This window comes from Streptomyces sp. NPDC058620 (genome assembly GCF_042717135.1).
Taxonomy (GTDB): domain Bacteria; phylum Actinomycetota; class Actinomycetes; order Streptomycetales; family Streptomycetaceae; genus Streptomyces.
The window spans coordinates 1-56828 of the sequence record NZ_JBHXQO010000001.1 but is presented as its reverse complement, the minus strand read 5'-3'; the positions used below and the strand labels follow the sequence as shown (position 1 = coordinate 56828).

Sequence of the window (56828 nt, the reverse complement as noted above, 5' to 3'; positions counted from 1 at the left end):
TCCCGCACGGATCCGAGCGCGGACCGCAGCGCCGCGACGCACTCGGTCAGCGCCCGGCCGGCCACGAAGCCGATGCGGCCGCCGAGCAGTTCCTCGTACGAGCCGCTGTCGGTGTCCCATGTGATGCACAGGTGCAGGAGGCTGCCGCCGTCGGCGGCGGGCGTGACCGTCGCCTCGCGGCAGAGGGTGCGCCACAGCCAGCCTGCCTCTGCGCTCAGCCGGACACCCTGGGCGGTGGTCTCCGTACGGTCGGCCCAGACCACGGTGTCCGCCCCGAGCCGTCCGGCGAACTCCGCGTCGTACCCCTTCGGTCCGGTGTCGGCAGCGGCGAAGGGGTCCAGGATGCGGGGCCGGGCGTGCAGGAGTTCCAGCACCTCATGGGCCGGGTGCGGCAGTGACACGGTGCGGGTGAGCGGGGACAGTTCGCTGCCGGAGCCGTCGGCACGTCCCTCGCCGACAGCACGTAGATGCGCGTCGGCCTCCGCCAGGAGTGTGTCGAGGACCGACAGGCAGTGTTCGAGCTCGTCCATGGTGATGACCATGGGGGGTTGGACCCGCAGCACCCTCGGGTTGTACAGCGAGTACGTGGACGTGATCCCCTCTTCCAGCAGCCGCCCCAGGACGAGACCGGCCAGGGCCTGGTCGTGGAATTCCAGGCCGTGCATCATGCCCACACCACGGTGCGCGGCGACCACGCCGGGGTGCCGCTCCGCAGCCGCGGCCAGCCGCTGCCCGATGGTCCGCGCCCTTTCCCGCACTCCGTCGAGGAAAAGGGGGTCCGAGGCGATGGCGACACTCTCCAGACCCACCCGGCACGACAGCGGATTGCCGCCCAGACTCGACCCGAATGTCGAGGGCAGTTCCCGCAGCACTCCCCACACCTCCTCGGTGCCCAGCACCGCCGAGACGGGCAGCACACCGCCACCGAACGCCTTGCCCACGCACACCAGGTCGGGGACGATGCCGGACTGCTCGTAGGCGAAGAAGGTGCCGCACCGTCCGAAGGCCGTCTGCATCTCGTCGAGGATGAGGAGGGCCCCTGCCTCGGTGCACAGCCTGCGCACCTCCCGCAGGTAGTCGGGCGGCGGCACGATCACCCCGGCCTCCGCCTGTACGGGTTCCAGCAGAACCGCGCCGACCGAGTCGTCCAGCGCGGCGGCCAGCTCGGCCGTGTCACCGAAGGTCACCTGCCGGAAGTGCTCCATGAACGGGGCGAGATGCGCACGGTGTTCGGGACGGTTGGAGGCACTGAGGGTGGCGAAGGTCTTGCCGTGGAAGCAGCCGCGGGCGCTGATGACACCGGGGCGGCCCGTCGCGGCACGGGCCAGTTTCAGCGCGTTGTCGATCGTCTCCCCGCCGCCGTTGGCCAGGTACGAGTACGGCAGACGCTGCCCGGTGATCTGCGCGAGCCGCTCGGAGAGCCGTATCTGCACATCCTCGAACATGATCTTGGTGCTGTTGAGCACCCCGGTGTCGAGCTGTTCCCGTACGGCCGCGACGATCCGCGGATGGGAGTAGCCGAAGGACTGGTTGCCGTACTGGTCGAACATCGCGAGGAACGACCGTCCCTCGTCGTCGCTGACGCGGCTCCCCTCCCCCCTGTCCTGGACCTTGCAGCCCATGACGAACGCCATCTTGGCGTAGGTGGGGTGGTTGTGTGCCGCCTTCAGTTCAGCCAGCCGCTGGCGTCGAGTGCGCATATACGGCCTCCTCCGGATCGGCGGACGCGTAGGTGTCGTAGTCACCGAAGAAGTACTGCAGCAGCCGATTGCCGCGGTGTACGTCATCGCGCGCCGCCTGTGCGGCTACGGACACGTCCAGAGTCGCCACCAGGCTGAGGGGCGCGCCCTGGAAGCGTTCGTCCGCGTACTGCTCGCCGAGCGCCACGAAGCCGATGTCCTGGTAGAAGCTGCGCAGGCCGCCCGAGTCGTCGACGAAGAAGTCGCCGATGATGTGCGTCGCCCCGTGCGTACGGATGCTGTGGACCAGCGCCTGGCGCATGAGCGCCATGCCGATCTTCTGCTGGCGAAGCTTCGGCAGGGTCATCAAGTGGCCGAACTCCACCAGTCGGTTTCCCGGCCGCAGCAGGGAAAGGTCGACGGTGTCGTCGCAGGGCAGCCCCGACGGTGAGTCCGGAACGACCTTGACGGTGCCCACCGGCACGCCGTCGAGGTAACCGACGATGTATTCGGCCGTCCCGTCGAAGCGGTCGAAGGTGGCTGCCGTGTCGGCGGTGTCGGCGAGCCGGCCCTGGTCCTGCACGTAGACGGCGTCACGCAGCAGGATCACATCGGCTCGCTCGGCCTCTGTCCGGGCTATTCGATAGGTAACATCCACGACCTTCACCCCTTTTGGGATCACTTGCGGAGCAGCTTCACGAAAAAGTCGAGATATCCGCTGTGGAAATAACGGATCCGGTCTCGGACTTCGGTGTGGAGAGCGGGCAGTCGCTCGATCGGAAGATTCGGCATCAAGTGGTGCTCGACGTGGTAGTTGTTGCCGTTGGTGAACCACATGGCGATCCGGTTGGAACGTATCGTCCGTGTATTGGCGAACGGGTCCCGATCGAGGGTCTCGCACCGGTAGTGCTCGGGCAGTTCGATCACCGCGTGCACCGGAGCGGCGACGAGCAGAAGCGGCAGCAACCACACCCAGACGATGACGGCATATCCTGTCCACCAGGTCAGTGCGCCCAACCCGGCAATGACGACCGCCGCAAGAAAATGGTCCCGCCGGATCCTGCGGGATACCAGGCCGTTCTCATCGGGGAAATCCCGGCCCAGCAGCGAGCGGCCGAGATTCGCGACGAAGAACACGTAGTGGTGAGCCATGGAGAAACGAACGGCCCAGTCGAGACCGACACCCAGTCGCGACCGGTCCCCTTTCGCGCCGTACTGGTCGCCGTAGTCGAAGAACTCACGGTTCATCGGGGTTCCCAGATCGCGGTGGTGGCGCATGTGGGTGGCCCGGTAGGCGGCGAAGGAGATGAGCATCGGCAGCCCGAGGACGATGCCGGTGACGGTGTTCGCCCGGCGGCTGCGATAAGCCAGATTGTGCAGCGTCTCGTGCTGGAGCTCCGCGGCGTGCGCGAACATGGCGCCGGTCAGGACCACTCCGACGATCCGACACCAGAGCACGGGCTGCAGCGCCATCGCGACGCCCGCCCCGGTGAGCACGACGCACAGTGTCAGCTTGAGAGAGAACACCCAGCCCCGGGGCTCGGTGCGCAGGTGCTTCAGCGTTGCTCTGAGATCAGCGGCCTCCTGATGCCGGGATGAATGAGGGACTGCCGTCTCGCCTGGGGATGCGTCCATGCTCCTGCCTCCTTTCCGATCACGACGCCAGGTGCGCGGAGCTGCGGGCGTGTGCGGGCAGGGTGTTTTCGTGGCACACCGCCCTCGCCCTGGCCTGGTCCGGATCCGGCCAGGCAGGTTCGCCGTTCGGCTCTGCTCGGGGTCGGCGCGTGATCAGCCCGTCGACGCACGGGACCGCTCGGGCCCGGGGCACAGCGCGTGGAGCGGCGTGTGCGGACCGGCCTTCTCGATCGCGTCGAACATCGACAGCAGGCCCGCCAGATGCGCCTCGGTCTCCGGTGCGCTGTAGAGCTCGGGGTGGGTGTCGAGGATGAGTTCCATGGTCCCGTCGGACGCGATCTGGATCAGGTACACCGTCATGTCGACGGTGAGGGGGATCGAAACCGTGTGCTGGATCGCCGGGGCTCCCGCGAAGTCCAGCCGGTGGTCGAACAGCATGACGTTGACCATTGCGGCCCACAGCCGTCCGCTGCCGCCCCGTTCGGTGATCTCTCGCGACAACTCTGCTGTGGGATAGCGCGAGTGCAACAGAAGTTCACGCACTTCCCGCGAGATGCGTCGTGCGTGACCGACCAGGGACGATCCGTCGTCGAAGGGGACCCGCAGCGGCAGGATGTTCATCGCCATGCCGACGGCGTTGCGCACCTGCGGACTCAGCCGGCCGGCTGTCGGAAGTCCGAGGAGCACTTCGGGCTCCCGGACCGTGCTGCCCACGTACGCGGCCATCGCGCTGATGGCCAGATCGGACCAGGTCACGCCCAGGCCGTCCGCCACCTCCCCCAGGCGGGCGACGCGGTCGGGCGCCAGCTCGTGCCGGAGCCGCCGGCCTGCGGTGACCTGCGCCCGGCGACGGGATGGTCCGACGGGTTCCGGGCGGCCCGCCAGTTTGCTGTGCCAGTGTGCTTGATCTGCGAGGAAACGTTTCCCCTGCCGATACGCGGCCTCGTTCTCCCGCAACCGCTCGAAGGGCTGGAGCATCCCCTTCTCGTAACTCCGCCCCTCTGACAGGGCGCTGTAGACGGCTGCTACGCGGTTGAAGATCAGCGCGAGGCTCCAGCCGTCGACGACGGCGTGGTGGACCTTCCAGTACAGCAGGGAACAGTCGTCCGCCGTCTTGATGACGGCAGCACCGCACAGCCTCAGCGGATCCACCGGCCGGTGTACGTCCTCCGCCATCCACGCCGCAGCCGCCGCAGCCGGATCGCTCCGTGCACTCAGGTCGATCCATCGCAACGGAGTCGGGTCCGGGTGCACGAATTGCCGGTGCTCGCCTTCCACCGTGATGATCCCCAGGCGCAGCGCGTCGGCTTCGCGCTCGACCTGCAGATGTGCGGCACGCAGGAGATCGGGGTCCACTGGGCCGCGGATTTCCAAGTAGTCACAGATGGAGAAGACGGGATTGGTGAGGTCGCCGATCTGTGCATTCCAGGTTCTCAACTGTGCGGGGAGCAGCGGAAAGTGTTCCCCGTGAGGTGCGTGCACCGTGCGTCCCTTCTCCGATGTGGGACAAACCGAAATATTCAGAAGCGGACGAGGAGGAAATTGGCTGGTTGCACTCATTAATGGCCGCGCTCGGTAGTCGACCGGCGAGGAGAGCAGAGAGTACGCGCATGGAGTCATGCCGGCGGCCATGACTGATGGTCGGTGCCGGATAAACGCTGCGAACATTCCTGACGTCGACCATCTCGTGGCCCGAGAATGAATTTATCGGTCGACCGGGGAGACGCTACACATGCAACGAGATGGCCTCAAGGATCAATGTTTAGCCAGGGTTGTGATCAAGACAGGCTGCGATACGGCCCTATTTGCTCACTGCGCACCCGGGGGATGCGCGAGATCCGCTGGTCACGGGAACGCCGTTGCCAGATTGGCCAGAGTGAACAGTGTGGTCCAACCTGTCTCGTGTGACCGGTGGTCGGGACGCCTCGCCCACCCATGGACAGCTGCCGGCCGGGGTGAAACGTCTGGTGGGAGCGGTGGAAGCAGTGCCGGCGGCGTATACCGGGGGACATCGTCGCCGGCTCACCGGCCGGCGACGAGCTGACCAGTTCCGCCGGGGCCGTCTTGACAGTGGTTCCGGAGGTGCGGCGCGAGCGCGCGTGGGCCGCAGCCAAGGACGCCTTCTCAGGCATGACCGCGCTGGTCACAGCCACCTGTTCGAGGTTCCCCCGAGACGCGGAGGATGATGGGAGGGGGTCACGCCGCGTGGTGATCTCACTGCTGAGGAATGGGAGTTGTTCGAGCCACCCCCTGCCGCTGGGCGGGCGGGGAGCCGACCGCCCTGCCCAGCGAATCAAGAAGCCGGTGACCTTCGACCGCTTGGTCAGCACGAAATCAGCACGGAGGTCAGCCCCTGTACTCCATGGCCATGACCCCCCAGCTGAACCCGAGCGCACTCGTCGCGTGCAGGACCAGGTCGCCGGGCACGAGCTTCTGTGCGGCGATGAGTTCCTGCATCGCGATGAAGGTGTCCGCGGCACCCATGTGGCCGAGCCGGTGGTAGTTGAGGACGCTTCTGCTTTCCGGCAGGCCGAGGTCCGTCAGCAGCCGCTCGTGGATGGGCCTGCTGCCGTGGGTGACCAGCAGATAGGCAACGTCAGTGAGGTCTTTTCCGAGCGAGGTGAGGAGATCCGTGGTGAGGGTGGTGAAGTTCTCCGCGTAGGCCTCGGCCAGGCCGTCCCGGTCGCCGTTCCGCCGGATGATCATCCGGTCGCCGTCACGGACACCGGAGTAGTAGTCGCACCAGCTCGGATCGGTACGCAGGCGTGAGCCCAGGACCTCGGCCGTGGCGCCGGACGACGACAACAGGAAAGCGCCGCCCGCGTCCCCCTGGTTGAACATCTCCTTGGCGGTGGGATCGCCGTAGTCGAGCAGTGTGCTCACCCGGTCGCCGATCAGCACGAGCACCGACTCGCCCTCGCGCCCGGCCAGCGCGTCGCTGCCGATCTGGAGCGCGGCGGTCACGGCGTTGCAGTAGTTCGTCAGCTCGTAGCAGTACGCGCCGGTGATGCCCAGTTCCTGCGCCACCTTCGCCGCCGGCGACCACAAGGCTTTGTCCCACTCCCCCGTACCGGCGTAGATCACGGTCCGTACGGCCGAGGGCGGCACCTGGGTCCGCTTCATCACCTGCTGCGCGGCCCGCAGCGCGAGTTCCCACTCCGTCTCCCCCTCTCCGAGGACCGGGTAGCTGTCGCACGTCGTGATGACGCGTACGTCCTCCTCGGAGAGTCCCGACTCCGCCGCCATCTCGCGGACGCTTCTGCGCGCCGACGGGAAGGTGATCTCGAAGTCCGCTATTCCGGCCATGTTCTGCTCCGTCCGGTCGGTTGTGCCGATCTGTTGTCTACGAGAAGAAGAGGGGCTTGCCCGCGTAGTAGGCGTCGATGGCCTCGCTCATGCTGGACCGCGAGGGCGGATGGAAGACCAGTGCCTGGGCGGCGGACGCGAGATAGGCGATCTCCGGCGAGCGGATGTAGGCCATGCCGCCCAGCGTCTCGACCGCCATGCCGACGACCCTGGTGAGCAGGTCCTGCACGGAGTAGCGGGTGAACAGGGAGGCGGCGGCGCAGTCGTTGCCGAGGTCGCCGTCCATGATCCGGCGTGCGAGTCCCTCGACGAGCGAGGCTGCGGTCTCAACGAGGAGGCACAGCTGGGCGCGCTCGCCGGCCGTACCGCGCCGCTCCTCAAGGGCCCGGGCGACCAGGGAGCTGGCGACACCGGTGTAGGCGGCAGCGATGATCATCTGGAACCAGATGACGCCGGTCTCGTTGAGTTCGTCGAGCTTCTCGGCAGCGCTCGGGGGCGCCCGGAGCAGATCCTCGTCCGTGACGAACACATCCTCCAGGCGGACTTCGTGGCTTTCCGCCGCCACCAGCGGGAACGTCGACCAGAAGGGGTGGATGGAGATGCCCGGGGTGTCGGCGGGCAGCACCAGCAGCGCCATCTCGGGGCTGCCGTCCCGTCCGCTCACGCCCACGCTGGCGGTGAGCAGGTCCATGGAGCGCGACAGGCTGCACGGCTTCTTCGAACCGCTGACGAGGTAGCCGCCGGACGTCTCACGGGCCTGTACGGCGGGGCTCAGGATGCCGCGGCCCGACCGCCCCTCCGCGAAGCCGGAGGCCAGGAGCGACCGCTTCTCCGCCATGACGTCGAGGACGGTCTTGCGGAGCTTGGAGTCGTCGCCGTAGAGAGGCGAGAGGGAGTAGAGCATGCCGACCGAGAAGTGGTGCATCGCGGTCGCCACCGCGAGAGAGGGGGCGAGCGACCCGAGCGCTCGGACGACCCGGACCGCATCGAGGGCGGAGGCTCCGATGCCGTCGTACTCGCCCGGGATCAGGAGGTTGGGGCCGCCGTACTGTTTGAACAGGGCGAGTGCGGGGCTCTCCGCAGACTCCAGCTCGTCGAACGGTACGTCGCCCAGCCGGCCGGCGAGACCCGGTAAGAGCCTTTCGCATGCGGCGAGATCGTGGTGCAGGAATTTCACGCTTCCATACCTTTTCGTAGGGGACGTGTGGGGGGGTGCGGCGGACGGAGCACCGTGTACGGCGGTCAGTTGCCGACCAGCCCCATGAGGAACGGGGAGTAGCGGTCGCCGTCGACGGCGTTCGCCGGCACGGCCGCGGCCACCGCCGCGAGCTCGTCGGCGGAGAGCTCGACCGAGGCGGCGGCGAGGTTCTCCGCCAGGTGGTCCCGTCGTGCGGTGCCGGGGATGGGGACGACGTCGTCACCCTGCTGGTGGAGCCATGCCAGGGCGAGTTGGGCGACGGTGATCCCGCGCGCCGCGGCCAGGGGCCGGAGCGTGTCCAGCACCGCGACGTTGCGGCGCAGCCGTGGCGGGTCGAACCTGGGCAGAGTGCGCCGGAAGTCCGTCGCGGGGCCGAGATCCGCCTCCGAGCGGATGTGCCCGGTCAGGAAGCCCCGGCCCAGCGGACTGGACGCGATCAGGCCCACGCCGAGTTCCCGGCAGACCGGAAGGATCTCGTCCTCGACGCCCCGGCTCCAGAGCGACCACTCGCTCTGGACCGCGGTGACGGGGTGGACCGCGTGCGCACGGCGGAGGGTGGCGGCGGAGACCTCCGAAAGGCACACATGAAGCACCTTCCCCTCTGCGACGAGCTCCGCCATCGCGCCCATGGCCTGCTCGATGTCCTCGCCGGGGGCGGCCCAGTGCTTGACGTAGAGGTCGAGATGGTCCACTCCCAGGCGTCGCAGCGAGGCGTGACAGCGCTCCCGGATGTAGGCCCGGTCCCCGCGCACGCCCAGGAACCGCCCTTCCGCGTCGCGTTCGAGACCGACCTTCGTGGACAGGAGCACCCGGCCCCGCCGCCCCGCGACGGCCCGTCCGAGCAGCCGCTCCCCCTCGCCGAGTCCCTGGACGTCGGCGGTGTCCAGGAGCGCGACACCGCGGTCGATCGCCTCGTGCACCGTGGCGAGTGCCTCGGCGGGGTCGGCGATCCCGTAGAACGAGGTAGTGCTGAGGCAGCCCAGGCCCTGGGCCGGCAGCTTCAACGTGCCGAGGCGGCGGGTGGGGAGCGGTAGTGCGGTCGTCATCGGTGTCCTGTCCGTACGGGGAAGGGAGGGCCCATCGGACCCGGGCGGCCATCCTTCACCAGGTGTCCAGGTGCATCACAGAGGCCAGCGGCTGACGGGCGGCGGGCCGGAAGTCCGTGCCGATGGAGAACGCGGTCGGGATCAGAGCCGCCTGCACGATGCCGTCCGGCATGCCCAGCAGCTCGGCGATCTCCTTCTCGTACATCAGGTGAAGAGTGGTCCAAGCCGTGCCGAGGCGACGGGCGCGGGCGGCGAGCATGTAGCTCCACGCGGCCTGGATGACCGAGCCCCACATGCCGGCCTCGTTGTACTCCGGCGCCTCCTTGGCGTCCAGGCACGGGATGACGAGGACGGGGACCTCCGCCATGTGCTCGCCCAGGTAGGCGACGCTGTCACCGACGCGTTGCTGCTCCGGATGGCGGACCGGGTGGTCCGCGTAGAGCGAGGCGCACGAGCCCTCGGACGTCAGGTAGGACTGCACCGCCCGCCGGTAGTACTCGCCGATGGCTGCCCGCTGGTCCTTGTCGGTGACGACCATCCAGTGCCAGGTCTGCCGGTTGCTGCCCGACGGCGCCTGCAGCGCGATCTCCAGGCACTCCTTGACCAGGTCGAGCGGAACTGGGCGGGTCAGATCGAGCCGTTTGCGCACGGAGCGCGTAGTGGTCAGCAGTTCGTCAGGGGTGAGGTCCAAGAGGGACATGTGGGCCCTTTCCTCGATACGGGACACGGAGACGAGAGGTGGTGCCTGTGCGATCCGGGGGAGTTGCGGCCGTTCGGAGTCAGGCCGCCCGGACGCTGCCATCGGCGTTCACGCGCTGCAGCACCGCGTACAGTCCGTCGGCCAGCTCGTCGGCTTCGTCGCGGCTCAGCACCAGGGGCGGATTGATGAGCAGCGCACGGGGGTTGCCGCGCAGGATGATTCCCGCCTCCTCGCGCAGGGCCGTCGCGACGGGCGCAGTGCCGGTGGGGAGCGGGGCCCGCGTCTGCTTGTCCGCCACCAGCTCGATGCCGAGCATCAGGCCGAGCTGGCGGACTTCACCTACGACGGGCAGGTCCTGCAGACCCTCGAGCCGCTGTGCCAGGTACGCCCCGGTCTTGGTCGTGTTCTCCAGCATGTTCTCGTGGTCGATGAGATCGATGTTGGCCAGGGCGACCGCGCAGGCCGTGGGGTGCCCGGTGTAGGTGAACCCGATGGGGAAGCCGTTCGAGGTGATCATCTCGGTCACCTCGTCGCTGACCAGCACGGCGCCGTGCGGGACGTAACCCGAGGTCAGGCCCTTCGCGGTGACCATGAGGTCGGGGGTCACACCGAAGTGCTCCGCCGCGAACCAGTGTCCGGTGCGGCCGTATCCCGTCACCACCTCGTCGAAGATCAGCAGGATGCCGTGCTGCCGCAGCAGTTCCGCCACCCGCGGCCAGTAGTCCGCGGGGGGAATGACCGCGCCGCCGACGCTCATGACCGGTTCGCCGATCATCGCCGCGATCCGGTCCGGTCCGATCCGTTCGATCGTCTCGCGCAGCTCCCGCAGGCAGAAGTCCGTCACGCCTTCCTCCCCGTACTGCTGGAGCTGGTACGGGTCGGGCGCCGTGAGGTGGTGGACGTCGGGCATGGTCGGCCCGAATCCCTCGTGGTAGACGGGGAGTCCGGACACGCTTCCGCTGCCGTAGCCGATGCCGTGGTAGGCGGACTTGCGGGAGAGTACCCAGGTGCGCTCGGGCCGACCCGCGCGGTGGTGGAAGTAGCGCGCCATCCGTAGGGCGATCTCGTTGCCCTCGGCACCACCGCTGGTGAAGAAGACGCGTTCGAGGCCCGCGGGCGCCAACTCGGCGAGACGCACGGCCAGTTCGATCGCCTTGTCGTTACTCATGAGCTCCCAGGTGTGGAAGCACTCCAGCGCGTTCATCTGCGCGGCGGCGATCTCGGCCAGTTCGCTGCGCCCGTGTCCCACCTGCATCATGCCCAGCACCGCGGCCGCGTCGAGGTAGCTGCGTCCTGTGCTGTCGCGAACGCGGCAGCCGTTCCCCTCGACCATGACGATGCGGTCCCGCCTGCCGGCCGGCAGGTTCGGGTGGATCAGCCGGTCACGGTCGGCCTGAATCCAGTGGGCCGTCCTGGACGCGGTGGACGCGGTGACCGGCACGGTGGGGGACACGGACATGGGCGGGCTCCTTTGGACAGGCGGGCACGAGGTGCCGTGGACTCGGGAGGGGCGCGTGGACGGCGGGTGTGAACAGCCACCGACCGGACGGGAGTCTGTCAGCGGGCGTATGCGGTCGGCATGATCACGGCGCACGCCGTTCGTCCAGTGATCCACAAGCACGGGACAAGTCGGGGATGCCCGCGTCCGCTCGCAGGACCCGAATCCCCCCATTTCGCGGGAGTTTCCCGCGCAGCCCACTGATCATCCGCCTTCAGCCACCTTGAGCCCGGAAGCGATTGGCCGAACACACCCTGTGTTCGACGAGTCGCGGTTGGTACGTTATGACCGGTTCAGCGTCGGGGCGGAATCCGCACCGCAGTCGGCAGGCGCCTCCCGCCGACCGCAACCGCCGTCCCGCCCACGAGCCGTCCGCTTCGGGAAACACAGAGGCAAGGGGCTTATGACAGAGGGATTGGTCCAGAGCGTCGACGGGGCTCGCCGGTTCATCCACTCGCCGGAAAGCGCCGCCACCCCAGCCGTGATCTCCGCATTCGGCAGAATGACCGTACGCACGCCCGAGGGTCCGGTGGAGCTGGGACCGCCGCGCCGTCGCGCCGTACTGGCCCTGCTGCTGGTCAACGCGGGCCAGGTGGTGTCGCTCTCTTCCCTCGTCAACAACATCTGGGGAGCCAGACCTCCCGGTCAGGCGGTCACCACCCTCCAGTCGTACATCTCCCGGCTGCGCAAACTGGTGGCGGACCGGCCGCTGAGCGGCGGGGTGCAGCTCCAGCTCAGACACCGCTCCCCCGGTTACGTGCTGACCGTGCCGCCGGAACACGTGGACGTCCTGCGGTTCGAGCAGGCGGTACGCCGGGGCATGGCAGCCCGTCACCGGGGCGACGCGCTGCACGCCTACGATCTGCTGTCCGAGGCGCTGCGCGGCTGGGAAGCACCTCCCTTCGAGGACCTGACGGACTACGAGTTCGCGTCCCAGGAGGCGTCCCGTCTGGGCGACCTGCGGCTGACCGCCCTGGAGGAATGCGCCGAGTGCGCCTTCGCGCTGGACCGCAGCCGCGAACTGCTCCCCGTTCTGGAGCGGGAGGTCTACCTCCACCCGCTGCGCGAGCGCCTGGTGCACCAGCTGATGCGTGCCCAGTACCAGTGCGGCCGGCAGGCCGAGGCGCTGTTCACTTTCGAGCGCACCCGGCAGTTCCTCGCCAAGGAGCTCGGGGCCGATGTCATCCCCGAGTTACGTCAGGTTCACGAGAGCATCCTTCGGCACGATCCCGCGCTCCGGCGCACTCACCCCGTACCCCCAGCCCCGCCCCTCACCGCGCTGCACCAAGCGCCTCCTGCGCCCTGGCGTCACGCGCCCGGCTCCCCGCCGGCCGGCCGCGTCGTCGTCGAAGGCCCCGGCCGGGCGGCGGAGCCAGCCTCTGTGCCGGTGGCCCCGCCGACCGCCACGGCAGCAGCGGCTGCCGGCGAGCCGAGGACGCCGCCGGCGCGTCGGGGCGAGCTGGGAAGGCTGTCGGCCGCGCTGGACGCGGTCCACCGCGGCAGCGGACGCGGTGTCCTCGTGGTGGGAGAGGCGGGCGTGGGGAAGACATGGCTGCTCCAGCGGTTCGGGGAGCAATGCCGCGCGTCTGACATCGATGTCTTCACGGTCTACTGCCCTCCGGACGACGACATGCCGGCGTACTGGCCGTGGTTCCAGGTACTGCGCCAGGCGGCCGCCCGACGGCCCGAGGCGATCCAGGCGCTGCCGCCGGCCGTACGCAGGCACCTCGATCCCCTCCTTCCCGAGACGGACGGCGACCCGGCAGGGGAACCCTCGCCCCTCCCGCCCGCGGCAGGGACGTTCGCCTTCCAGGAAGCGGTGAGCCGGCTCCTGCTCGCTCTGGCCGACCGCCCGCTGGTCATCGTCCTCGAGAACTTCCAGCGGGCCGACTTCCCCTCGCTCGCGCTGACGCGCTTCCTCGTGGAGCAGACGGCCGAGTCCTCGCTGCTGCTCGTCGTCACCTCGCGTGCCTTCCGCATCTCCGACGATCCGGGCTGGCGGGCCACCCGGGCGCGCCTGCTTCAGATGCCGCACGCCGAGGAGATCCGGCTGGAAGGGCTGCCGCCGGAGGAGAGCCGCGGCATCATGGCCGCCACCCTCGGCGCTCGCGCCGACCCCGCCTTGTGCGCGGCGCTGCAGAAACGGTCCGGCGGCAACCCCTTCCTGTTGCTGGGTCTCCTCGACGCGGTGGGCGACGGCACGACGGCCCGTCAGGTCAACGAGCTGCTGCCGCCGAGACTGGCCGAAGTGATCACGGAGAGACTGTCCGGCATTCCGGCCGGCGTACTCACCGTCCTGAACGCCTGCGCCGTTCTCGGTCCGGAGAGCACCATGGACACCTTGCGGGAACTGGCCGTCGCGGCCGGGGCGTCCGCCCACGACGTGGGGAGGGCGCTGCGCGCCGGTCTGCTGCGTGCGAGCGCGGACGGTTCCTCGCACATCGACTTCCTGCAACCGCTGGTCCGCGACACCGTGCGCCAGAAGGTGTCCGGTAGAACCCGCCCGGAACCGGAACCGGAACCGCGCCGGCGCGCTACCGGCCCGTACCGGCTCCAGCCACGTGGCGGCCCGGCCTCGCGGAAGCCGCTCGACCGGATGTGCACCCTGCCCTCCGGCCGGTTGCAGCACGCCGCGGCCCGGGTGCTGCGGTGGTATCTGACAGCGCTGTTCGACAGAGCACCCCTGTCGACGACCGAGGTCGCCCAGGAGGCCGGCCTGCCGGCCGAGGCGATCACCCTGAGCCTGGACGGCGAACTGGTCGCCTCATGGCCGGCGACCCACCTGCTGGTCACCATCCTGGGCGGGGACCCCCAAGCCCTGCGCCCCGTCTGGGACGCGGCTTCCGGCGACGAACCCCCGGACGCCCGCTCCGAGCCGGACGCACGGCGCCGTCTGCGGGAAGTGCTGCACGTACTGCACCTGGCAGCGGGCGTGCCAGCCGAGGGAGAACTGGGCGCTGAGGCGCTCCTGACGTCCGGCGCCACCTCCGCCTCGGTGCCGGACTGGCGCACGACCAAGCGGATCACCATCCTGCTCGGCGCCGACCCGAGCGTGATCAGACCCTTCTGGGACGCATGGTCCCACGCCCGCCACGACGGCACCGGCCCCGCGGAGGGGGCGGCATGAGTGCGTAGGACCGTGTCCCATGCGGGGTGGGCTCGTCGCCGTCAGCCTCGACGGCACCACCATCGAGCAGCACCGAACCAGCAGGGGCAGTCCCTTCGGGTCGGTGAGTCCGACGGGTTCGGCGCGGAACGTGGCGGTCCAGGCCGTGGGGGCGCAGCCCCTGCCGTTGGGGTGCCGCTCCTTCAGGGTCGCCTCGGTCTCCTCGGTAACGATCTCCTTGCCGTCGACGGTGGACGTGACGGTGAGCCGGACCTGGACAGGGCCGGGGCCGTCGGCCTCGGGGAGTGGGATCGCCAGTACGTTCGCCGGTTCGTTCGGATCGCCGGACTTGCGTTCCTCGCATGCCTCGCCGGCGCAGAAGCGGAGGGTGGCCGCGTTCGCCGTACCGAAGTCCGAGGGTCGCCAGACGAGTGAGACTTCGGATTCCACCTCGACGAGGGTGCAGGGAGACCCCCGGTCTCCGAGCACGGTGCAGACCGGGCCGCCGGAGTCGCCCTTCGCCCGCCTCCGCACGGCGGAAGCCGCTCCGCAGCGCCTCCTCGTAGCGGCATCCCGCACACCGGCCACCAAAACTATGGTGTCCCGCCACATACGCCCCTGACCTGCCCCTTCCTACGGTATGGCGACACAGCAACGTCCCCGCCAACCGCCCGGAAGTGGTACCAATGGCCGCCCCAGCAACCGCTCCCCCGCCCCCCTCCAATCTCCGCCGGATCGTCGCCGCCAGCCTCGTCGGTACGACCATCGAGTGGTACGACTTCTTCTTGTACGGATCGGCCGCCGCACTGGTCTTCAACAAGTTGTTCTTCCCCGGGTCCGATCCGCTCGTCGGCACCCTGCTCTCGTTCCTCACGTACGCGGTCGGCTTCGCCGCCCGGCCTCTCGGTGCTCTGGTGTTCGGGCACTACGGGGACCGGCTCGGTCGCAAGAAGCTGCTGGTGCTGAGTCTGCTGCTGATGGGTGGCGCGACGTTCTGCATCGGGCTGCTGCCGACGCACGCCGCCATCGGGTCCGCCGCCCCGGTTCTGCTCACCGTCCTGCGCCTGGTGCAGGGATTCGCCCTCGGGGGCGAATGGGGTGGGGCCGTGCTGCTGGTGTCGGAGCACGGGGACGCCAAGCGGCGTGGTTTCTGGGCCTCGTGGCCGCAGACCGGGGCTCCGGCGGGGCAGTTGCTGGCGACCGGGGTGCTCTCCGCGCTGACGGCGCTGATGTCCGACTCGGCGTTCCTGGCGTGGGGTTGGCGCATCCCCTTCCTGCTCTCCGGCGTGCTCGTGATCCTCGGCTTGTGGATTCGTCTCTCTGTCGACGAATCACCTGTGTTCAAGGCCGCTCTGGCTCAGGCATCCGCGCGCAAGGCAACCAGCGCGAAGGCCGAGAAGATGCCCCTGATCGCCGTGTTCCGCCATCACTGGCGGGACGTTCTGATCGCCATGGGTGCGCGGATGGCGGAGAACATCAGCTACTACGTCATCACCGCGTTCATCCTGGTGTACGCGACCGTGGCGGCGGAACTGAGCAGGCAGACGGCGCTCAATGCCGTACTGATCGCCTCCGCCGTGCACTTCGTCGTGATCCCGCTGTGGGGCGCGCTGTCCGACCGGATCGGGCGCAGGCCGGTCTACCTCGTCGGTGCGGTCGGCGTGGGGTTGTGGATGTTCCCGTTCTTCGCGCTGATCGATACCCGTAGCTTCGGGAACCTGCTGCTCGCCATCACGGTGGGGCTCGTCTTCCACGGCGCGATGTACGCACCGCAGGCCGCCTTCTTCTCCGAGATGTTCGCGACGCGCATGCGCTACTCGGGGGCGTCCATCGGTGCGCAGTTCTCGTCGGTCGCGGCCGGTGCGCCGGCGCCGCTGATCGCCACAGCGCTGCTCGACCATTACGGCAACGCGACGCCCATCGCCCTGTACGTCATCGCGGCCGCGCTGCTCACGATGGTGGCGATCATGTGCGCGAAGGAGACCCGCAACCGGGATCTGTCGGACGTGGGGACGGAGCCCGAGGAGATACCCGGCGCGCAGGCCCCGGTGTCCGCCGACGCCCGCGGTGTCTGAGGGATCGCACCCGCACCGGCTCCACGCGGAGGGCCGCTCACCACCTCGACGGTGCTGGGCGGCCCTCCGCGTGGAGCCGGTGGTTCCTGCCTCAGGGCTGCTGGGGCCGGGGCCGGGGGGTGCGCTCGAACCAGGCCGGTCCGTCGGTGAGGGCCTGCTTGATCCGGAACATACTGAATTCGTTCAGCGGCGGCAGGCCGTCGACGGAGAACCAGCCCACCTCCAGCGACTCGTCGTCGTTCACCCGCGCCTCCCCACCGGTGGCCCGGCAGCGGAAGGTGATGTCGACGTACTGGCACCGGTCGCCGTTGGCGTACTGCACGGGCTTCAGTGCCTGGGTCAGCACCACCCGCTCGGCCACGCAGTGCACGGCGGTCTCCTCGTACACCTCGCGTTCGGCCGTCGCCGCGGGCTCCTCCCCCGGCTCGCTGATGCCGCCGACGACGGACCACTTGCCGGTGTCGGAGCGCCGCCCGAGCAGCACTCTGCCCTCGTCGTCGAAGACGATCGCGGTGACCCCGGGCAGGAGGAGCAGTTGATGGCCCGCGGTCGCGCGGATGTCTCGGATGAAGTCGGGAGTAGCCATGCGGCGAGCCTACGTGTCGGTACCACCGGCCCCGGGGCCGGTGGATCCGCGCAGCGTGCGGGTGCGTACGCCGCGTACCGTCACCCAGCCGAGGCCGGCCACCGCGAGCAGCGCGAGGATGCCCTCGGGCAGCGGGCCCATGCGGGTCGCGGGGGTCAGCGAGGACCGCAGCGGCACCTCGTCGACCAGGGCGGCCGGGGTGAACATCTCCGTCTTCCGCACGATTTTCCCGTCCGGCCGGATCACGGCGCTGACGCCACTGGTGACGGGGACGACGACGGACCGTCCGTGTTCGACCGCCCGCACCTGGCTCATCGCCAGTTGCTGGTACGTCATCTCGCTGCGACCGAAGGTCGCGTTGTTGCTCGGTACGGCGATGAGCTGCCCGCCGTTCTTGACGGTGTCGCGTACCGCGTCGTCGAACGCCGCCTCGTAACAGGTGACGAGCCCCACCTTCGTACCCGCCAGGTCGAACACGCCGACCTTCTTGCCGGGTCCGAAGTCCCGCTGCACCCGGTCGACGTCCTTGCTGAAGATACGGACGAACGACCGCATCGGCATGTACTCGCCGAACGGCTGGATGTGGCGCTTGTCGTACGTGGCGACGGGGCCGTCCGCCGGGTCCCACTTGATGAGGGTGTTGCGCAGGGGGCCCGTTTCGGGGGAGACGACGGCGCCGATGACGGTCGGCACGCCGATCGCCTTGACGGCGTCGTCGATCACGATGCGGGCGTCGGGGTTGCGGTACGGGTCGAGGTCGGAGGAGTTCTCCGGCCACAGGACGAAGTCGGGCCGGTCCACCGTGCCCGCCTTCACCTCACGGGCCAGTTGTTCCGTGCGGCGGGCGTGGTTGTCCAGGACCGCGCGGCGCTGGGCGTTGAAGTCGAGGCCGAGGCGCGGGACGTTGCCCTGGATCGCGGCGACGGTCGCGGTGCCGTCCTCCGCCGAGGCGTCGACGAGGGGCAGCGTGGCGAACGCCGCCGCCACGGGTACCACGACGGCCGCCGCCGCGACGGCGGCCGCGGCCCGGGGAACGGTGCCGGTGGTGCGGCGGGTACGGAACTGGCGTACCGCTTCGAAGAGTCCGAAGCCGCACAGCACCACCGCGAAGGAGAGCAGCGGGGTGCCGCCCAGGGCCGCGAGCGGGAGGAACACGCTGTCCGCCTGGCCGAAGGCGATCTTCCCCCAGGGGAAACCGCCGAACGGCACACGGGCCCGGAGCGCCTCGTCGAGCGTCCAGACGGCTGCGGCCCAGACCGGCCAGTACGGGAGGCGGGTGACGGCGCTGATTGCGACACAGCCCACCGCGATGAAGAGCGCCTCCGCGGCGGCCAGCGCCAGCCACGGCACGGGGCCGACCTCTTCCCCGGTCCAGTACAGCAGCGGCAGCATGAAGCCGAGTCCCGCGAGGAGTCCGAGACCGAACGCGGCGCGCAGCCGGCGTCCGAGAAGGACCCAGCCGAGCAGGGCGAAACCGGGCAGAACCAGCCACCACAGAGGGCGCGGAGGAAAGCTCGCGTACAGGAGCGCACCGGAGAGTGCGGCGGCGGCCGGACGGACGAACCGCGGCCCCAGCCTCCTGCCGCGGGAGGCGGGGGCGGGCGGCGGTTCGTCTACGGAGGTGATGGTGGCGCTCACCTGGCGGAGTCTACGGCGGCAGCCTGTGGGCACCACAGGCCGGGACGGTCCGGCCGGAGGGTTGGACGGGCCGGAGCCGGTCCTGTGACAGGCCGGGGCGCCCTGCGCCACAACGTTTCTGCGGCGTTCCTGCCCATGACGGCGCCACGGCCGTTAACGTGTGCGCCAGTCTCTGCCCATCGGCCGGATTCCGCCCGTCGTGGGCGGGACGGTCGAGGTCGGGGGGTCGACACGATGACCGCGCCAGCGGGCCGGTACGTCGCCAGTGAGCGCGGCAACGCCTCCGACGCGGCGGGGGCCGTGATTCTCGCCGCCTGCGCCGTCTGGTCACTGGTCAGCGCCGCGGGCCGCGACACCCGGCCGGAAGGCGTCCTTCTCGCGCTGCTGGCGGTCGCGGCCGGGTTCGCGTGCGGCCGGATCTGCGGGACGCTCCTCCCGGTCGTCGCGGCCTCCGCCGCCGCGCTCGCCGCTCTGGGCATGGCTCTCGTCTCGCGCCACGGCATGCTGGGCGCCACGGCCGCGGCCGACATCACCCCAGGCCATACGGGGGCGGCCGCCGCCTTGCTGGTGCTGGCCGCCGGATCGGCCTGCTGTGCGGCGGCCGCGGCGGACCGGGCTTCGCTGTGCGTCCCCCTGCGCCTGCTCGCTCTGGGCGCCGCGTGCGCCGCACTCACCCTCGGCTCGGTCTTCGGCTTCCTCGCGGCCCTGGGGGTGCTGCTCTGCTCGCTCGCCGCCACCCGGATGCGCCACAGGCTGCTGGGGCTCGCCGGGCTCGGGCTGGTGGCCGGGCTGATGGTGGGGCTGTCATGGGCGGTGGCCGAGGACACGTTGCCGGAGGGCCTGGCGGTCTCCCTGGAGGGGCCACTCACCCGGAACCGGGTGCTGCTCTGGCAGGACGCCGTGGAGATGACGAAGGCGAACCCACTGCTGGGCGTGGGGCCGGACCGCTTCGGTGAGCTGAGCCCCACCGCCCGCGAGTCCCTGCGGTCCGACGGAAAACCGCACTCCGCGCCCCTCCAGCAGGCTGCCGAGCAGGGCGTGATCGGTGTCGCGCTGCTGGGCACCGCCTTCGGCTGGCTGCTGTACGTGCTGTGGCGCTCGCCCCGCACGACGGCCGTGGTGCTGACAGCCGGCGCGGCACTCACCGCTCTGGCCGCCCTGGCGGTCGTCGGCAACGCTCTGAGCTTCACTCCGGTGACGGCGGGAGCGGGCCTGCTCGCGGGGCTGGCCTCGGCACGGCGACCGGTCGGGGAGGATGCGGGCTGACCGGGTGAGCAGCGGAGAGGACGCGCTCGGAATCCGACGGCCCGCTCGGACACTCGGCGCCCGGACCCCACGGCCCGCTCAGGCCCCGGTCGTCCGGGGCCCCGTCGTCGGCAGGTGCAGGCGGTCGCGGATGAACCGTACCGCCGCTTCCGCGTCGTCCACGGTGACCGTGAACGTTCTGCCGTCGCCGAGTTTCAGCACCAGGCCCTCGCCTCTGCGCACCACCACGGCCGTGCCCTGCTGGGGGCGCCAGCGATAGCCCCAGCCGCCCCATTCGCGCGGGGTGACCCTGGGTGCGAACTCCGCGCCCACGACATGCGTGAGCAGGATGCGGCGGCGGGGCAGGCCCATGTGTCCGCAGCGCACTTCGAGGGCGTCGCCATCCACCTTGACGGCCACGTGGACGAAGGCGAGGGTGCCGAACAGGATGAGCAGTCCGGCGGCGATGCAACCGATGACGGACATCAGCAGCGGGGCGATTCCAGACGTCCAGGCCGAGTCGACGGCGAGCTGGATACCGAGGGCCATGCACCCGGCGCCGGCGACCGCGAGCAGCCACTGGGCACGGTTGGTCGCACGGCCGTGCCAGACCGTGGACGGGGCCTCGCTCGAACCGTGGCTGCCATTTCCGGTGTGGTCCCTCATGCCAAGCAGCGTACTCAGATTCCGCTTGCCGGGGAGGGGCCGGGCGTCCGGTCGGGAGCGGTCCGGCCGGTCAGCGGACGGGGCTGAGCGCCTTCAGCAGACGCCCTTCGTCGTAGGCCAGGGCGGCTTCCGGCAGCTCGGCGGCGCGTCCGCTGAGGATGACGGCGAGGGTGCCGGCCGGTTCGGCCGACGGAGCGGTGCCGGCACCGATGCGGCGCAGCGCCTGGGCGGCGACGGCCCCGGCGGAACCGTGCAGCGTGACGGGGGCCCGCCCGGACTGCTGGACGGCGGCGCGGATGCGCTCGCCGACCAGTTCGTAGTGGGTGCAGCCGAGGACGACGGCCCGTACGTCCGGTGGGGTGAGGGCTGCCGCGGCCGCGATGGCGCGGTCGATGGCGGGCTCGTCGGCGTGCTGGACGGCGTCGGCGAGACCGGGGCAGGGGACCTCGGTGACGGCGACGGAGCCGGCGAAGTCACGGATCAGCGCGCGCTGGTACGGGCTGCCGGTGGTGGCCGGGGTGGCCCAGATGGCGACGGGCCCGCCGCCCGTGGCGGCCGGCTTGATCGCGGGCACGGTGCCGATGACCGGCAGTGCCGGCTCCAGTTCGGCGCGGAGCGCGGGCAGGGCGTGGACGGACGCGGTGTTGCAGGCGATGATCAGGGCGTCCGGCCGGTGCAGAGCCGCGGCGCGGGCGACGGCGAGCGCGTGTGCGGTCACATCCTGCGGTGTCCGCGGTCCCCAGGGCATCCCGTCCGGGTCGGAGGACAGCACCAGATCGGCGTCCGGCCGCAGTCGGCGCACCGCCGCCGCCGTCGGGAGCAGGCCGATTCCGGAGTCCATCAGGGCGATCTTCACCCGGTCACCATAGTCGACACCCCTTGCGGCCCCGTGGAAGTGGGGCAGACTTCGGCGGATGAGCGCCGTTGCCTGGATCGCCGTGGGTTCGCTGGTCGTGTGGGTGTGGCTGCTGCTGGGGCAGGGGTTCTTCTGGCGCACTGACCAGCGGCTTCCGCGGCGCACGGACCCCCCGCGCTGGCCGTCGGTGGCCATCGTCGTCCCCGCCCGTGACGAGGCCGGCATGCTGCCCGTGAGTCTCCCGTCACTGCTCGCGCAGGACTATCCGGGCGAGGCGGAGATCTTCCTGGTCGACGACTGCAGCAAGGACGGCACCGGCGATCTCGCCCGAACGCTGTCCGTACGGTACGAAGGGCTGCCGCTCACGGTGTCCTCGCCCGGTGAGCCGGAGCCGGGCTGGACCGGCAAGCTCTGGGCCGTCCGGCACGGGATCGCGCTGGCCAGGGTCCGCGAGCCGGAGTTCCTGCTGCTGACGGACGCCGACATCGCGCATGAGCCGGACAGCCTGCGGGAGCTGGTCGCCGCCGCGACCACGGGGACCGCGGGCGGGTTCGACCTGGTCTCGCAGATGGCCCGGCTGAGGGTGGTCAGCGTATGGGAGCGGCTGATCGTCCCGGCGTTCGTCTACTTCTTCGGACAGCTGTACCCGTTCCGCCGGGTGAACCGGGCGGGCTCGGGGACGGCGGCCGCCGCGGGCGGCTGTGTGCTGCTGCGCACCGAGGCCGCCGACCGGGCACGCATTCCGGAGTCCATCCGGCATGCGGTGATCGACGACGTGTCGCTGGCGCGTGCGGTGCGGCGCAGCGGTGGCCGGATCTGGCTGGGGCTGGCGGAGCGGGTGGACAGTGTGCGCCCGTATCCACGGCTCGGGGATCTGTGGCGGATGGTTTCGCGGAGCGCGTACACCCAGTTGCGGCACAGCCCGCTGCTGCTCGCCGGGACGGTACCGGGGCTCGCGCTGGTCTATCTCGCCCCTCCGGTCACGCTCGTCACCGGGCTGCTGACGGGCGACGCGGTGGCCGCGTGGGCGGGAGGGGCGGCGTGGGCGGTGATGGCGGGGACGTACATGCCGATGCTGGCGTACTACCGGCAGTCGCTGTGGCTGGCGCCCCTGCTGCCGGTCACTGCACTGCTGTATCTGCTGATGACGGTCGATTCGGCGGTGCAGCACCGCCGGGGGCGCGGCGCGGCCTGGAAGGGGCGTACGTACGCGCGGCCCGAGGCCGCACCGGACCGGTGACGGTGGCGGCGCGGGCTCATTTGCGGCCCGGGGTCCAGTTCATTCCCCAGCCGTACGCGGCGTCGATCGTGCGCTGCGGGCTCACTCCGCGCTGCGGCACGAGATAGCGGGCCTCGCGCTGCACGGTGAGGTCTCCCCCGTTGCTGGTGATCAGCGCGAGCGCGCAGACGGTTGAGGGGACGGTGCACTCGTCGAGGGAGAAGTCGATGGCGGCGCCGTGCTGTGGCTGGAGGGTGACCGTGGCATGCAGGTCGGCGAAACTCCGGGCGCCTTCATAGATGGTGACGAAGATCAGAAGGCGGCGCAGCCGGTCCTTGTGGTCGAGGTTGACCGTGAGGTTCTCACCGGTGGAGAGGGCGCCGCTGCGGTCGTCGCCGTCGAGATGGATAAAGGGCGGCCTGCTGAGAGAGCCGAAGGAGTTTCCGAGTGCCTGGACAACTCCCTTGCTGCCGTCGGTGAGTTCGAAGAGTGCGCAGAGATCGAGATCGAGGTCGGCGTGCATCGCGACGGCGCGGCCGAGTTTGGCACCCCAGCCCTTGAACTGTTTGCGCACTTCCCAGTTGAGATTCACCCGAAGGGCGCCGGAGGTGCCGCCCTGTTTGGACAGGGAGACGGAAGGCGTTTCCTTGGTGAGCGTGACCTTCGTCAGCCTCACGGGCGTCGCGGGCGGGGCGGAGGGTGCGGGCGGCGGTGTCATGGGGACCGGCGGGGACGGACTCGGGGTCGCGTGTGACACCTGGGGTCGGGGAGGCTGTTGCGCCCGTTGTGGTTCGTCGACGGAAATACCGAAGTCCGTGGCGAGGCCCTCCAGTCCGGTGCTGTACCCCTGGCCGACGGCGCGGAATCTCCAGGCTCCCTGGCGCAGGTAGAGCTCGCCGAGGATGAACGCGGTCTCGACGGTGGCGTCGGTGCTCTCGAACCGGGCCGTCTCCGCGCCGCTCGCCGCGTCCACGACCCGTACGTACAGCCCGGTCACCCGGCCGAAGCCCCCGCCGTCCGACGAGGCCGCGACGACGATGCGGTCGATGGCGGGCTCGACGCGCGAGAAGTCCACCGCGAGGGTGTCCGTGACCCGGTCCCCGTCGGTCGCCTTGCCCTCGTGGCGCACCGCGCCCGACGCGTGGGCCGGCTGGTTGTAAAAGACGAAGTCCGCGTCGCTGCGTACCTTTCCCGAGGAGAGGAGGAGCGCAGAGGCATCCACGTCCAGTGCTCCCGGGGTGGTGCGCCACCCCAATTCGACCCGCACGGCCTGAGCCGGCACCGGAACATTGGTTCCTTTTAGCATGGTCATGCTCGCCCCATCGTGAGTCCGGCCGCCCGAAAGCCTTTCCGGGGACAACCTAATCCCCGGTGTGCCGGGGAGCCCACAGCCGTGACGGACCCGGCCCGGCGATCCGTCGGTAACCCCCCGTGAACTCGCCTTTTACACGATCTTCGAGCTCTTGGGTGCCCTTTTTTCCCAAGTTCGCTCGCATTGGGGATCGCTGTTCACTCACAACACCCAAATCAACCCTCTTATCGGGCTCCCCAATCAGCACATCGTGGGCTTAACTTAGGTGCCATGACCTCCCCCCGCTCCACCTACGGCGGCGGCTACTACGCCGCACCGTCGTTCCCCGACACTCCGATCTACGACTCCCTGGTCGCGGAGCGGGGCACGCCTCAGATCGCACCGATCCGAGTGCCGGCCGCCTACGACACCGGCAACAGCTATCTGCCGGCCCTGCCGTCGGCGCTGCCGGCCCTGCCCGCGGCTCCCTCCCAGCCGTCGTACGGGTACCAGCAGCACGCGCCGCAGCAGCAGCAGTACCAGCAGGCGCCGATGCAGCCCGCACAACTGCAGCACGCCCCTGCGCCGTACATCCCGCAGCAGCCGAGCACACCGCGCGGCTACCAGCAGCAGCCCCAGCCGCAGCGCCCCGCGCCCGGCACGGGGTACGAGTCGATGCGTCCGGCTTCGCCCCGGCCCGCCCCGGTGCCGTCTCCGTACGAGGACCCGTACAACCGCCCGTATCAGGGCCGGGGGTACTGACCGGCTGGCAGGATGGCGGCATGGATCTTCCCGTGCTTCAGGCCGTCCACATTCATCCGGTCAAGTCACTGGCCGCGTACGCGCGAAGCGAGGCCGCCGTCGAGCCATGGGGACTCGCCGGCGACCGGCGCTGGATGCTCGTCGACGCGGCGGACAAGGTCGTCACGCAGCGCCAGCGCGCTCGCCTGGCGCTGATATCCGCCAGGCCATTGCCGGGCGGTGGAATCGAACTGTCGGCGCCGGGGAGCGAGCCACTGACCGTGGAGGTCCCCGCACCGGACCGTACGGTCGCAGTGGATCTGTTCAAGCAGAAGATCGAGGTCGTGGAGGCGTCGGGGGACGCCCACGCGTGGCTCGGCGGGTACCTCGGAGCGGAGGTCCGGCTCGTCCATCTCGACGCGCCCGCGCACCGCAGGCTCATCCCGCCCGAGCACAGCAGGCTCCTCGATCCGGCGCACGCGCGCCCGGGTGAGACCGTCAGCCTCGCCGACGAGTTTCCGCTCCTGCTCACCAGCCTTGCCTCGCTCGACGCCCTCAACTCCCTCATCGCCCAGGGTGAGTATCCGGACGAGGGGCCGCTGCCCATGAACAGGTTCCGGCCGAATGTCGTCGTGGCGGGCACCCCGGCCTGGGCGGAGGACGACTGGCAGCGGATCGCCATAGGAGACGTCTCCTTCCGGGTGGTGAAGTCGTGCGGGCGCTGCGCCATCACGACCACCGACCAGGCGACGGCCGAACGGGGCAGGGAGCCACTGCGCACGCTCGCCCGTCATCGCCGGGTCGGAAAGGACCTGATCTTCGGCCGGCACCTCATCCCCGACGGAACCGGAGTGATCCGGGTCGGGGACCCGGTCCGCGTCCTCGGCTGACCGGCCGGCCCCCGGAACTCTCCCGGCCGGGCCGGACGTTGGGCAGGGTGAGGTTGCTCTCTCTTCGTCTCTCAGGGGTGCGAACCCCTCCGTATCGGGTTATCACGGATACGGAAGGGGGTGGACAGCTGTGCGAGCGGTCTCGGGAGTCTGGCGTTGGCGGCACAATCCCCTGCGCCGTGCCACCGATCGCGTCGAGGCGTGGGTGGCACTGCTCGCCCTGCTCCTCATGCTGCTCGCGGCGCCGGTGATCGGCTGGACCTGCGGTTCGCTCACGGACGACGCCCTCCAGCGGTCGGTACGGGCCCAGCGCGCCGAGCGTCATGTCACGACCGCGGTCGTGGTGCGGCGTGTCGACCGGCCCGGTCAGTTCGCCGGTGATTCCGAAGTGGCGTCGGAGCGTGCCGCGCAGACCTCGGTGGTGGCCCGCTGGCGCACTCCCGACGGCGCCGTGCGAACGGGAAGGGTGTCGACGGCCTCCCGGGTCACCGGCCCGGGTGCCGAGGTGCGGATCTGGACGGACGACCGGGGCAGGCCGACGCTGCGCCCCATGGACGCGTCCACCGCGCACACCCATGCGGCACTGGCCGGATTCGGTGTGTTCCTCCTCTCCGCCGGTGTGGTCGAAGCGGCCCGCCGGCTGATCATGTGGCGGCTGCGGCTGCGGCGGTACGCGCGGCTGGACCGGGCCTGGGCGAAGGCCGGTCCCGACTGGGGCAGGACCGGGACGGGCAGCTGACGAAACGGTTCCGGAGACATCGTCGGCGGGCCTCATGGGACTGATGAGCAGCCGACTCGTCAACTCGCGGCCGTCGCGCGCGCTACGGTGGACCGGCCCGCCCGACTCCTCGGCAGGCGGACCCGGACTCAGCGCTGCCGGAAGGCCGGCCGCACAGGACGCGGACAGGCACGAGGCAGCGCACACAGCACGAGGTGGGGGCACAGCAGCGCCATGGCACAGGGCACGGTCCAGGTGACGCACACCGGCACATCGCGATGGCGGCGCCGCACGGGTGAATACGCATCCCTCACCGCCGCCCTGGAGGCCGCGGCCGACGGTGACGTGCTCACCATCGCCCCCGGCACCTACCGGGAGAATCTCGTGGTCCACCGCGCGGTGACGCTGCGCGGCCCCGAAGGGTCCGTCGGTTCCGTGCGGATCGCGCCGATCGACGGCGTACCCCTCACCGTGCGGGCTTCGGCCGTCATCCAGGACCTCCATGTGGAGGGCCAGGACTCGGCGGCCCCCGGTCTGCTCGTCGAGGAGGGCACGCCGGAGCTCTCGGATCTGCGGATCGTGACCCGGTCGGCCGCCGGGATCGAGGTACGGGGCGCGGCCAGGCCCTCCGTGCGCCGCTGCACCGTCGACAATCCGGCAGGCGTCGGCATCGCCGTGCTCGACGGGGCGGGCGGCGTGTTCGAGGAGTGCGAGATCGTCTCCGCCGGGCAGTCCGGCGTTTCCGTCCGCGACGGCGCGCACCCCCGGCTGGAACGCTGCCGGATCCACCACACCTCGGGCGCCGGACTGAGCGTCACCGGCGAGGGCAGTTCCCTGGAGGCCGTGGGCTGCGAGGTGTACGAGATCAAGGGCAGCGGGGTCCAGATCACGGCTCGCGGCACCGCGCATCTCACCGACTGCACCGTCCACCGCACCGCGGCCGACGGCATCACGCTCGACACCGACGCGGTCCTCACGCTCGCTGACTGCGACATCCACGACATCCCGGAGAACGCGGTCGATCTGCGGTCCCGCTCGGTCCTCACACTGACCCGTTCCACCGTGCGCAGGTTCGGCCGCAACGGGCTGTCCGTCTGGGACCCGGGCACACGGGTCGATGCCAACCAGTGCGAGATCCATGACAGTACGGGCGACTACCCGGCGGTCTGGGTCAGCGACGGCGCGACCGTGATACTGGACGCGTGCCGCGTCCACGACGTGCCGGACGCGCTCTTCGTCCTCGACCGGGGCTCGCGCGCCGATGTGGTGGACAGCGACCTCACCCAGATCCGCAACACCGCCGTGTCGGTGAGCGACGGGGCCACCGCCCAGCTGGACGACTGCCGCATCCGGGAGGCGTCCACGGGCGCCTGGTTCCGTGACCACGGCAGCGGCGGCACACTGAACAACTGCACCATCGACGCCGCCCAGACCGGTGTCATCGTCACCAAGGGCGCCGACCCCACCATCGAGCGGTGCACGGTCACCTCGCCCGCCGAGGCCGGTTTCTACGTCTCCGCCGAGGGACGAGGCACCTTCAACAGCTGCCGGGTCACGGGGAGCGACGGCTACGGCTTCCATGTCATGGACGGCTGTCGTACTACGCTGAGCCGCTGCCGTACCGAGCGCTGCGCCCGCGGTGGTTACGAATTCGCGGAGGGCGGCGCGTCCCAGGCCGACGGACACGGGGTGGGTCCCGTGGTGGAGGACTGCACGAGCGACGAGAGCGGGCTGCTCGGCGCCGGGACCCCGCCGCCCGCGGTGCTGACGGCGACCCAGTCGACGCCGGGGCTGCTCAGCGCGATGCCGGACCAGCGTGTGCATCCCTCCGAGCCCGCCCCCGCGGCTCCGGCCGAGCCGGTACGCGACTCCGGGGCCGTCCTCGGTGAACTGGACGCGCTGGTCGGCCTCGACAGCGTCAAGCGCGAGGTGCGGGCCCTCACCGACATGATCGAGGTCGGCAGGCGCCGCAAGGAGGCGGGGCTCAAGGCCGCGTCGGTGCGCCGCCACCTCGTCTTCACCGGCTCCCCCGGTACGGGCAAGACGACGGTGGCCCGGCTGTACGGGGAGATCCTGGCCTCGCTCGGCGTGCTGGAGCGCGGGCACCTCGTCGAGGTGTCCCGGGTGGACCTCGTCGGCGAGCACATCGGCTCCACGGCCATCAGGACCCAGGAGGCGTTCGACCGTGCGCGCGGCGGAGTCCTGTTCGTGGACGAGGCGTACGCCCTGTCGCCGGAGGACTCCGGCCGCGACTTCGGCCGCGAGGCGATCGACACGCTGGTGAAGCTCATGGAGGACCACCGCGACGCGGTGGTGGTGATCGTCGCCGGCTACACCCACGAGATGGAGCGGTTCCTCACCGTCAACCCGGGGGTGGCGTCCCGCTTCTCACGGACCATCACCTTCAGCGACTACGTACCCGATGAGCTGCTGCGCATCGTCGAGCAGCAGGCCGACGAGCACGAGTACAGCCTGGCGGACGGCACCGGGGAGGCGCTCCTCAAGTACTTCACCGAGCTTCCCAAGGGTCCGGCCTTCGGCAACGGGCGCACCGCCCGCCAGACCTTCGAGTCCATGGTCGAACGGCACGCGGGCAGGGTCGCCCAGCTCGCCGAGACGAGCACGGACGACCTCACCCTCCTCTACCCGGAGGACCTGCCCGAGCTGCCCTGAACCTCCCCGTCGGACTGCCGGGGCAGGACCGCGTCGAGCCGTGCGAGCAGGGCGGCGCGCTCCTGCGCGAAGACGGGGTCGGCCTGGTAGTCGGAGTGGCCGAGAATCGGTTCGGGCAGCGGGAGATCGGGGGTGCGCCCGTAGACCAGCGGGTCCTTCAGCGGCCCCCGGTCGACCTCGTGCCGCCCGCCCTCCTCGACGCGCACCGGGCCCCCTATCGGGTCGGTCGCGCGCCACAGATTGCGCCAGCAGTGCACGGAGCGGTGCAGCCCCTCCAGGGGTACGGGGCCGAAGTAGGCCGGGAACCAACGGCCGTACAGCCGCTCGATCGGTGAGCCGTAGGTGAGCAGGGCGACCCGGTGGCGGGTGGCGTCGGGGAGCTGCCAGACCGCGGAGGCCGCCAGGACACTGCCCTGGGAGTGCCCCGAGATGACCAGCCGGCCGCGGGTGCGCTGGGTCCATGCCGACATCCGGGACGACAGGTCGGGAACGGCGCGCTCGGCGTAGCAGGGCGGGGCGAAGGGGTGCGCGGCGCGCGGCCAGAACGTACCGACGTCCCAGAGGATGCCGATGGTGCGCCTGGCGGAGACGTCACGGTAGGCACGCCGGCCCCAGGTGACGAACAGTATGAAGCCGACGCCGACCATCCAGGAGCCGGTCGACTGCGCTGCTTCGGCGAGTGATTCGACGAAGGGGGCGGCTCCGTCCATGGCCAGTCCCGGCACCTGGCCGGTGGCCCAGGATCCGGCGACCGCTCCCGCGCCGAGGAGCAGGGTGGCACCGGAGAGCGCCCCGAGGAGCCGGGGCGCCGAGTCGGTGAGCGCGGCGGTGGCCCGCATCCGGGCGATCCGCCGGGTCCGTTCGGGGTCGGGCCGCTTCTCGCCGTACTCCGCCTCGACGGCGGGGCCCATGCGGCGGGCGCTGCGCGCGGTGCGGACGATCAGCGTGAGGACCGGGACGAGCAGGAGCAGGAGGAGGACCGGGATGACGGATGCCTGCCAGCTCAGCAGGACGGGCGGGCCCTCGATGACGGACCCGCGGCCCATGCCGGGGGTCCCGGAGCCGTCGAGCCAGTCCGCGACGCGCTGGGCGACCCCGCCGGTCATGACGCCGCCCAGTGCGCAGGCGAGCATCGCCACCGCGGGTCCGCCCAGGCCGTGGAGCGTGGTGCGGGGTTCCGGATCGCGGGAGTACAGACGCAGGGCGACGGCGGCGAGCGCGACGACCAGAACGCCCTGGCCGATGGTGACCACCCGGAAGGTGACCTCCCCCGGCAGCGCGCCGTCGGACACCCAGCCGGGGCGCGACCAGGAGGCGTGCACCGCGGTGAGGAGGAGCAGGACCAGTGCGGCGCCGGGCAGGAAGGTGATGACGGCACGGTCGAGGCTGTTGTCCAGGCGGCGTTCGCTGCGGCCCCGGCGGCAGACCACGAGGACGACGACGAGGCCGCACGCCACGAGTGCTCCTTCCAGCAGCCCGCCCAGGATGCCGGGTACGGGGCTGTCGGAGGTCCGGTCGTGGCGGGCGGCGGCGCCTCCCACGGCGGCGGCGACGGTGAGGAATCCTGCGGCGGTGTGCGCGGCACGCAGCCGGGCCACGAGCCGGCGCCCGTACCAGAAGCCGGGCCTGCCGAGCGCGGGGCGGACGGCGGGCGGCACGACGGCGCCGCCGGAAGCGGTCCCGGCCTCCGCCGCCTCCGTCTGCTCCGGTTCGGCTCCTGCGAGCGGGCGCTGGGACTCGTACGCGCTCCAGGTCCGGTTGGACAGGTACCAGAGCAACGCCACCAGCGCGGTGGGTACGAGCGCGGCCACCACGAGCCGGCGGCCGGGCTGCGACCACCAGCCGCCCTGCTCCGTCGAGAGGAACCCCAGCCAGGAACGCCGCCCGGAGCACTCCGGCTCCCCCGCGCACTGCCAGGCCGCCAGGTCGAGTGCCACCTCGCAGGCCGCAGCCGTGAGGAGCACGGTGAGACTGAGGGCGATGAGGCGCACCAGCAGCCCGTACAGGCGGATCGCCCCGGTGCGGCCGGGCGCGGCGCCGGGTCGCATCCAGTGGGCGAGGTTGACGACCATGAAGGGAAGCAGGAGCAGCCAGAGGGCGCGAGAGCCGTTGCCCGAGGTGAGGTTGGACCAGCAGTACGCCTCGGCGACCGGTTCGTCGCGGTGCCGTTCCGGGTCCTGCTCGGCGGCGATGTCCTCCGTACGCCGGTGGATGGCCGCGGTGGCGTCACCGGTGACGCGCGTCGTGCGCGGGTCGCGCAGCATCTCCTGGGGGGTGGTTCCGCCGACGCCGTGGACCAGCAGTTCCAGCGCGGCGCCGGTACTGTGCGAGGGCTGGATGGCAGGGTCCAATTCGGTGACTCGCTCTCTGGACCGCACGGCCCGTGGGGCCGGCGGAGAGGGGACGGTGCCGCGCGGACGGTGCGCGGTCACCAGAATCGCGGACGGCGGCCGCTCGCGGCACCCATCTCACCGAATCTCCCCAGTGAGACGGCCGAAGCCGGTGCGTGGCAGGATGAACACGTCCGGCAGGCCGCTGCGGGACCGTACGACCAGAGGGAAGGACCGGACCCGACGTTGAGCGAGAATCAGAACCTGCTCGCGGAGCAACGGCGTGCCCTGATCCTCGACGAGGTGCGCAAGCGTGGCGGGGTCCGGGTCAACGAGCTGACCCGCAGACTGAATGTCTCCGACATGACGATCCGTCGGGATCTGGACGCGCTGGCCCGCCAGGGTGTCATCGAGAAGGTGCACGGCGGTGCGGTTCCGCTGGTCGGGACGAGCACGCACGAGCCCGGTTTCGAGGCCAAGTCGTCGCTGGAGCTGAGCGCCAAGGAGGACATCGCGCGGGCCGCCGCCGCCATGGCCGTGCCCGGCAGCGCGATCGCGCTGTCCGGCGGGACGACCACGTACGCACTTGCCCAGCAGCTCCTGGACGTACCCGATCTGACGGTCGTGACGAACTCGGTGCGGGTCGCCGACGTGTTCCACGGCGCGCAGCGTCCGACCGCGAACGGAGGCGCCAGGACGGGTGCCGCCACGGTCGTGCTGACCGGTGGGGTGCGTACGCCTTCGGATTCCCTCGTCGGTCCTGTCGCCGACCAGGCGATCGCCTCGCTCCACTTCGACGTGCTGTTCCTCGGGGTGCACGGCATCTCGGTCGAGGCCGGGCTGTCGACGCCGAATCTGGCGGAGGCCGAGACGAACCGTCGCTTCGTGCGGGCCGCGCGGCGGGTCGTCGTGGTGGCCGACCACACCAAGTGGGGCACCGTGGGCCTGAGTTCGTTCGCGACGCTCGACGAGGTGGACACCTTCGTCACCGACGCCGGGCTGCCGGCGGGTTCGAGGGCGGAGATCGAGGAGCATCTGCCCGGACTGGTGGTGGCGGGCGGTTCCGCCGACGCGGCCGTCTAGCCTTGCGTTCGGACCCTGCGAGCCCGGCATGATCCGCACGGCAGGCCCCAGGCCCTGTCCGGCGGTTCCGTTCAGCTCGCGGCGGGCCCGGGACGTCCTAGGATCGTGATGTGGCCGTCTTCCGGATCGAGCGCTTCACTCCCCTCCCCGCCGCCGAGGCATGGCGCCGGGTGACCGACTGGGAGCGGCACGGTGCACTCGTCCCCCTCACCTCGGTGACCGTCCCCACGGGGCTGCCCACCCGGATCGGCACCGTCTTCGTGGCCCGGACGGGCCTGGGTCCACTGGCGTTCGACGACCCGATGGAAGTGGTCAGGTGGACACCGCCCGCGGCCGGGCGGGCGGGCCTCTGCCAGTTGGAGAAGCGCGGCTCGGTGGTGCTCGGCCGGGCGGCGATCGATGTCTATCCGACCGGTTCCGGCTCCCATGTGGTGTGGGTGGAGGAGCTGCGCGTCCGGTTGCTGCCCGCGTGGGCCGATCCGGTGGTCGCGTCCGCGGGCCGCCGGGCCTTCACACGGGTGCTCGACAGGCTGCTCGACGGGGCGGCACGCCGCCGGCTGTAACGGCGGGCGATGTGACCGTCGCATGATTGACTCGTTTGTCGGTGTGAGGGTTACGGCGGCAGTACGCATTCCGGTGCAGCGGGCCGAGGCCGCGCACGGCACGTTGCGGCGGGCGCTGCCCGGTCCCCGAACGCGTCCCGAACGGCCCCCTGTTCCCGCGCGGGGACCGGGAGAGCGGTACGCCTGCCGGGTCGACGAGACCAACGCCCCAGGTATGACCTGACGCCCGACGCCTGCGGAGCCTAGGCAGGCCAGTGGCCGGTGGCCAGGAAGTGGTCGATGGTCCCGGTGTACGGGGCGATGTCGAGGCCCTGTCCGCTGAGCCAGCTGTCGGAGTAGTACTTGTCGAGATAGCGGTCGCCCGGGTCGCAGATCAGCGTCACGATGCTGCCGGTGCTGCCCTGTTCCACCATCTCGGCGACCAGCTTGAAGGCGCTCCACAGCCCTGTGCCCGTCGAGCCGCCCGCCTTGCGGCCGATGGCGCGTTCCAGTGCGCGTACCGCGGCGATACTGGCCGCGTCCGGCACCTTCATCATCCGGTCGATGGCGCCGGGCAGGAAGCTGGGCTCCATGCGGGGCCTGCCGATGCCCTCGATGCGCGAACCGCAGTCGCTGGTGGCCAGCGGGTTGTGGTGGGTCCAGCCGTCGAAGAAGCAGGAGTTCTCGGGGTCGGGCACACAGATCCGGGTATCGTGCTGCATGTAGTGGACGTAACGGGCGATCGTCGCCGAGGTGCCGCCCGTTCCCGCCGTCGCGACGATCCAGGCGGGCTCCGGATACCGCTCCAGCCGCAGTTGCTGGTAGATGGACTCCGCGATGTTGTTGTTGCCGCGCCAGTCCGTGGCCCGCTCCGCGTAAGTGAACTGGTCCATGTAGTGGCCGCCGGTCTCGGCGGCGAGCGCCGCGGACTCCTCGTACATCTTCCGGGAGTCGTCGACGAAGTGGCACTGCCCGCCGTGGAATTCGATCAGCCGGCACTTCTCGGGGCTGGTGGTGCGGGGCATCACCGCGATGAACGGCACCCCGATCAGCTTGGCGAAGTACGCCTCCGAAACGGCCGTCGAGCCGCTGGACGCCTCGATGACCGGCTTGCCCCGGCGAATCCAGCCGTTGCAGAGCCCGTACAGGAAGAGCGAACGGGCCAGCCGGTGCTTGAGGCTGCCGGTGGGGTGCGTCGACTCGTCCTTGAGGTAGAGGTCGATCCCCCACTGCTCGGGCAGCGGGAAGCGCAGGAGGTGGGTGTCGGCCGAGCGGTTGGCGTCGGCCTGGACCTTGCGTACGGCTTCCTTCAGCCAGGCCCGGTACTCCGGGTCGGAACGGTCGATGTCCACGGTCGCCGCAGCCCCACCGTCACGTCTGTGCCCACTGGTGTCCATCAGCGTTCCTCCTCGTGTCACCGATACTCGCCGCCTCCACGATATTCCCCCCACCTGCACAAACGTTGACTTTGATGGTCCATAGCACTGCCTTGGTGCCGAGGGGGCCGGCGTCTGGTGCCGAGGGCCCGGCAGGGGCACACTGCACAGGAGAGGACAGCCGAAAAGGGGGCGATTCACCGTGCGGGAACCGGAGTTCAGTGCGAGCGGGGTCAGGATCGAGCGGTGGGCCCGCTCGCTCACCAGGGCCGGCTGCGTGGTCGTCAAGGACGGCCGAGTGGCCCTCCTGACGAGCAACGGCCGGGAGATCGACAGCGCTCCCGTGGGGGCGGTCAGCGTGGGCAGGGGATGGTTCCCGGCGGCCGACTCGGCCATCGCACGCCTCAACGGTGTGCGCTACCGGCTGACCATGGGACAGCGCAGCCGTGGCCGGGACGGGGCCGCCCGGGCCCGCCGGCTGCTCGACGTCCTGCGCAGCGCGGGGGTTGGCGGCGGCCGGCGGTGACGGCCGGCCACCGCGAGTTGCGGAGCGCGACCACCTGCGTCACGCTGGACCCACGTCACTGATGGTGCACCGGCGGTGACACTGTGATCCAGTCTCCGCCGGAGCGCGACACACAGAACCAGAGACAGCAGCCAGCCATCTGCTATCCGTCCCTTCGTCTTCTTCCGGACCTACTTCGGGGAGTCGCAGCCGTGATCAGCGAGCCAAGCAGGCACTGCGCGGTGGAGCTCCAGGCCCTGCCGCCGCGGATCGGTCAGGTCCGCAGAATAATCTCGGCGCAACTGCGCTACTGGCATCTCGATCCTCTGATCGACCAGGCAGCGCTCGGCGTCACCGAACTGCTGACCAACGTCCACCGGCATGCCCAGCCGGACAAGACATGCACCGTCGAGATCGAGCTGCTGCTCGACCGTCTGACGGTCTCCGTCCACGACCACGACCCACGTCTGCCGACCTTGGGCGATGCCGATTCGGACGCCACTTCGGGGCGCGGACTGGCACTGATCGCCGCGGTCAGCGAGAGCTGGGGCGTGCGGCCGGCCGATGGGGCGGGGAAGGTCGTCTGGTTCACCCTCCCCGCGCCGTGCGGCTCGTCCACACTGCCGCCGCTCGCGGTGTACGGGTCGATCACCGACGGCCCGTTCGCCTTCGGGGCCCTGGGAACAACCGCGCAGCTGCCCGCCCGGTCGGCCGTCGTCGGCTGACCGGGCGGGGGGGGCGGCGCCGGAGGTGAGTCGGTGTCCCCGGAGCCGTAGACCTTCACGGCGTCGACGACCTGAGCGGCTGTGGTGCCGTCGAGGGCATGGTGCGGACGGCGGAGGCCATGCCGCACCGCCGTTGGTACGGCCGAACTGCTCGTCCCCTCGCGGTGGGTGCACCCGCTTCGACGGATTCTGTACCTACTGGTATGTACAGTAAGCGCATGAGTACTCCGGACCGTCTGATCGAGGCCACCCAGGAGCTGCTGTGGGAGCGCGGCTACGTGGGGACGAGCCCCAAGGCCATCCAGCGGCAGGCGGGCGCGGGCCAGGGCAGCATGTACCACCACTTCACGGGCAAGCCCGACCTCGCGCGCGCGGCCATCCTCCGCACGACCGCCCAACTGCGTGCGACGGCGGTGCAGTTGCTCGACGGTCCTGGGACGGCGCGGGAGCGGCTCTCGGCGTATCTGCTGCGTGAGCGCGAGGTGTTGCGGGGCTGCCCGGTGGGGCGGCTGACGATGGACCCGGACGTCGTGGCCAGGGACGACCTGCGCGCACCGGTCGACGAGACCCTCACCTGGCTCCGGGGCCGGCTCGCCGGAATCGTCCAGGAGGGCGTGGATCAGGGCGAGTTCGCGCCGGAGATCGTCCCGGAGGAGATCGCGGCAGCCATGGTCGCGACCGTCCAGGGCGGCTATGTGCTCGCGCGCGCCTCGGGCTCCCCCGCCGCGTTCGACGCGGCCGTCGCCGGCCTGCTCGCCCTGCTCACGTCTCGTCACCCCGCCGTCCGAGGAGTATCCGATGCATGCGATGCAGTATGAGATCACGCTTCCCGCCGACTACGACATGGGGATCATCCGTGCACGGGTGGCGATGAAGGGGCACCTTCTCGACGATTTCCCCGGCCTCGGCCTCAAGGCGTATCTGATGCGCGAGCGTGGCGAGAACTCGCCGGTCAACCAGTACGCCCCGTTCTACCTCTGGTCCGCCTCCGAAGGCATGAACGACTTCCTTCTCGGGCCGGGTTTCCAGGGCATCGTGAACGACTTCGGCCGGCCCGCGGTGCAGAACTGGGTGGGTCTCTCGTACGCGGAGGGGCGGGCGGCGTCCGCTCGGCCCCGGACCGCGGTGCGCCGCCGTGAGCTCCTCCCCGAGTCGGTCGACCCCGGGGTGGCGATCGGCGCCGCGGCGGAGGAATCGCTGCGGCAGGCCGCGGAGCCGGGGGCGGTGGCCACGGCGCTGGCCGTCGATCCGCGGCACTGGGAGCTGCTCCACCTCAGCCTGTGGGAGCAGGAGGCGCCGGAGGCCGCGGGCGACCGGTACGAGGTGCTGCATCTGTCCGCGCCGGAGCGCGACCGGCTGGGCCGGGGAAGGCAGTGGTGAGCACGGTCCGGACCGTGCTCGGCGAGATCCCCGCCGGGGAGTGCGGGCGGTGGTGCAGTGGACTCCGTACGGGATGGGGCGGCGGGCCACAGATCTGGCCGCGCTCGCGCGCTCGACGGGGGTCCATGTCGTGGCGGCTACCGGTCTTCATCAAGCGGCGCAGTACGCATCGGAGTTACTGAGGCGGATCGCGGGCCGCCTGGCCGGACTGTTCGTCACGGAGCTGACGGACGGCGTCGGGGCGGCCGGGGCGCGGGCGGGGCTGATCAAGGTAACGGGCGCCGTCCACGGCGTGGACGATCACGCCCGGAGCACGATGACGGCAGCGGCCGAGGCGCACCACCGGACGGGGCGCCGATCGCGGTCCATCTGGAGCTGGGGACGGGTGCGATCGACGTGCTGGAGCATCCGTGCGGGGAAATTGGAGGTAGATCCGCGGCGCGTGATCCTCTGTCACCCGGGCCGCTCGCCGGACGGGTTCGTGCAGCGCGAGGCGGCACGGGCGCGAGCGTTCCGCGCCTTCGACGGACCCTCGCGCGCCCACCACGCCACCGACCGGCGGCCGCCCGACCAGCTGGCGGCGCTCGCCGACGCCGGCTTCGGCGGGCAGGTGCTGGTCGGCGGCGACACGACCGTGCCGGGGACGCCGGGGATGCCGTATCTGCTGCGGCGGCTGCGCCCCCGGCCGGAACACGTCCTCGGCGAGGAGTGGCTGGACGCCGTACTGGTCGGCAATCCGGGGCGCGCGTTCGCGTTCGGCCCGCCCCACCCGTCCCGGGGTACGCGGCGGGCCGCTGTCTGAGCGCCGCACCCGATACGGGGGCGCGGCGCACCAGCGCATCGGCACTGTCAGGCGAGCGCCGCGAGCGGGTCGTCGAGCACCGGCTGCCAGGCCAGTTCGGCCGCGCCCACCAGGCTGTTGTATGCCAGGGTGCAAGGCAGGATCGGCACACTGCCGCTGCGCCCCCACAGGCTCCGGTCGGCGACCACCGCCCTGAGCCGCTCCGGGTCGGCGTCGAGAAGGTCTCGGTGCAGGCCGCCGAGGATGATGCGGTCCGGGTTGAGGATGTTGACCAGTCCGGCGAGGCCCAGGCCGAGCCTGTCGATCAGTTCCTCGGCGGCGTTGCGGACGGCCGCGTCCTCGTACTCCGTGCGCAGCAGATCACCGGCCTGTTTGAGCAGCGACTCCTCCGGCCCCGGCTCACGGCGGGCGGTGGTGAGGAAGGCGAGCGGGTCGGTCTCGACGTCGAGGCAGCCGCGGCCGCCGCAGTGACAGGGGCGCCCCTCGGCGTTCACCGTGAGGTGCCCGACCTCCAGCGCGAGACCGGAACTTCCGCTGTGCAGACGTCCGTCGAGGACCAGGGCGCCGCCCACCCCGCGGTGCCCCGTGGCGACACACAGCAGGTGCTGGGCGCCGCGCCCGGCGCCGTGCCGGTGTTCGGCGAGGGCGGCCAGGTTGACGTCGTTCCCCGTGAAGGCGGGGCCCGTGATGCCCGTCTCCCGGACGCAGTCGGCGAAGATCTCGCGGACGGGCGAGCCGGCGGGCCAGGCGATGTGCAGCGGGTTGAGTGCCGTGCCCTCCGGTTCGGCGACGGCGGAGGGGACGGCTAGCCCCGCGCCGACGCAGCGCAGCCCGGTGTCGCGCAGCAACTGGGCGCCGGCTGCGACGACTTCGCCGAGGACCTGGGCGGGGTCGGCCATGACGGCGACGCAGCCGGGTGCGGTGGCGACGATCCGGCCGCCGAGCCCGACCAGCGCCGCGCGGAATCCGTCGGCGTGGACCTGGGCGGCGAGAGCCACCGGGCCGGTCTCGCTGACGGCGAGCCGGTGCGAGGGGCGGCCCTGCGAGCCTGCGGCGGAGCCGGGGCTGGAGTCGACACGGATGAGCCCGAGCGCCTCCAGCTCCGCGGCCACCGCGCCCGCGGTGGCACGGGTGACGCCGAGTTCGGAGGTCAGGACGGCGCGCGTGGGCGCACGTCCGGTGTGGACCAGTTCCAGCGCGGGTCCGAGCGCGCTGCGGCCCCGCTCCAACTTTGTCCGGGTAGTGGTCGCCTTGCCGTTCATGGGGGCGAGTCTCCCATGATCCCGAGCCCCTGCCGACGCTCAGGTGCCGTGCCGTGCCTGCGATGGCCCGCGGCGGGCTGCCGTCTTGCGTCGGTCGTCCGGGCGCCTCTATGCTGAGTTTGTGCCGCAACTAAACAAACTGCGGACGGCCCTACCGGGGGAACACGGCGGAGACACCGCCCCACCTTCGACGGCCCGACTCCGTACCGCCCTGACCGTGTTCTTCGCCCTCGACGGTTTCCTCTTCGCCGGCTGGGTGGTCCGCATCCCGGCCATCAAGCACCAGACCGGCGCCACCGCATCCACCCTCGGGCTCGCCCTGCTGGGCGTCTCCGCCGGCGCCGTGATCACCATGATGCTGACGGGAAGGCTCTGCCGGCGCTACGGAAGCCATGCCGTCACCGTGGTCTGCGCCGTCCTGCTCCCCCTGAGCATCGCGCTGCCCGCTCAGACCCACTCGCCGCTCGCCCTCGGGCTGGTGCTCCTGGTGTTCGGCGCCGCGTACGGCGGCACGAACGTGGCGATGAACAGCGCCGCCGTCGATCTCGTCTCCGCCCTCCGCCGCCCCGTGATGCCGAGCTTCCACGCCGCGTTCAGCCTCGGCGGCATGATCGGCGCCGGGCTCGGCGGGCTGGTCGCGGGACGCCTCTCCGCCGCCACGCACCTGACGGCGCTCACCTGCATCGGGCTGGTGGTGACCGCGGTGGCCGCACCGGTCCTGCTGCGCCACAAGGACGCGTCGGCGGCCACCGGCTCCCGGCGGCCCACTGCCACTGCCCCGCAGCGGCTGAGCCCGCGGGCCCGCCGGATCGTGCTCCTCTTCGGCGTGATCGCCCTCTGCACCGCGTACGGCGAAGGCGCGCTGGCCGACTGGGGCGCCCTGCATCTGGAGCAGGACCTGAAGGCCGCACCCGGTCTCGCCGCCGCCGGATACTCCCTGTTCGCCCTGACCATGACCATCGGCCGGCTCAGCGGCACAGCCATGCTGGAGCGGCTCGGCCAGACTCGGACGCTCGCCCTGGGCGGTGCGACGGCCGCGGCGGGAATGCTGCTCGGAGCGCTCGCGCCGACCACGTGGCTCGCCCTTCTCGGCTTCGCCGTCACCGGTCTCGGGCTGGCCAACATCTTCCCCGTCGCGGTCGGCCGGGCGGGCGAGCTCGCCGGTCCGAGCGGGGTGGCCGCCGCATCGACGCTCGGCTACGGCGGAATGCTGCTGGGCCCGCCCGCCATCGGCTTCCTGGCCGACTGGTTCTCCCTTCCGGTCGCGCTCACCACGGTGGCGCTCCTGGCCGCGGCCGCCGCGGTGCTGGGATACGGCGCACGCAACGCCACGCACGCGTGAAGGGGTACGGCGTACGCACGGCCACGTACGCGTGAACGGATACGACGCACGCAAGGCCACGCACGCGTGAAAAGGCCCGAGCCCCGGCGCGCACGGCTGGCAGAATCGCGACATGGAGATCGCCGAGCACATCAAGTCACTGTCCGACGCGGGACTTTCACTGGCGGCAGCGGCCGAGAAGGCGGGGCCGGGCGCCGCGGTACCGACCTGCCCCGACTGGCAGGTGCGCCACCTGCTCCGCCACACCGGCATGGTGCACCGCTGGGCGACCGCGTTCGTCGTCGAGGGCCACACGACGTACCACCCCGACGGCGGTGAACCCGACCTGGACGGGCCGGAGTTGCTCGCCTGGTTCCGCGAGGGTCACGGGCTGCTGGTCGAGGCGCTCACGGCTGCGCCCGCCGACCTCGACTGCTGGTCGTTCATGCCCGCGCCGTCCCCGTTGGCGTTCTGGGCGCGACGCCAGGTCCACGAGACGACGGTGCACCGAGTGGACGCCGAATCGGCGCTCGGCGGCCCGCTCTCGCCCGTAGGAGAAGCCCTCGCGCTGGACGGGATCGACGAACTGCTCACCTGTTTCCACGCCCGGCCGAAGAGCCGGGTGCGGACCGACATACCGTGCACGCTGCGCGTACGGGCCACGGATGCGGACGCGGCGTGGACGGTACGCCTGTCGGCCGAGCCTCCGCAGGCCGTACGCGACGAGAACTCCTGCGAACCGACTCCCGCCGACTGCGAGTTGAGCGGTACGGCCGAGCAGCTGTACCTCGTGCTCTGGAACCGGCTCCCGCTGTCCGCGGTCACACTCACCGGTGACGAAGGACCGGCCAGGCTGTGGGCGGAGAACTCCGGGATCACCTGGTCCTGACGCACGACGGGCGCCTGGACCGGCGCCCGTCACCCACCGGCCGGCACGTTCACCCTCCCCCGGCCACCGGCCGGTTCGGACGTCGGCCGACGCACGCCAGGCTCAGCCCTGCGGCCCGTCGAGCATCCGGGAGAGCACCGATCGCTGGATCGGCAGGACCTCGGCATGGACGGTCCGCCCCTTGTCCGTGAGCGTGACTCGCACACCGCGGCGGTCCTCGCTGCACATGCCCCGGCAGACCAGCCCGTCCTTCTCCAGCCGCGCGATGAGGCGCGAGAGCGCGCTCTGACTGAGGTGCACCCGGGAAGCGATCTCCTGTACACGGGAGGCGGCGCCACCGTCCTCGGCAGCACCCTCCGCGAGCACATCCAGCACCTCGAAGTCACTGGCGCCGAGGCCGTGCTCATGCAGCGCGCGGTCCAGCTCGCACAGGGTCCTGGCATGCAGCGCGAGCATGTCCCGCCACTCGTCGACGAGCACCCGCTCGGACCTGTTCCCTGCCATGACCGCACGTTAGCAGAGAGAGGGCTGTTTGTTGCACAGGAATTAAATGCACTTGCATTCAATGCACGTGCATGTACTGTCTCCGCATGACCTCTCCGCTCAACGTCCCCCATTCACAAGAGCGTTGGAGCCCTCGCCTCTGGGGCACCCTGCTGGTGCTCTGCGGCGCGATGTTCCTGGATGCTCTCGACGTCTCCATGGTCGGCGTCGCCCTCCCGTCCATCGCCGACGATCTCGGTCTCGGCACGTCCAGCCTGCAGTGGATCGTTAGCGGCTACATCCTCGGCTACGGCGGGCTGCTCCTCCTCGGCGGCCGCGCGGCCGACCTGCTCGGCAGGCGCCGCGTCTTCCTGATCGCCCTCGCCGTGTTCGCCATCGCCTCGCTCCTCGGCGGACTCGTCGACTCGGGGCCGCTGCTCATCGCCAGCCGCTTCATCAAGGGCCTGAGCGCGGCGTTCACCGCGCCGGCCGGGCTCTCGATCATCACCACGACCTTCAAGGAGGGTCCGGAGCGCAACCGCGCCCTGTCCATCTACACCACCTGCGCGGCCACCGGCTTCTCCATGGGCCTCGTACTGTCCGGCCTGCTCACCCAGCTCTCCTGGCGCTGGACGATGCTGCTCCCGGCCCCCATCGCCCTGCTGGCCCTGGTGGCCGGCCTGAAGCTGATCCCGCACAGCGAACGCGACCGCGCCAACCGTGGCTACGACCTGCCGGGCGCCGTCACCGGCACGGCCTCCATGCTGCTGCTGGTCTTCACCGTCGTACAGGCCCCTGAAGTGGGCTGGACCTCCGCCCGCACGCTGCTGTCGTTCCTCGCCGTCATCGTCCTCCTCACCTCCTTCGTCCTGATCGAGCAGCGCACCGCGAATCCGCTGATCCGGCTCGGGGTGCTGCGCTCGGGCAACCAGATCAGGGCACAACTGGGTGCGGCGGCCTTCTTCGGCAGCTATGTCGGCTTCCAGTTCCTGGTCACCCAGTACATGCAGTCCCTCCTCGGCTGGTCCGCACTGCAGACCGCACTCGCCTTCCTGCCCGCGGGCGTGCTGGTCGCCCTCTCCTCGACGAAGATCGGCGCCGTGGTGGACCGGTTTGGCACCCCGCGCCTGATCGTGGCCGGTTTCGCGTTCCTCGTCGTCGGCTACGCGCTCTTCCTGCGCATCAGCCTCACCCCGTCGTACGCCGTGGTCGTCCTGCCGTCGATGCTGCTGCTCGGCGCCGCCTGCGCCGTGGCCTTCCCCTCGCTCAACATCCAGGCCACCAATGGTGTCGACGACAGCGAACAGGGCATGGTCTCCGGACTGCTCAACACCTCCTTCCAGGTGGGCGGCGCCATCTTCCTGGCCGTCGTGACGGCCGCGATCACGGCGGAGGGCGGCGGTGACGGATCGCCCCAGGCGGTGCTCGACAGCTACCGGCCGGGCCTGGTCGTGGTGACCGTCGTCGCGCTCGCCGGACTGCTCATCACCCTGACCGGGCTGCGTCGGAACCGTTCCACGCAGCGCACCGTGCTCGTCGCCTCGTCCGACGGGGACCGGACAGCGGCAGCGGCGGGCTCCGCGACCGGGACCGGTCCGGCCGCGGAGGCCGGAGCGGAGAAGGTGGCGGTCCGGGACTGACCATCCGACAGGGGGCGGTGGCCGGGACGTCGTTGCCTCCGGCCACCACCCCTGTGACACTTCGGAGCATGGGACGACGCAGCCAGGAGGACCGCGACGCGATCACCGTCGAGATCGGTTACGCACTCGTGAGCGCGGCGTTCGTGGCGGCGGCCGGATTCGGCGGCGTCATCGCCCCGGCCCTGGCCCTCGATCTGTCCGGTGCCGCCGAACGCGCCCTGACCATGGTCGGCGGCGCGGTCGCGGCGCTCGCCTTCGTCGCCCGTCTCGTCCACGTCCTGTGGCGATTCCCGCACCGCTCCGACGAACGTCCGCTGCCGTCGGAGCCGTCGGAGTCGCCGTCGCCGAAGTCGTCGCCGTCGTCGGAGTCGGCGGAGTAGCCGGAGTCGCCTCCTCAGCCAAGCCAGCCGGGCCGCACGAGCCCCGACTCGTAGGCGAGCACGACGAGTTGCGCCCGGTCACGGGCTCCGAGCTTCACCATCGTGCGGCTGACATGGGTCTTGGCGGTCAGCGGGCTGACGACAAGCCTGCGGGCGATCTCCTCGTTGGAGAGCCCGATCCCGACGAGCGCCATCACTACCCGTTCGCGCTCGGTGAGCGGTCGAGTCCCGGGGCCGGGGCCCGGGGGTACGGAGACTGGCGAGGACCTGCCGCACCCTCGCCCAGGGCCTCCTTGCTGGCGGACTTGATGGTCGTGAGGGCGAACGGGCCTGCTCCGGGTCGGAGTCGAGAGTGCGAGGCCCACCCCGGGCTGGACGTTGATGACGGAGATGCTGTGCGCGAGCACGTCGTGGACTCCCTGGCCATCCGCAGCCGCTCCTCGTCGGCCCGCCGCTTCTCCGCCGCCTCCTGCTCGGCACGGGCGGCCGCCCACTGCTCACGGCGTACGCGCAGGAGCTCGGCGGCGGCGACGATCGCGGCCACCCACGCGGTGACGACTGCTTCCTGCCCCCAGCCGGGCGGGCCGGTCAGTCGCGGCGCGGACGGGTGCGGGGTGAGGACCCCGTGCCGGGCATGCCGACCGCGCGGGCGAGATCGCCCACCGCCTGCCGGAACAGGGGCTCCCTCGCCTCGACGACCCGGTTGAACTGGCCGAATACCTCGAAGGAGATCAGCCCGAAGAGCTGCGCCCAGGCGGCGACGAGCCCCGCCACCACCGCGGGCGGCAGGTCGGGGGCGAGGTCGGCTGTCATACGGGCAGCCTCGGAGCGCAGTTCCTCCGAAAGCGGCGGAACCGCCAGGCCGTCGGTGCGGTAGGCGTCGCGGAGGAGATCGATGAGGACCAGTCCCACCCGGGAGGCGGGGCCGATGGTGTCCTGCGGGGCACTGTAGCCGGGGACGGGCGACCCGTAGATCAGGGCGTACTCGTGGGGATGGGCGATGGCCCAGTCCCGTACGGCGCAGGCGACCGCCGTCCAGCGTTCCCGGTGCCGGGCGGCGGCCGGACCGGCCGTTCCGGCTCGTGCATCCTCCGGCACCGGTCCGCCGGAGGCATCGCCTGCCTCGCCGCCGGAGACATCGTGCGCGGCCCCGCGGGCGGCATCGCGGGCGGCCTCCGCCGTCTCGCCCACGGCGTCGTAGGCGTCGACGATGAGCGCCGTGAGCAGCTCGTCGCGGCTGGGGAAGTAGCGGTAGAGCGCGGACGAGACCATGCCGAGCTCTCGCGCGACCGCGCGCAGGGACAGCTTCGACGCGCCCTCCGCCGCGAGCTGCTTCCTCGCCTCGTCCTTGATCGCGGCGGTCACTTCGATACGGGCGCGCTCCCGGGCTCCTTTGATCTTGCTCATGGCCTCCACTCTGCCACGAGATCAGATCACTGACCACTATCGAGATCAGTGCTCTTGCTTTTGCGCACCAGACTCGTACACACTGATCTCAAGCGAGAGCACCGCTCTCCAAATGCCGGAGGTTCGCCATGTCCCAGCCGCAGCCGCAGCCGTACTACCTTCAGGGAAGCGCCTTCGCCATCCGGATGAACAGCGTCATCGGCTGGCTCGCCCGGCACGGCGTCAGCCTGCTCGGCACGGCGGAGATGTCGGTGCGCGGCCGCAAGAGCGGGCAGATGCAGCGCGTGCCCGTGAACCCCCACGTCCATGAGGGTGTGCGGTACCTGGTCTCGGCCCGCGGTCACTCCCAGTGGGTGCGCAACATGCGGGCAGCGGGCGGCGGCGAGCTGCGCGTGGGCCGCAGGACCCGGACCTTCACGGCCGTGGAGATCGCGGACGACGAGCAGAAGATGCTGATCGTCCGCGCCTACCTGGAGCGCTGGGGATGGGAGGTCAACCAGTACTTCAAGGGCGTCACCGCGAAGTCGACCGACGCGGAACTCCTCGCCGCCTGCCCCGATCACCCCGTCTTCCGGATCACCGTCCAGGAGTGACTCTCCCAAGCCCTCCAGGACTGAGTCACGGAACCCGGGTGCTCCGACGGCCCCCATCCCGGGCCGCCCCCGCCCCGGGCCGCCCTCGGCCCGGACACCCGCCCGTCCTCCGGCGGGCAGCCCTCCGGCGGGCCCGCCTCCGTTCTCGCGCTAGCGGTCCATCGCGGACAGGGCTCGCTGCGCCAGCGGGTGCGTACGGACCAGCTCGGCGAGCGAGGTCGTCCCCCGGGTCACTCCGGCGAACGCCGTCCAGGCGGGCCGGAAGCCCGTCAGCACCGCGTGCAGCACCCCGGGGCGGCGCTCGAACAGCTTGAGCATGCGGCGGCCGACACTCATCTCGACGCCCAGCCCCGCCTTGATGGCGAACGCGTAGTTGAGGGCCTGGCGCCGCGCGTCCACCGCGTCGTGCGACTCCGCGATCCGGACCGCCCACTCACCCGCGAGGCGCCCGGAGCGCAGGGCGAACGAAATGCCCTCCCGAGTCCAGGGCTCCAGCAGTCCCGCCGCGTCACCGCACACCAGCACCCGGCCGCGCGAGAGCGGCGAGTCGTCGCTGCGGCAGCGGGTCAGATGGCCGGAGGAGATCGTCGGCTCGAAACCGGCGAGCCCCAGCCGGGCGATGAAGTCCTCCAGATACCGCTTGGTCCCCGCGCCGTCGCCGCGTGCCGAGATCACACCGACCGTCAGCGTGTCCCCCTTGGGGAAGACCCACCCGTAACTCCCGGGCATCGGGCCCCAGTCGATGAGTACCCGGCCCGCCCAGTCCTCCGCGACCGTCTCCGGAACCGGGATCTCCGCCTCCAGGCCGAGGTCCACCTGGTCGAGCTTCACCCCGACATGTGCTCCTATCCGGCCCGCACTGCCGTCGGCACCGACGACCGCCCGGGCGAGCACGGTCTCGCCACCGGTCAGCACGACGGCGACCGTACGGCGGTCCGGCACGGCGGACCCGTGCTGCTCGACGCGCTGCACCGCCACCCCCGTACGCAGTTCGGCGCCCGCCTTCTGCGCGTGCTCCACCAGGCCGGCGTCGAACTCGGGCCTGTTGATCAGCCCGAAGAGCATGCGCCTGGACCGGCGGGTGCGGGCGAACTTCCCGTTGAGGGAAAAGGTGACGGCGTGAATCCTGTCCCGCAGGGGCAGCTCGAAGCCCGGGGGCAGGGAGTCGCGCGAATATCCGATGATGCCGCCGCCGCACGTCTTGTACCGGGGCAGTTCCGCCTTCTCCAGCAGGAGCACCCGCCGGCCGGCGACGGCCGCCGCGTACGCCGCGGAGGCTCCGGCCGGACCCGCGCCGACTACGACCACGTCCCATACCGACTCCGGTACCGACGGCTCTTCGTGCTCACGTCCGGCGTCTGCGTTCTCGCTGCTCACGATGTGCTTCTGCTCCCGATCCGACCAGTGGCCCCAGCTGCTCACGGCATCCTACGGCGCGTCGCGGCCACACCCCCCTGTGGGAGGATCGGCCATGCTTTTGTCGTTACATTCGACGCCACACCCATGGCCTCACCCACGATGCGTACACCACCGTGCCGTACACATAACGTCGCACCCACGAGGAGCGTGCCCATGACCGCCCGTCCGATTTCCGAGACCGTCGCCTCGCTGATGCCCCGCGCCAAGGCGGAGCTGACCGAGCTGGTCGCGTTCCGGTCGGTGGCGGACCCCGCGCAGTTCCCGAAGAGTGAGTGCGAGGGTGCCGCCCGTTGGGTCGCCGACGCGCTGCTCGCCGAGGACTTCCAGGACGTCGCCCTGCTCGACACACCTGACGGCACCCAGTCGGTGTACGGATACCTGCCCGGCCCCGCCGGCGCCCCGACCGTGCTGCTCTACGCGCACTACGACGTGCAGCCGCCGCTCGACGAGTCCGCCTGGCTCTCCCCGCCGTTCGAGCTGACCGAGCGCGACGGCAGGTGGTTCGGCCGCGGTGCCGCCGACTGCAAGGGCGGCTTCATCATGCACCTGCTCGCGCTGCGCGCCCTCAAGGCGAACGGCGGTGTCCCGGTCTCCGTCAAGGTGATCGTCGAGGGCTCGGAGGAGCAGGGCACCGGCGGTCTGGAGCAGTACGCAGAGGCGCACCCGGAGCTGCTCACCGCCGACACGATCGTCATCGGTGACACCGGGAACTTCCGGGTCGGTCTGCCCACGGTCACCGCGACCCTGCGCGGTATGACGATGCTCCGCGTGAAGCTCGACACCCTCGAAGGAAACCTGCACTCGGGGCAGTTCGGCGGCGCGGCCCCCGACGCCCTGGCTGCGATGATCGAGCTGCTGGCGTCGCTGCGCGCGGCGGACGGCACGACCACGGTCGACGGTCTGACCACGGACACGGAGTGGGACGGGCTGCAGTACCCGGAGGACGAGTTCCGCAAGGACGCGAAGGTGCTCGACGGTGTCGAGCTGATCGGTTCGGGTACGGTCGCGGACCGCATCTGGGCGCGGCCCGCCGTCACCGTCATCGGGATCGACTGCCCGCCCGTCGTGGGGGCCACACCGTCGCTCCAGGCCAGCGCGCGGGCCCAGATCAGCCTGCGGGTTCCGCCGGGCCAGGACGCCGCGGAGGCGACGAAGCTGCTGACCGCGCATCTGGAGTCGCACGCCCCGTGGGGTGCGCGGATCGCCGTGGAGCAGGTCGGCCAGGGCCAGCCGTTCCGCGCCGACATCACCAGCCCCGCGTACACGTCGATGGCGGACGCCATGCGGGTGGCGTACCCGGGCGAGGAGATGCAGTCCTCCGGCATGGGCGGCTCGATCCCGCTGTGCAACACCCTCGCGAGCCTGTACCCGGACGCGGAGATCCTGCTGATCGGTCTCAGCGAGCCCGAGGCTCAGATCCACGCGGTGAACGAGAGCGTGTCGCCCGAGGAGCTGGAGCGGCTCTCGGTCGCCGAGGCGCTGTTCCTGCGGAACTACGCGGAGTCGAAGAACGTCTGAGCCGAAGGACGACCGAGTCGAGGAACGTCCCGCCGGTGCCCCGGCGCCGGCAGACTCACCGGCGAAGTCGCCACGAGCAGAATCCCGTGCGGCGGACCTACGCCGATGCGTACGTTCGCCGCATGGATCTCGTCGACGTACTCCCTCAACTGCACATGTTCCGCTTCCGGATCGGCCAGGCGTACCTCTGGCAGGACGGCGCGGACCTGACCCTGATCGACGCGGGCGACGTCGAGGCGGCGCCCGCCATCGAGGACGCGGTACGCGGGCTCGGCCTGGACCCGGCGGGGATCAGCCGGATCGTCGTCACCCACGGACACCGCGACCATTACGGCGCGGCTCAGGAACTCGCGGACCGGTACGGCGCAGACATTCTGGCCCACAGCCTCGACGCCCCCGTGATCCGGGGCGAGGAGCCGGTGCCCGATCCCGTACTCCTGGACTGGGAGCGCCCGTTGTACGAGCACGGGCTGACCGTACCGATGGCTCCGCCCACCCGGGTGGACCACGAACTGGCGGACGGCGACGAGCTGCCGTTCGGGGGCGGTGCCCGGGTCGTCCACTCCCCCGGCCACACCCCTGGCTCCATCGGAATCCATCTGCCGCGCCACGACGTGCTGTTCACCGGCGACTGCGTGGCCGGTGTGGGCCAGGTGATGCTGGGCGTCTTCAACACCGACCGCGCGCAGGCCCTGGCCTCGTTCCGACGGCTGGCCGCGCTCGCCCCGTCCACTGTCTGCTTCGGCCACGGCGACCCGCTCACCGCCGACGCGGCGGCGATCCTGCGGGCGACGGCCGACCGGGCCTCGGCCGGCGGCTGACGGAGGCCAGGAGCCGTGGGGACAGCCGCCGAGGCGGGCGGCTGTCGTCAGCCCACCGGGACCCCGGCCTCCAGATTGAGTACCGTCGAGCGCTCGCGGGCCCGCAGCGCCCACCGCAGCCGTTCGTAGCGCAGAGGCGGCAGCAGGGAGGCCGCCTCCTCCTCGGTGACGAACCGCCAGCCGCGCAACTCCTCTCCTGGCAGCACCAGTTTGTCGGCCAGCTCGCTCCGCAGCAGTCCGCCGTCGAAGAGGAAGCGCAGTCCGCCGTAGCCGGGCGGCCGGGGCGCCTCCCAGTCGACGAGCAGGAGCTTCGGCACCGTGCCGAGGCGCAGCCCGATCTCCTCGGCGACCTCCCGGACGCCGGCCTGCGCAGGTGCCTCACCCGCTTCGACGACACCGCCGGGGAACTCCCAGCCCGGTTTGTACGTCGGGTCGACGAGCAGGACCCGGTCCTGTTCGTCGAAGAGCAGGACTCCGGCGGCGACCGTCTCACCGGTGGGTTCCGGGGTCTGGACGATCTCGCACTCCCTGGCCGCCCCGGTGCGTACGGCCTCGGCTATCCGCTCGGCCGTCTCGTACGGGGTGAGGGTGCTGGTGTCGATGGTGTGGGCGTCCGCGGTGATCCAGTCGAGGGCCGCCCGGTAGGGCTCGATGTGCTCCAGAGCCCACCCCTGTACGCGTTCGCCGGGCTCCGAGCCGTCGGCACACGTGTCGCGGCCGGCGATACGTGCACGCAGGATCGTTTCCTCTGGTGAGAGCAGCACATGACGCACGGGGATGCGCCGGGCGGCGAGTCCTCCGAAGATCTCGTCGCGGTACTCCTGCCGCAGCAGTGTCATCGGTACGACGAGCACCCCGGGGAGCTCCGCGAGGAGCGCGGCCGCCGTGTCCACGACCAGGCGCCGCCAGATCGGCAGGTCCTGGAAGTCGGTCACCTCGGCGAGCTTCTTCTGCGGCAGCAGGTGGCTCAGCCCCTCCCCCGTCAGCTCGGGGTCGTACACGGTGCTGTTCGGGATCAGATCGATCAGTCCGCACGCGGCGCTCGACTTGCCCGCACCGAACGCACCGTTGATCCAGACGATCACGGTTCCCCCTCTTCCGTAGCCCCCTGTGGCTTGCCCGCAACACCCTGCCGTGGAAACCCGCTGGGGCGACGCCGTTGCGGCGACCTGGCCGGCGGCCCCCTCGGAGGGCGTCCCACTGTACGATCCGCCGCCCGGGGTCCCGGCGGGAACGGCCGTAACAAGAAGGGCCGGACGTCGTTGGAGCCTTCATCGACAAGGACCACGAGGGGGCCGCGCCATGCGTTGGACAGTGCTCGAGCAGTTTCCCGCAGGCGGGCCGCGGGGCAGCTGGCCGGCGGAGGAGTTCGCCGAGGCCCGCCGCGGGGAGGGCATGGCCGCCGAAGTGGTGATGGACCTGGAGCAGGACGCCTTCCTGGTGATCGTGCCGCAGCAGGCGACCGACCGCGGCCGCTGACCGCGCGCCGGGGAGCCGGAAACGCCCCAGGGGGTGTCCGGCCTGACGACCCGGGCACCCCCTGGAAGACCGCGCGGCCGCTATCGAAGGGCAGCGGCCGGAGAGTCCTTCGTTCCCGCCCTCTTCGCCCCGGACGCCCACGCCGCGGCGGCCGCGCCCACCAGGCCCGCGTCGGTACCCATCACCGCGGGCGCCACCGTGAGGTGCTGGACGAAGGAGAGTGTCGCGTAGTCGCGCAAGGACCGTCGCAGCGGCGCGAAGAGGACCTCGCCCGCTCCGGCCACTCCCCCGCCGATCACCGCGATGTCGATCTCGGCCAGCGTCGCGGTGGCGGCGATTCCGGCGGCCAGGGCCTGCGCGGCCCGCTCGTACGAGGCGATGGCCACCGGGTCTCCGGCACGGGCGGAAGCGGCGACGGCCGCGGCGGTGGAGTCGCCGTCCGGGCCGGGGAGCCAGCCGCCGTCGAGGGCGCGGCGCGCGATGTTCGGACCGCTGGCGATGCGCTCGACGCAGCCTCGCGCACCGCACGGGCACACGTCGCCGTCGAGGTCCACGCAGATGTGCCCGATGTGCCCGGCGTTACCCGTGGGGCCCGGGTGCAGTTTTCCGCCGAGGACCAGACCGCCGCCGACGCCCGTGGAGACGACCAGGCAGAGCGCGTTGTCGTATCCCCGGGCGGCGCCGAGCCAGTGCTCGGCCGCCGTCATCGCGACTCCGTCGCCGACCAGCACGACGGGAAGTCCGCCGGTCGCCACGACCACCCGGTCGACCAGGGGGAAGCCACGCCAGCCCGGGACATTGACCGGACTGACCGTGCCGGCCGACGCGTCCACGGGGCCCGCACTGCCGATCCCGACGGCACCGGCCCGCTCCCACAGCGAGGACGCCCTCAGCTCGGACAGGACGTCTCCGACCGCCCCCATCACCGCCTCTGCGCCGTCACGGGCGGGCGTTGGCCGCTGTGCCCGTACGAGGAGGGAGCCGTTGCCGTCCACCAACGCGCCGGCGATCTTGGTGCCGCCGATGTCGAGCGCGGCGACGAGGTCGGTATGCATCGGTGTGGGATCTCCGGATGGTGAGGGGGGCGGGACCTGCGGGTTCAGCCAATAGTCTGCACAGTCTCCATTCAGCTGACAACGTTGTCCAGGGCCTATGCTCGACGCCACAGCCTCCGGCCCGCTCCCTGGCACCGCCCGCGCGGGCCGCCGGACCACCCGTACCCGACGACAGGACAGCGCACCGTGGCCGAGACCGCCCGTCATTCCGAGAACCGCTACGGCAACCGGCCGACCATGAAAGACGTGGCAGCCCGCGCCGGAGTGGGCCTCAAGACGGTCTCCCGGGTGGTGAACAGCGAGGCCGGCGTCACGCCCGACACCGAACGCCGCGTCCAGGAGGCGATCGACGCCCTCGGCTTTCGCCGCAACGACAGCGCGCGCGTCCTTCGCAAGGGCCGTACCGCCTCCATCGGGCTCGTTCTGGAGGATCTGGCCGACCCGTTCTACGGACCGCTGAGCCGCGCCGTCGAAGAGGTCGCCCGCGCCCACGGCGCGCTCCTGATCAACGGTTCCAGCGCCGAGGACCCCGACCGCGAGCAGGAGCTGGTCCTCGCGCTCTGCGCCCGCCGGGTGGACGGTCTGATCGTGATCCCGGCGGGTGACGACCACCGTTATCTGGAGCCGGAGATAAAGGCGGGCATCGCCACCGTCTTCGTGGACCGCCCGGCCGGCCGCATCGACGCCGACATAGTCCTCTCCGACAGCTTCGGCGGTGCGCGCGAAGGGGTCGCCCATCTGATCGCGCACGGCCACCGCAGGATCGGCTTCATCGGTGACCAGCCGCGCATCCACACCGCGACCGAGCGGCTGCGCGGCTACCACGCGGCCATGGCCGACGCCGGGATCACCGTACGGGACAGCTGGGTCTCGCTCGGTTCGACCGACCCCGCGCGGGTCCGGGCGGCGGCCGAGACGATGCTCGCCGGCCCCGAACCGGTCACCGCCCTCTTCGCGGGCAACAACCGGGTGACGGTGACGGCGGTGCGCGTCCTCGCCGACCGTGAACGCCCCGTCGCCCTCGTCGGCTTCGACGACATCGAGCTGGCCGACCTGCTCGGCATCACCGTCATCTCCCAGGACGCCGCCGCCGTGGGCCGCACGGCGGCCGAGCACCTCTTCCGCCGCCTCGACGGCGCCGACCACGCCCCGGCCCGCGTCGAACTCCCGACGACACTCGTGCCCCGCGGCTCCGGCGAACTCCCGCCCGCCTGACGGCCGTCAGCAGGGCCCGCACGGCCGAGGCCCTCTAGGAGAGAGCGCCGCCGGTTCACTACGATGTGGATCGCACCGCGCCCTTACGCCGAACCGTCCGGGGAAGGCCAGAAGCAAGGTGAACGATCGCACACTTGAGGCCCTCGGCCTCGATGAAGCACCCCGCGAACACCCGCTCATCTATCCGGGGGCCTGGCCCGTCGAATCCGGACTGCTGCATCGCAATCGATTACTGCGACTGCATCCCAAGCAGAACCGCAGACTGGCCCAGTGGCTGGTGGAGATCCCGCCGGGCGGGTTCGGCAGCGCCGTGGACCCGGGCGAGTCAGTGCCCCTCGACTACGCGCTGATGAGGGCCAACGAGACCTTGGCCGGAGACCGGTTCCCGGTCCTGTCCGTGGGCTCGAACGCCTGCCCCGCTCAACTCCAGCACAAGATGAACGGCCTGGGCATCTCGTCGACCATCCCCATGGTGAAGGTCCGTGCCACCGGGATCGACATCGGAGTGTCCGCGTACGTGAGTCCGCTCGGCTACGTTTCGTCCTCCCCCTTCCTCGCCCCTGGCGCCACGCGGGACCTGTTCGTCACCTGGCTCGACGCCGCACAGCTGGAAGTCGTCGACGCCAGCGAGGGCGTCTTCACCCCAGGAGGCGAGTACGACCGGGTGATGCTGCCCGGAGCCGACTTCCCGATGGAGATGCCGTCCGGCGAGCTCCTGGGCGGTGTGTACGTGTACGTGCACAGGTACGGCGTGCTCCACGACGGTACGGGCACACCGCGCCATCACAACGGCGAACGACAACTGCTCACCGAACTCCTCTCCGAGTCGCGGCGGTTGCGCGAGTGGTTCGGGGACACTCCCGAAGAATTCAGTTCACGGGCACGCGGTGACGATCAGCTCTGCGAGAAGGGCACCCGTCTGTTCCGGGACGAGGAACGCATCACGCGGTCCGGGCTCGAGGACTATGTGCCGCCTGCCCCCGCGTACACCGTGTACGACGACATCCGGCCGTCCAACACGCCGGCGCCGGGCACCCATCGGGTGGCCCGCACGCCCGACACGTACGACCAGCGCGGCTCCGGCGTCGTACGCATGTCCTCGGGCCTCGCTGCGGATCTCGGCCATCCGCGTCATGTGATCGTGCAGAACGCACAGGTGCCGCAGGCCCGGCACGAGCGGCTGGGAGCGCTCGCCAATGTGGCGATCGGCCCGGAGATCGATGCCGCCGACCGGATCACGGTCCAGGTGGACCGGTCGCTGCGGATTTGTGTGGGGGTGGAACCCGGTGAGGCGATTCGCGTGCGGACCGCCACACTGCCGCGGACCCGTCACCATTGGCAGGATGTGCTGTTCGGCCCCCTCAACTACGTGACCTGCCGCATCCAGGACGGCGATCGGGCCAGCGCCGAGCACGAAGTCTGCCTCCTGGACGCCCTGACGCTCGAACTGATCGGCGTGAGCAGCGGTGACGACATCGTCCTGGAGGGCTTCCCGGACGAGAACGGCGTCGTACCGGTTCTTGAACTGAAGGCCATACGGACGAGCGAGGAAGTACAGGAACGCCGCGAGGAACTGCACGGTGGAGACATGACCAGCCGGTACCCGAGCTCGCTCGACGCTCTCGGCACCTACCCGGACCTGCCGTGGGCGTTTCTCGATCGCCGGCTGTGGTCGGGCCTGGGCGTGGAGGGGCAGTGGCTGGCCACGGTGCGCATTCGCTGCAGCCGCACCTACCAGCTCAAGAAGGAACTCCGGGAGATGGTGTTCCTGCTCGGGCTCGCCTTCATCGGCGTGGTCAGCGTCCTGGACAGCAACACCTGGCGGATCGCCAGTCTGGCCGTCCTGGTGCTGCTGACCGGAACCCTCGTCAGCATGCGGCTGCGCAGCAGGCTCACCCAGCGCGCGAGGCGGATCGGTGGCCCGGTACGGCGGCAGTGAGCGTTCCCTGCCGCCGTGGGGCGTCCCGCGCTACGGCGCCGTGACCGTCAGTCCGCCGCGGCGGGGGGAGGCGAACGCGTCGAGGTCGGCGCGGGTGAGGCCGGTGAGGCGGGCGACCTCTGCGGTGTCCAGTGCTCCGCAGTCGATGCCGCGCAGCAGGTATCCGCTGAGGGCCTTCGCCGTGGCGGGTTCGTCCATGACGTCCCCGCCGGCCTTGGCCACGTAGGCGGCGAGGCGGGCGGCCGCCTGTTCCAGACCCTCGCGGTAGAAGGCGTAGACGGCCGCGTAACGGGTCGGCAGGTGGCCGGGGTGCATGTCCCAGCCCTGGTAGTAGGCACGGGCCAGGGCGCGGCGGGTGAGGCCGTAGTGGAGGCGCCATGCCTCGTGGACCTGGTGGGTGGGGCCGACGGGCAGCACGTTGGTGGAGCCGTCGGAGACGCGTACGCCGGTTCCCGCCGCGGCGACCTGCATGACGGCCTTGGCGTGGTCGGCGGCCGGGTGGTCGCTGGCCTGGTAGGCCGCGCTGACTCCGACGCAGGCGCTGTAGTCGAACGTGCCGTAGTGAAGGCCCGTCGCGCGGCCCTGCGCGGCGTCGATCATGCGGGCGACGGCGGCGGTTCCGTCGGCGGCGAGGATCGACTGGCTGGTCTCGATCTGGATCTCGAAGCCGAGCCGCCCCGCCGGGAGTCCGTGCGCGGTCTCGAAGGCTTCGAGCAGCTGGACGAACGCCGTGACCTGTTCGGGGTACGTCACCTTCGGCAGGGTCAGGACCAGTCCGTCGGGCAGACCTCCGGCCTGCATCAGCCCGGTGAGGAAGACATCGGTCGTGCGGATGCCCCGGTCGCGCACGGCGGCTTCCATGCACTTCATGCGGATGCCCATGTACGGGGCGGCGGTCCCGTCCCGGTACGCCTCGGAGATCAGCCGGGCGGCGCGGGCCGCGGCCTCGTCCTCCTCCGCGTCGGAGCGGGGGCCGTAACCGTCCTCGAAGTCGATGCGCAGGTCCTCGATGGGCTCCCGCTCCAGCTTGGCGCGTACGCGGTCGTGGACCGGACCCGCCAGTTCGGCCGGGATGCCGAGCACCTCGGCCAGGGCCGCGGCGTCGGGGGCGTGCTCGTCGAGGGCCTTCAACGCCTGGTCGCCCCAGGAGCGGATGGTTTCCGGAGTGAAGGCGTCACCGGGGACGTAGACCGTGTGGACGGGCTGGCGAGTGCCGGGGTCTCCCGGGTAGCGGCGGGCGAGTTCCGCGTCCACCGGCGTCAGAGAGGCACTGATGCTCTCGCTGACCTCACCGGCGAGGCTCGTTGCCACCTTCTCCTGCTGACCCATTCCCACACCCTCCAAACGCCACTGTTTCCGCTTCCCGGAATCAGTAATCCACATATCGAAGTTAGTAGGCGGCCGTGACCTGCGTCAATGGTTGCCCGAAAGCGGCCGGGGCCGCGCGGTGAGATCACCACGCGGCCCCGGCCGTTCGGAACTTGTCCTGCTCAGCCCTTGCGGGTCTGTACTTCTTCGGTGAGTTGGGGGACGACGGTGAAGAGGTCTCCGACGATGCCGTAGTCGACGAGGTCGAAGATGGGGGCTTCGGCGTCCTTGTTGATCGCGACGATGGTCTTGGAGGTCTGCATGCCGGCGCGGTGCTGGATGGCGCCGGAGATGCCGGAGGCGATGTAGAGCTGGGGGGAGACGGACTTGCCGGTCTGGCCGACCTGGTTGGTGTGGGGGTACCAGCCGGCGTCGACGGCGGCGCGGGAGGCGCCGACGGCCGCGCCGAGGGAGTCGGCGAGTGCCTCGATGAGGTGGAAGTTCTCCGCGCCGTTGACGCCGCGTCCACCCGAGACGACGATCGCGGCCTCGGTGAGCTCGGGGCGCCCGGTGGACTCCCGCGGGGTCCG

48 protein-coding genes and 3 pseudogenes (1 of these 51 running past the window's edge) are annotated in these 56828 nt (G+C 71.0%); 25 read left to right on the top strand and 26 right to left on the bottom strand.

Annotation, left to right across the window (positions count from 1 at the left end; genetic code table 11):
- From ACFWSK_RS00255 to ACFWSK_RS00215, 9 genes are all read right to left on the bottom strand, one after another.
- Positions 1 to 1700, bottom strand: partial view of an aspartate aminotransferase family protein gene (locus ACFWSK_RS00255; protein WP_383779787.1) — the 5' portion only. 10 nt of this gene lie to the left of the window's left edge; 1700 of the gene's 1710 nt are visible here — the first part of the coding sequence; it begins with the start codon at positions 1698 to 1700; the stop codon falls past the left edge of the window.
- Complete coding sequence (locus tag ACFWSK_RS00250; protein ID WP_383779784.1) at positions 1672 to 2337, bottom strand: GNAT family N-acetyltransferase; 666 nt, start codon at positions 2335 to 2337, stop codon at positions 1672 to 1674. Before ACFWSK_RS00250 ends, ACFWSK_RS00255 begins: the two co-directional genes overlap by 29 nt.
- Positions 2338 to 2357: 20 nt before the next feature.
- Complete coding sequence (locus tag ACFWSK_RS00245) at positions 2358 to 3314, bottom strand: fatty acid desaturase family protein (RefSeq protein WP_383779781.1); 957 nt, start codon at positions 3312 to 3314, stop codon at positions 2358 to 2360.
- A gap of 153 nt (positions 3315 to 3467) precedes the next feature.
- On the bottom strand, positions 3468 to 4946 hold the full coding sequence (locus ACFWSK_RS00240; RefSeq protein ID WP_383779779.1) for a condensation domain-containing protein: 1479 nt from the start codon (positions 4944 to 4946) through the stop codon (positions 3468 to 3470).
- Positions 4947 to 5660: 714 nt separating this feature from the next.
- Positions 5661 to 6620: a 3-oxoacyl-ACP synthase III family protein gene (locus ACFWSK_RS00235; protein WP_383779777.1), complete on the bottom strand. Its 960-nt coding sequence runs from the start codon at positions 6618 to 6620 to the stop codon at positions 5661 to 5663.
- Between the two features lie 37 nt (positions 6621 to 6657).
- Positions 6658 to 7797, bottom strand: a complete 1140-nt coding sequence (locus tag ACFWSK_RS00230) for an acyl-CoA dehydrogenase (protein WP_383779774.1) — start codon at positions 7795 to 7797, stop codon at positions 6658 to 6660.
- Between the two features lie 65 nt (positions 7798 to 7862).
- Positions 7863 to 8864, bottom strand: a complete 1002-nt coding sequence (locus tag ACFWSK_RS00225) for an aldo/keto reductase (RefSeq protein WP_383779770.1) — start codon at positions 8862 to 8864, stop codon at positions 7863 to 7865.
- Between the two features lie 55 nt (positions 8865 to 8919).
- Positions 8920 to 9564, bottom strand: coding sequence for a nitroreductase family protein (locus ACFWSK_RS00220; protein WP_383779767.1), 645 nt, complete (start codon positions 9562 to 9564; stop codon positions 8920 to 8922).
- A gap of 79 nt (positions 9565 to 9643) precedes the next feature.
- Positions 9644 to 11023: an aspartate aminotransferase family protein gene (locus ACFWSK_RS00215; protein ID WP_383779764.1), complete on the bottom strand. Its 1380-nt coding sequence runs from the start codon at positions 11021 to 11023 to the stop codon at positions 9644 to 9646.
- Positions 11024 to 11564: 541 nt separating this feature from the next.
- Here ACFWSK_RS00215 and ACFWSK_RS00210 point away from each other — a divergent pair.
- Together ACFWSK_RS00210 and ACFWSK_RS00205 are read left to right on the top strand one after the other, a co-directional pair.
- Positions 11565 to 14189 (top strand): BTAD domain-containing putative transcriptional regulator, encoded by a 2625-nt coding sequence (locus ACFWSK_RS00210; RefSeq protein ID WP_383779761.1) that lies wholly within the window; start codon positions 11565 to 11567, stop codon positions 14187 to 14189.
- A 665-nt stretch (positions 14190 to 14854) separates the two neighbouring features.
- The gene (locus tag ACFWSK_RS00205; protein WP_383779759.1) at positions 14855 to 16243 is read left to right on the top strand and encodes an MFS transporter; all 1389 of its coding nucleotides are present in this window, start codon (positions 14855 to 14857) and stop codon (positions 16241 to 16243) included.
- 91 nt (positions 16244 to 16334) lie between these two features.
- Here ACFWSK_RS00205 and ACFWSK_RS00200 read toward each other — a convergent pair whose 3' ends face one another.
- Together ACFWSK_RS00200 and lnt are read right to left on the bottom strand one after the other, a co-directional pair.
- On the bottom strand, positions 16335 to 16829 hold the full coding sequence (locus ACFWSK_RS00200) for an NUDIX domain-containing protein (protein ID WP_383779756.1): 495 nt from the start codon (positions 16827 to 16829) through the stop codon (positions 16335 to 16337).
- A gap of 9 nt (positions 16830 to 16838) precedes the next feature.
- Positions 16839 to 18467, bottom strand: a complete 1629-nt coding sequence (gene lnt / locus ACFWSK_RS00195; protein WP_383779753.1) for an apolipoprotein N-acyltransferase — start codon at positions 18465 to 18467, stop codon at positions 16839 to 16841.
- A 234-nt stretch (positions 18468 to 18701) separates the two neighbouring features.
- On the opposite strand from lnt, the gene ACFWSK_RS00190 reads away from it, so the two are divergent.
- Complete coding sequence (locus ACFWSK_RS00190) at positions 18702 to 19733, top strand: O-antigen ligase family protein (protein WP_383779749.1); 1032 nt, start codon at positions 18702 to 18704, stop codon at positions 19731 to 19733.
- Positions 19734 to 19811: 78 nt separating this feature from the next.
- On the opposite strand, the gene ACFWSK_RS00185 is transcribed toward ACFWSK_RS00190, so the two are convergent.
- Together ACFWSK_RS00185 and ACFWSK_RS00180 are read right to left on the bottom strand one after the other, a co-directional pair.
- Complete coding sequence (locus ACFWSK_RS00185; RefSeq protein WP_383779746.1) at positions 19812 to 20378, bottom strand: hypothetical protein; 567 nt, start codon at positions 20376 to 20378, stop codon at positions 19812 to 19814.
- Positions 20379 to 20448: 70 nt separating this feature from the next.
- Positions 20449 to 21234, bottom strand: a complete 786-nt coding sequence (locus ACFWSK_RS00180; RefSeq protein WP_383779743.1) for a glutamate racemase — start codon at positions 21232 to 21234, stop codon at positions 20449 to 20451.
- A gap of 58 nt (positions 21235 to 21292) precedes the next feature.
- On the opposite strand from ACFWSK_RS00180, the gene ACFWSK_RS00175 reads away from it, so the two are divergent.
- Complete coding sequence (locus ACFWSK_RS00175; protein ID WP_383779740.1) at positions 21293 to 22474, top strand: glycosyltransferase; 1182 nt, start codon at positions 21293 to 21295, stop codon at positions 22472 to 22474.
- Positions 22475 to 22490: 16 nt separating this feature from the next.
- Here ACFWSK_RS00175 and ACFWSK_RS00170 read toward each other — a convergent pair whose 3' ends face one another.
- A complete protein-coding gene (locus ACFWSK_RS00170) occupies positions 22491 to 23765 on the bottom strand; it encodes a TerD family protein (RefSeq protein ID WP_383779738.1) in 1275 nt (424 codons plus the stop codon).
- 270 nt (positions 23766 to 24035) lie between these two features.
- Here ACFWSK_RS00170 and ACFWSK_RS00165 point away from each other — a divergent pair, with 270 nt between their 5' ends.
- The 4 genes from ACFWSK_RS00165 to ACFWSK_RS00150 all read left to right on the top strand — a co-directional run bounded on the left by ACFWSK_RS00165 (position 24036) and on the right by ACFWSK_RS00150 (position 28766).
- Entirely contained in the window at positions 24036 to 24506 is a 471-nt protein-coding gene (locus ACFWSK_RS00165) for a DUF6643 family protein (RefSeq protein WP_383779736.1), read from the top strand.
- Positions 24507 to 24526: 20 nt separating this feature from the next.
- Positions 24527 to 25375 (top strand): MOSC domain-containing protein, encoded by an 849-nt coding sequence (locus ACFWSK_RS00160; RefSeq protein ID WP_383779733.1) that lies wholly within the window; start codon positions 24527 to 24529, stop codon positions 25373 to 25375.
- Positions 25376 to 25505: 130 nt separating this feature from the next.
- Complete coding sequence (locus tag ACFWSK_RS00155; protein WP_383779731.1) at positions 25506 to 26114, top strand: hypothetical protein; 609 nt, start codon at positions 25506 to 25508, stop codon at positions 26112 to 26114.
- Between the two features lie 213 nt (positions 26115 to 26327).
- The gene (locus ACFWSK_RS00150; protein WP_383779728.1) at positions 26328 to 28766 is read left to right on the top strand and encodes a right-handed parallel beta-helix repeat-containing protein; all 2439 of its coding nucleotides are present in this window, start codon (positions 26328 to 26330) and stop codon (positions 28764 to 28766) included.
- Here ACFWSK_RS00150 and ACFWSK_RS00145 read toward each other — a convergent pair.
- On the bottom strand, positions 28736 to 31030 hold the full coding sequence (locus ACFWSK_RS00145; RefSeq protein WP_383780757.1) for a hypothetical protein: 2295 nt from the start codon (positions 31028 to 31030) through the stop codon (positions 28736 to 28738). The genes ACFWSK_RS00150 and ACFWSK_RS00145 overlap by 31 nt on opposite strands.
- Positions 31031 to 31342: 312 nt before the next feature.
- On the opposite strand from ACFWSK_RS00145, the gene ACFWSK_RS00140 reads away from it, so the two are divergent.
- Together ACFWSK_RS00140 and ACFWSK_RS00135 are read left to right on the top strand one after the other, a co-directional pair.
- On the top strand, positions 31343 to 32179 hold the full coding sequence (locus tag ACFWSK_RS00140; RefSeq protein WP_383779725.1) for a DeoR/GlpR family DNA-binding transcription regulator: 837 nt from the start codon (positions 31343 to 31345) through the stop codon (positions 32177 to 32179).
- 110 nt (positions 32180 to 32289) lie between these two features.
- Positions 32290 to 32742: an SRPBCC family protein gene (locus ACFWSK_RS00135; protein ID WP_383779722.1), complete on the top strand. Its 453-nt coding sequence runs from the start codon at positions 32290 to 32292 to the stop codon at positions 32740 to 32742.
- A gap of 242 nt (positions 32743 to 32984) precedes the next feature.
- Here ACFWSK_RS00135 and ACFWSK_RS00130 read toward each other — a convergent pair whose 3' ends face one another.
- Positions 32985 to 34118, bottom strand: a complete 1134-nt coding sequence (locus ACFWSK_RS00130; RefSeq protein WP_383779719.1) for a PLP-dependent cysteine synthase family protein — start codon at positions 34116 to 34118, stop codon at positions 32985 to 32987.
- Positions 34119 to 34299: 181 nt separating this feature from the next.
- Here ACFWSK_RS00130 and ACFWSK_RS00125 point away from each other — a divergent pair, with 181 nt between their 5' ends.
- From ACFWSK_RS00125 to ACFWSK_RS00105, 5 genes are all read left to right on the top strand, one after another.
- Positions 34300 to 34623, top strand: a complete 324-nt coding sequence (locus ACFWSK_RS00125; RefSeq protein ID WP_383779716.1) for a hypothetical protein — start codon at positions 34300 to 34302, stop codon at positions 34621 to 34623.
- Between the two features lie 191 nt (positions 34624 to 34814).
- On the top strand, positions 34815 to 35327 hold the full coding sequence (locus ACFWSK_RS00120) for an ATP-binding protein (protein WP_383779713.1): 513 nt from the start codon (positions 34815 to 34817) through the stop codon (positions 35325 to 35327).
- Positions 35328 to 35530: 203 nt separating this feature from the next.
- Entirely contained in the window at positions 35531 to 36145 is a 615-nt protein-coding gene (locus ACFWSK_RS00115) for a TetR/AcrR family transcriptional regulator (protein ID WP_383779710.1), read from the top strand.
- Positions 36126 to 36707, top strand: a complete 582-nt coding sequence (locus ACFWSK_RS00110) for a DUF4865 family protein (RefSeq protein WP_383779708.1) — start codon at positions 36126 to 36128, stop codon at positions 36705 to 36707. The genes ACFWSK_RS00115 and ACFWSK_RS00110 overlap by 20 nt, the downstream gene beginning before the upstream one ends.
- A gap of 40 nt (positions 36708 to 36747) precedes the next feature.
- On the top strand, positions 36748 to 37509 hold the full coding sequence (locus tag ACFWSK_RS00105) for a phosphotriesterase (RefSeq protein ID WP_383779705.1): 762 nt from the start codon (positions 36748 to 36750) through the stop codon (positions 37507 to 37509).
- A 47-nt stretch (positions 37510 to 37556) separates the two neighbouring features.
- On the opposite strand, the gene ACFWSK_RS00100 is transcribed toward ACFWSK_RS00105, so the two are convergent.
- Positions 37557 to 38771 (bottom strand): ROK family protein, encoded by a 1215-nt coding sequence (locus ACFWSK_RS00100; RefSeq protein ID WP_383779702.1) that lies wholly within the window; start codon positions 38769 to 38771, stop codon positions 37557 to 37559.
- A 217-nt stretch (positions 38772 to 38988) separates the two neighbouring features.
- Between ACFWSK_RS00100 and ACFWSK_RS00095 the strand changes: the two genes are divergently transcribed.
- Positions 38989 to 40113 (top strand): MFS transporter, encoded by a 1125-nt coding sequence (locus ACFWSK_RS00095; RefSeq protein WP_383779699.1) that lies wholly within the window; start codon positions 38989 to 38991, stop codon positions 40111 to 40113.
- Between the two features lie 112 nt (positions 40114 to 40225).
- Positions 40226 to 40981, top strand: a complete 756-nt coding sequence (locus ACFWSK_RS00090) for a maleylpyruvate isomerase family mycothiol-dependent enzyme (protein ID WP_383779696.1) — start codon at positions 40226 to 40228, stop codon at positions 40979 to 40981.
- Positions 40982 to 41083: 102 nt separating this feature from the next.
- Here the strand turns inward: ACFWSK_RS00090 and ACFWSK_RS00085 are convergent, their stop codons facing one another.
- A complete protein-coding gene (locus ACFWSK_RS00085; RefSeq protein WP_383779694.1) occupies positions 41084 to 41485 on the bottom strand; it encodes a MarR family winged helix-turn-helix transcriptional regulator in 402 nt (133 codons plus the stop codon).
- A gap of 86 nt (positions 41486 to 41571) precedes the next feature.
- On the opposite strand from ACFWSK_RS00085, the gene ACFWSK_RS00080 reads away from it, so the two are divergent.
- Both ACFWSK_RS00080 and ACFWSK_RS00075 read left to right on the top strand, forming a co-directional pair.
- Positions 41572 to 43104 carry an MFS transporter gene (locus ACFWSK_RS00080; RefSeq protein ID WP_383779692.1) on the top strand — a complete coding sequence of 511 codons (1533 nt, stop codon included), beginning with the start codon at positions 41572 to 41574 and terminating at the stop codon, positions 43102 to 43104.
- A gap of 68 nt (positions 43105 to 43172) precedes the next feature.
- Positions 43173 to 43484, top strand: a complete 312-nt coding sequence (locus ACFWSK_RS00075; protein WP_383779689.1) for a DUF6332 family protein — start codon at positions 43173 to 43175, stop codon at positions 43482 to 43484.
- 14 nt (positions 43485 to 43498) lie between these two features.
- On the opposite strand, the pseudogene ACFWSK_RS00070 reads toward ACFWSK_RS00075, so the two are convergent.
- The 3 genes and pseudogenes from ACFWSK_RS00070 to ACFWSK_RS00060 form a co-directional block, all read right to left on the bottom strand.
- Positions 43499 to 43708: pseudogene (locus tag ACFWSK_RS00070) on the bottom strand (response regulator transcription factor); the annotation flags it as partial.
- A gap of 4 nt (positions 43709 to 43712) precedes the next feature.
- Positions 43713 to 44070, bottom strand: a pseudogene (locus ACFWSK_RS00065) (histidine kinase dimerization/phosphoacceptor domain-containing protein); the annotation flags it as partial.
- 2 nt (positions 44071 to 44072) lie between these two features.
- Positions 44073 to 44891 (bottom strand): TetR/AcrR family transcriptional regulator, encoded by an 819-nt coding sequence (locus ACFWSK_RS00060; RefSeq protein WP_383779686.1) that lies wholly within the window; start codon positions 44889 to 44891, stop codon positions 44073 to 44075.
- A gap of 128 nt (positions 44892 to 45019) precedes the next feature.
- Between ACFWSK_RS00060 and ACFWSK_RS00055 the strand changes: the two genes are divergently transcribed.
- A complete protein-coding gene (locus ACFWSK_RS00055) occupies positions 45020 to 45484 on the top strand; it encodes a nitroreductase family deazaflavin-dependent oxidoreductase (protein WP_383779683.1) in 465 nt (154 codons plus the stop codon).
- Between the two features lie 150 nt (positions 45485 to 45634).
- Here the strand turns inward: ACFWSK_RS00055 and ACFWSK_RS00050 are convergent, their stop codons facing one another.
- Positions 45635 to 46861 carry a geranylgeranyl reductase family protein gene (locus tag ACFWSK_RS00050; protein ID WP_383779680.1) on the bottom strand — a complete coding sequence of 409 codons (1227 nt, stop codon included), beginning with the start codon at positions 46859 to 46861 and terminating at the stop codon, positions 45635 to 45637.
- Between the two features lie 195 nt (positions 46862 to 47056).
- On the opposite strand from ACFWSK_RS00050, the gene ACFWSK_RS00045 reads away from it, so the two are divergent.
- Both ACFWSK_RS00045 and ACFWSK_RS00040 read left to right on the top strand, forming a co-directional pair.
- Positions 47057 to 48421 carry a dipeptidase gene (locus ACFWSK_RS00045; RefSeq protein WP_383779677.1) on the top strand — a complete coding sequence of 455 codons (1365 nt, stop codon included), beginning with the start codon at positions 47057 to 47059 and terminating at the stop codon, positions 48419 to 48421.
- 122 nt (positions 48422 to 48543) lie between these two features.
- A complete protein-coding gene (locus ACFWSK_RS00040; RefSeq protein ID WP_383779674.1) occupies positions 48544 to 49242 on the top strand; it encodes an MBL fold metallo-hydrolase in 699 nt (232 codons plus the stop codon).
- Between the two features lie 47 nt (positions 49243 to 49289).
- Here ACFWSK_RS00040 and ACFWSK_RS00035 read toward each other — a convergent pair whose 3' ends face one another.
- A complete protein-coding gene (locus ACFWSK_RS00035) occupies positions 49290 to 50327 on the bottom strand; it encodes an NUDIX domain-containing protein (RefSeq protein ID WP_383779671.1) in 1038 nt (345 codons plus the stop codon).
- 217 nt (positions 50328 to 50544) lie between these two features.
- On the opposite strand from ACFWSK_RS00035, the gene ACFWSK_RS00030 reads away from it, so the two are divergent.
- The gene (locus ACFWSK_RS00030; RefSeq protein WP_383779668.1) at positions 50545 to 50721 is read left to right on the top strand and encodes a hypothetical protein; all 177 of its coding nucleotides are present in this window, start codon (positions 50545 to 50547) and stop codon (positions 50719 to 50721) included.
- 80 nt (positions 50722 to 50801) lie between these two features.
- Here ACFWSK_RS00030 and ACFWSK_RS00025 read toward each other — a convergent pair whose 3' ends face one another.
- Positions 50802 to 51776: an ROK family protein gene (locus ACFWSK_RS00025; RefSeq protein ID WP_383779666.1), complete on the bottom strand. Its 975-nt coding sequence runs from the start codon at positions 51774 to 51776 to the stop codon at positions 50802 to 50804.
- A 186-nt stretch (positions 51777 to 51962) separates the two neighbouring features.
- Between ACFWSK_RS00025 and ACFWSK_RS00020 the strand changes: the two genes are divergently transcribed.
- Together ACFWSK_RS00020 and ACFWSK_RS00015 are read left to right on the top strand one after the other, a co-directional pair.
- Positions 51963 to 52991: a LacI family DNA-binding transcriptional regulator gene (locus tag ACFWSK_RS00020; protein ID WP_383779663.1), complete on the top strand. Its 1029-nt coding sequence runs from the start codon at positions 51963 to 51965 to the stop codon at positions 52989 to 52991.
- 118 nt (positions 52992 to 53109) lie between these two features.
- Positions 53110 to 54024, top strand: a pseudogene (locus ACFWSK_RS00015) (hypothetical protein); the annotation flags it as partial.
- 936 nt (positions 54025 to 54960) lie between these two features.
- Here the strand turns inward: ACFWSK_RS00015 and ACFWSK_RS00010 are convergent.
- Both ACFWSK_RS00010 and ACFWSK_RS00005 read right to left on the bottom strand, forming a co-directional pair.
- Positions 54961 to 56259, bottom strand: a complete 1299-nt coding sequence (locus ACFWSK_RS00010) for a DUF6986 family protein (RefSeq protein ID WP_383779660.1) — start codon at positions 56257 to 56259, stop codon at positions 54961 to 54963.
- A 161-nt stretch (positions 56260 to 56420) separates the two neighbouring features.
- Positions 56421 to 56828 (bottom strand): electron transfer flavoprotein subunit alpha/FixB family protein (locus tag ACFWSK_RS00005; protein ID WP_383779657.1); only part of this gene is annotated, 408 nt, incomplete at its 5' end.

What these genes read in the sequence shown, in the direction of transcription:
- ACFWSK_RS00245 (WP_383779781.1), bottom strand. Translation starts at nt 3,314, where the DNA reads ATGGACGCATCCCCAGGCGAGACGGCAGTCCCTCATTCATCCCGGCAT.
- ACFWSK_RS00240 (WP_383779779.1), bottom strand. Translation starts at nt 4,946, where the DNA reads ATGGCCGCCGGCATGACTCCATGCGCGTACTCTCTGCTCTCCTCGCCG.
- ACFWSK_RS00235 (WP_383779777.1), bottom strand. Translation starts at nt 6,620, where the DNA reads ATGGCCGGAATAGCGGACTTCGAGATCACCTTCCCGTCGGCGCGCAGA.
- ACFWSK_RS00225 (WP_383779770.1), bottom strand. Translation starts at nt 8,864, where the DNA reads ATGACGACCGCACTACCGCTCCCCACCCGCCGCCTCGGCACGTTGAAG.
- ACFWSK_RS00220 (WP_383779767.1), bottom strand. Translation starts at nt 9,564, where the DNA reads ATGTCCCTCTTGGACCTCACCCCTGACGAACTGCTGACCACTACGCGC.
- ACFWSK_RS00215 (WP_383779764.1), bottom strand. Translation starts at nt 11,023, where the DNA reads ATGTCCGTGTCCCCCACCGTGCCGGTCACCGCGTCCACCGCGTCCAGG.
- ACFWSK_RS00210 (WP_383779761.1), top strand. Translation starts at nt 11,565, where the DNA reads ATGACCGTACGCACGCCCGAGGGTCCGGTGGAGCTGGGACCGCCGCGC.
- ACFWSK_RS00205 (WP_383779759.1), top strand. Translation starts at nt 14,855, where the DNA reads ATGGCCGCCCCAGCAACCGCTCCCCCGCCCCCCTCCAATCTCCGCCGG.
- ACFWSK_RS00200 (WP_383779756.1), bottom strand. Translation starts at nt 16,829, where the DNA reads ATGGCTACTCCCGACTTCATCCGAGACATCCGCGCGACCGCGGGCCAT.
- ACFWSK_RS00190 (WP_383779749.1), top strand. Translation starts at nt 18,702, where the DNA reads ATGACCGCGCCAGCGGGCCGGTACGTCGCCAGTGAGCGCGGCAACGCC.
- ACFWSK_RS00185 (WP_383779746.1), bottom strand. Translation starts at nt 20,378, where the DNA reads ATGAGGGACCACACCGGAAATGGCAGCCACGGTTCGAGCGAGGCCCCG.
- ACFWSK_RS00175 (WP_383779740.1), top strand. Translation starts at nt 21,293, where the DNA reads ATGAGCGCCGTTGCCTGGATCGCCGTGGGTTCGCTGGTCGTGTGGGTG.
- ACFWSK_RS00170 (WP_383779738.1), bottom strand. Translation starts at nt 23,765, where the DNA reads ATGACCATGCTAAAAGGAACCAATGTTCCGGTGCCGGCTCAGGCCGTG.
- ACFWSK_RS00165 (WP_383779736.1), top strand. Translation starts at nt 24,036, where the DNA reads ATGACCTCCCCCCGCTCCACCTACGGCGGCGGCTACTACGCCGCACCG.
- ACFWSK_RS00160 (WP_383779733.1), top strand. Translation starts at nt 24,527, where the DNA reads ATGGATCTTCCCGTGCTTCAGGCCGTCCACATTCATCCGGTCAAGTCA.
- ACFWSK_RS00150 (WP_383779728.1), top strand. Translation starts at nt 26,328, where the DNA reads ATGGCACAGGGCACGGTCCAGGTGACGCACACCGGCACATCGCGATGG.
- ACFWSK_RS00145 (WP_383780757.1), bottom strand. Translation starts at nt 31,030, where the DNA reads ATGCTGCGCGACCCGCGCACGACGCGCGTCACCGGTGACGCCACCGCG.
- ACFWSK_RS00130 (WP_383779719.1), bottom strand. Translation starts at nt 34,118, where the DNA reads ATGGACACCAGTGGGCACAGACGTGACGGTGGGGCTGCGGCGACCGTG.
- ACFWSK_RS00115 (WP_383779710.1), top strand. Translation starts at nt 35,531, where the DNA reads ATGTACAGTAAGCGCATGAGTACTCCGGACCGTCTGATCGAGGCCACC.
- ACFWSK_RS00110 (WP_383779708.1), top strand. Translation starts at nt 36,126, where the DNA reads ATGCATGCGATGCAGTATGAGATCACGCTTCCCGCCGACTACGACATG.
- ACFWSK_RS00100 (WP_383779702.1), bottom strand. Translation starts at nt 38,771, where the DNA reads ATGAACGGCAAGGCGACCACTACCCGGACAAAGTTGGAGCGGGGCCGC.
- ACFWSK_RS00090 (WP_383779696.1), top strand. Translation starts at nt 40,226, where the DNA reads ATGGAGATCGCCGAGCACATCAAGTCACTGTCCGACGCGGGACTTTCA.
- ACFWSK_RS00085 (WP_383779694.1), bottom strand. Translation starts at nt 41,485, where the DNA reads ATGGCAGGGAACAGGTCCGAGCGGGTGCTCGTCGACGAGTGGCGGGAC.
- ACFWSK_RS00080 (WP_383779692.1), top strand. Translation starts at nt 41,572, where the DNA reads ATGACCTCTCCGCTCAACGTCCCCCATTCACAAGAGCGTTGGAGCCCT.
- ACFWSK_RS00075 (WP_383779689.1), top strand. Translation starts at nt 43,173, where the DNA reads ATGGGACGACGCAGCCAGGAGGACCGCGACGCGATCACCGTCGAGATC.
- ACFWSK_RS00060 (WP_383779686.1), bottom strand. Translation starts at nt 44,891, where the DNA reads ATGAGCAAGATCAAAGGAGCCCGGGAGCGCGCCCGTATCGAAGTGACC.
- ACFWSK_RS00055 (WP_383779683.1), top strand. Translation starts at nt 45,020, where the DNA reads ATGTCCCAGCCGCAGCCGCAGCCGTACTACCTTCAGGGAAGCGCCTTC.
- ACFWSK_RS00045 (WP_383779677.1), top strand. Translation starts at nt 47,057, where the DNA reads ATGACCGCCCGTCCGATTTCCGAGACCGTCGCCTCGCTGATGCCCCGC.
- ACFWSK_RS00040 (WP_383779674.1), top strand. Translation starts at nt 48,544, where the DNA reads ATGGATCTCGTCGACGTACTCCCTCAACTGCACATGTTCCGCTTCCGG.
- ACFWSK_RS00030 (WP_383779668.1), top strand. Translation starts at nt 50,545, where the DNA reads ATGCGTTGGACAGTGCTCGAGCAGTTTCCCGCAGGCGGGCCGCGGGGC.
- ACFWSK_RS00025 (WP_383779666.1), bottom strand. Translation starts at nt 51,776, where the DNA reads ATGCATACCGACCTCGTCGCCGCGCTCGACATCGGCGGCACCAAGATC.
- ACFWSK_RS00010 (WP_383779660.1), bottom strand. Translation starts at nt 56,259, where the DNA reads ATGGGTCAGCAGGAGAAGGTGGCAACGAGCCTCGCCGGTGAGGTCAGC.